The following is a 40,622-nucleotide window of genomic DNA, read 5'->3' as shown; positions in this document are numbered from 1 at the left end:
GGTTTTTTAGTACCACAACGGAGATGGAGGGCATTGTGAATCATCAAATGGTTACGCGCAGAGGCGTGTTGGTCGGTGGAGCTTCACTTGCGCTCGTGGGGTGCAGTGCGCCAAGCAACAACAATAGCGGGGTCCCATACCAAAGTGTAATGATGCCTTCGTGGGCAGATGTGCCTTTGTACCTGACCATGATTACGGTTGCAGCGCCAGTGGCCGCTTATCTTGCTGGTACAGCCAGCGCCGTGACTGGTGTCATTGCATTGGCTAGACTGGCGTACGTACTCAAAAATGTCGGCGTGTTAGCCGATCGGGCGAGTCTAATTTATGATTCAATCCAGTTCTTGAATCAACTAAGGTCGCAACGTTTTGCTCTTCCTGCGCTGAGCTCGAGCCCAAAGCCTTTCATCGCGATTGCAAGCGGCAACATTAACAACTTCGAATCAGTGCCTGTGTTCAAGAACGATGTGGTTTTGCAATTTGGCGTCTTGAATGAACAAGGTGGTAGCTTCGGGGAAAATGATATCTATGCCACTGTGAAAAGGGTTGACGAGCGGCCTCCGCAGACGGTCAACGAAATTTGGGGTTCGGGCGATCTTCCTCACGCCATCGTGTCGCCAGCCTCAAACGGAAATTATGATGGCAAGCTTCCAATCGGCTCGTTGCCGCCCGGTGCCTATGTTTCGTACAGTTGGAAGGTGCCGCGAGGCCAGCAGCCAACGGACTATTTTATTGCAAATAGCGCGTTTGTCGGGCCGACGTTTTTGTCGGTAGATGATGCCAACTATTCGCTCGATCTTGCCAGTGCGATCGAGGCCGAAAGGAATGTGGAGGCGCGTTTTCAATTGCCGACTGCAACTCTAGGCTAGGGCTTTGGCCTAACGCCAAATCCGCCGAAGGGCTGAGTGACAAGGGGTTATCGAATAGCGTGAAATTCGGATCAATGGCGGCGAACCTGACACAAGTCGACGACGGCATTGGCGGTCGCGCTTCGATCAGATTGCCTTGGGGCTATAACCGAATGAACGACGGTGCTCACGACACCTCCGTTGTCTTCCAGACCTCAAATCCGCTGTGTTCCATTTAGTGGTATCCGAAAGCCAGCGCCCGCTCTTATTCATTGTCGCATCCGCCCACCCGGTCGGTGGTTTCGACGCTTCGGCCTTGCTGCCCCACCTCCTTTTAAGGTCGCGGTTCCGTGCGTGGTGGCGGGGCTTTTTGTGATTTGAACGCGCTTTTTGTTCGCGATTGCTGGCACCTACCAGATGGACGCCCCTGCTACGGCATATTCGCTTTTACCTCATCCAGCCAAACCGTCGCGACCCCATCACTCGGCGCGCGCCAATCACCGCGCGGTGAAAGCGAACCGCCGCTCGAAACCTTCGGCCCGTTGGGCATCGCGGTACGTTTGAACTGGCTGGTGGTGAAGAAGCGGAACAGGAATTCCTCCAGCCATTTCTTGATCACCGGCAGATCATAGGCGTTGCGGCCCTTGACCGGGAAGCCGCGTGGCCAGCGGCCATTGCTCGCGTCCTTCCACGCGTGCCAGGCCAGAAACGCGATCTTTGACGGCAACTGGCCCTGGCGCACGGTGTAGTGGAGGAAGAAATCGTGGAGCTCATACGGCCCGATGCGGTCCTGCGTGCTTTGCATCGTACCGTCGGCCCCGGCGGGCACCAGCTCGGGTGAAATTTCGGTGGCGAGGATCGCTTCGAGCACCCTGGCGGTTTCCAGATCCCAGAAATCGGTCGCGATTGTCCAGCGGATCAAATGCTGGATCAGCGTTTTGGGCACGCCCGCGTTGACGCCGTAATGGCTCATCTGATCGCCCACGCCGTACGTGCACCAGCCGAGCGCGAGCTCGGACAGGTCGCCGGTGCCGACCACCAGGCCATTGTTCTGGTTGGCGAGGCGGAACAGATAATCAGTGCGAAGCCCCGCCTGCACATTTTCGAACGTCACATCGTACAGCTTTTTTCCCTTGGCATAGGGGTGGCCGATATCCGCCAGCATCCGCTCGGCGGCGGGGCGGATGTCGATCTCGTCACCCGCCACGCCCAGCGCGCGCATCAGCTTCCACGCATTGGCCTTGGTGCCCTCACTCGTCGCAAAGCCGGGCATGGTATAGCCAAGGATATGATCGCGCGGGATTTTCATCCGGTCGAACGCCTTCACTGCGACGATCAGCGCATGGGTTGAATCGAGCCCGCCCGAAATGCCGATCACGAGCCGCTCGACCCGCGACGCCTCGACGCGCTTCATCAGCCCTTCGACCTGAATGTTAAAGGCCTCATAGCAATCGGCATCGAGCCGTTCGGGCGTGTTCGGCACGAACGGGAAGCGTCGCAGATCGCGCTGCAGGCCGATATCGGTAAAGTCGGGCTTGTGCTCGAAGGCGATGCGGCGGAAGTCATACTCGGGATCGCCCGCCAGCCGTGCCGCATCGTTGAACGTGCCGTTGCGCATTCGCTCGATCCGCAGCCGCGCGACGTCGATATCGGCGATGATCGTGTCGGCTTCACACCGGAAACGCTGCGATTCCTTCAGCAGATCGCCATTTTCATGGATCAGGCTCTGGCCGTCCCAGGCGAGATCATTGGTGCTCTCGCCGGGACCGGAGGCCGAAAAGATGTAGGCGCAGATCGCTCGGGAGGACTGCGCCGAGGCGAGCATCTCCCGGTCTCGGGCCTTGCCGATGTTGATGGGCGAGGCTGAGAGGTTGCAGCAGATATAGGCTCCCGCGAGCGCGCCATTGGTGGAGGGCGGGGTGGGGGCCCAGAAATCCTCGCAAATCTCGGCATGGAACACGAAATGCGGCAGGTCGCTCGCGGCGAAGATCAGGTCGGTGCCGAAGGGGACGCGCTGCCCGGCCAGGTCGATCTCCATGCCGGTGATCCCCGCGCCGCTCGCGAACCAGCGCTTTTCATAGAATTCGCGGTAATTGGGCAGGAACGTCTTCGGCACGACTCCCAGGATTTTGCCCCGCGCAATGGCGATGGCGCAGTTATAGAGCCGCCCGTTGCGCGGTATTGCGGCGCCGACCAGCATAACGGTGGCGAGCTTGGCGGTCGCGCTGGCCAGCCGGGCAATCGCCGCCACAGTCGCGCCGTGCTGCGCCGCCTGCATGTGCAGATCGTCGATCGCATAAGATGACAGGCTGAGTTCGGGAAAGACGATCAGGTCGACGCCGTTCGACGCCGCCTTCTTCGCCAGATCGATTGCCGCCTGCGCATTGGCGGCGGGGTCGCCCACCGTTGCGCGTGGTGTGGTGGCGGCAACACGCACCATTTCCTGCGCGTGGATCGAATAGAAGCGATGCGTTTTTGGGCGGGCCATGGCGCGAGTCCTAGGCGGATATGATGACAAATGCCATTATCTGCGATGCCTGCTCAGACCCCCCGGCTCGTCATCAGCGGCTGGATGTGCTGGCCGAATGCCTCAACCCCTTCGATGAAATCGTCAAAGGTCAACAGCACGCCGCCGGTATTGGGCACTTCCGCCATCTCGTCGAGCATCCGAGCGACACTGGCGTAGGAGCCGACCAATGTGCCCATGTTGATGTTGACGGCCCCCTCCGGCGCGGCGAGCTGGCGCACGTTGGTGGTGGCATTCACCTTGTCCGCCGCACCCTGATCGGCGAGCCAGGCGATGGCGGCATGATCGACCCCGTCATTGTACGACTTCCACTTTGCCATCGCTTCTTCATCGGTCGGCGCGGCGACGACCATGACGAGGACAAAGACCGATACGTCCCGCCGGGTCTTGGCCGTGGCCGCGGCCAGCCGCTCGTTGTTGAAAGCAAAGGCGGTCGGCGTGTTGACGCCCTTGCCGAGGCAGAAAGCATAATCGGCCCATTGCGCGGAGAAGGCGAGGCCATCGTCCGATGACCCTGCACAAATGATTTTCATGTCGCCGGTCGGCTTGGGACGGACGAGGCAATCGTCCATCTGGTAATAATCGCCCTTGAAGTCGCTCCGACCCGTCTCCCACAATTCACGCAGGATGCGAGCATATTCATCCAACATCTTGTACCGGTTACGGAAATGGTCCTCGCCCGGCCACAGCCCCATCTGCGAGTATTCGGGCTTTTGCCAGCCGGTGATCAGGTTCAGCCCGAAGCGACCATGGCTGATCGAATCGATCGTGTTGCACATTCGCGCGGCAAAGGCGGGCGGGATGATGAGGGTCGGGCAGGTGGCGTAGATTTTGATCTTTTCGGTCACCGCGGCGAGCCCGGCCATCAGCGTGAAGCTTTCCAGGCCGTACTCCCAAAACTCGGTCTTGCCGCCAAACCCGCGCAGCTTGATCATCGAAAGCAGGAAATCGAGGCCGTATTTCTCAGCGCGCTGGGCGATCTCTTTGTTGAGATCGAAGCTTGGCATATATTGCGGCGCGTTCTCGCTGATCAGCCAGCCATTATTGTTGATGGGCACGAAGACGCCGACTTGCATGGGGTTCAGCTCCTGAGGAAATCGAGGACAAGGTGGTTGAAAAGAGCGGGGTCGGTGACATTGCAAGCGTGTCCCCCGGAGGGCATTATCTCGATCCATGTCCCGCCAAGTTCTTTGTACAGTCGTAAGCCAGCCGAAGAAGGCACCAGCATATCGTCGTCGGCGAGCAGTACGAAAACGTTGTCAGTCAGGCCTTGAAGGCGACCGATCACGTCGAACGCCGCTAGCGCGGCGATGCGCTTTTCCATTGTCGGGATGCCGGGGAAGTCAGCAAGTTGATGTGGAAGTTCAGCGTCGATTTTCTCCGTGTAAGTTGAAATCCAATCGGCTGGATAGAGAAAAATCGGCTGCGCGCGCAGGAATGACTCGACTCCGGAATGCCGCAACAAGTTCAGCCGTGCCTCAAAACAGCGCAGAAAATGTGGGTCTGCCTTCGCCCAGCCGTTTACGACCACAAGCTTGTCGAGCCTTTCAGGGGCCTTCAACGCGAGCGCTAGCCCCGCAACACCGCCCGCTGCATGGCCGATGAGATGGGCTTTCGCTATCTCCAGCGTTTCCATGAGCGCGATGATGTCGTCGGCGAAGTCATCGACCGTCACCACATCGGGCAATGCCCGGTCGCTCCGCCCCGTGCCACGATGGTCATAGGCGATGACACGGTAGTGCTCGGCAAGGGCCTGAATGTTAGGCTTCCAGTAGTTCGCTGATCCGCCAAGGCCGGACGAGAGGATCAGCGGTGGCGCGTCTGCGGGGCCATGGGTTTCGTAGTAAAGGCCGGCGGCGTGTGGCATTCAATTCCTCCCCGGCACGGGGAGGGGGACCATGCGCAGCATGGTGGAGGGGGCGTAACGCTCGCGCCGTGTTTCGTGGAGAGCCCCCTCCGTCGGCCTTCGGCCGCCACCTCCCCGTGTCGGGGAGGAACTCGTTGGCTCAACCAAGGTGCGCAACCGAGGCGATTTCGACCAGGCAATCGGGCTTTACCAGGCCGCACTGGATGCAATAGCGCGCGGGCTTCGCGCCGGGGAAATACTCGGCATACACCGTGTTCATCGCCGCATAATCGGCCCAGTCCTTCAGGAAGATGTGGTTGAAGGCTACATCGGCCAACGTCGCTCCGGCGGCTTCGAGCGTCGTCTTGATTACTTCGAGCACATGCCGCGTCTGCGCGGTCGCGTCGCCGGGATACAGCACCACGCCGCCTTCGCCGAGCGCGAGGGTGCCCGAAACATAGACGGTGTTGCCTGCCTTGGCGCCGGCCGAGAATGGCGCGATTGGGGTGGGGAATTGCGGCGGGTTGATCGCTTCAAAAGGCATGAGCAGTCCTTAGTCCTTCGGCATTTGCCCAAAGGTGCCGCAGAAATCGGCGACGGTCGATACCCAGCCGAAGAATTTCTCGACGTTGTAAACAGTTGCCGCCTGCATCGCAGGCGGGCCGAGGTGATGTGTCGCATCTTCAAGCATCACGCCGAAATATTCGAGGTGAAAGCCGTCACGCAGCGTGCTTTCGACGCACACATTCGTCGCAATGCCGACGAACACGATATGCCGGATGGCACGCGCGCGCAGCACGCTATCGAGTTGCGAGTTGAAGAAGGCGGAATAGCGCGTCTTGTGGAGCGTGATATCGCCCGGTTGCGGTGCCAGTGCATCGACCAGCGCATAATCCCACCCGCCGCGCGCCAGTAATTGTCCGGCGAGTTCGGGCCGCGCGCGCATTGTCTTTAGCGCATTGGATTTATGCCAATTGGGGGAGCCGGGGCCGCCCGCCTCGACATAATCGGGGTCCCAACCATTCTGGAGGTAGATCACCTGCACGCCTGCAGCCCGCGCGGTATCGAGCACGGTGGCGATTTTGCCGATCGTTCCCGCTGCCCCCGCGATATCGAACCCGGCGAGATCGACATAGCCGCCGGGCGATGCATAGGCGTTCTGCATGTCGATCACGACAACCGCGGTATCCTTCGCAGTCATGCGGATCGGCTCAGGGCGGGCCGGAAGCGTCACCTTCGGGCCGGAGCCATGCGGATTGCTGTCGACTGTCATCACGTCATTGTCCGGGATGATATGACCGCACGATATGCGGCGCGAGCTCGTCGATATAGAAATACACGTCGCGTAAATCGCCGGTTGCGTAGCGTTTTGCCTGATCGGCGAAATGGATCGAGGCGGTGTTGCCGCTTTCGCCTCCGGCGGTAACGGCTCGCGCGCGCACGCGATCACCAAACTCGACGATCGCGACGAAACTGTTGCCGCTGGTGCCGTAATAGCGCTTCGTTCCCGGATAGCGCCGCGCCCCAAATGAGGCGAGTGATCCCCATTGGGCCGAGGTAAAGGCAACGGGCGTGCTCGGCTTGCTATCGTCAAACTGCTGGACGATCGCCCCATTGTTCCGCTGGAACCGGTTGATCTCTCCCCACGGCGTTTTCCAACTGCCGAAATCAGCGGTCAGCCGGTCCGATGCTGCCGCCAGCGCGGCGAGCTTACGGGCAGGGGTGGTGGCAAGCAGATGATCATATCGAGCCAGCCCTTTAGTTTTCAGATCGGGATCATTGGCCGTGTCGTTCCACAAAGCCTCTCCCCAGAACACCGCCAGCGATGTTGCCACCGATTGCGTGCTCCAGGTGAAATCCCATGCGCGCAGCGTGGCGATCTGTTCGGCCAGTTTCGCCTTTATGGGATCACCAATCGGCAGCGCATCCCAGGCCGCGACCAGCGAGGGGACCAGCGGCGCAAACGCCGTCAAATAAGGGTCATAGGCGGCATCACGCAGCGCATCGATCGTGAAATCGCGCCGGTTCGTCAGCACGCGAATGGCGTGGAGACCCCGCGGATTCTCGCCCGCAGTATCCATATAGGCTGGATACTTGCTGCTTTCGGGACTGTCCGGCCCGGCGGCCGACCAGGGGGCGTTGTTGGTGTTGGTGATCCAGCCGGTGGTGGGGGACATGACCTGTGGTAATTCGGAAAGTGCATGCAGCCCCTTCCAATCACTGGCAGGATCGCTGCCATCGACGGGTTTTTGGTAATCGAACGCGTCGTCACGCTTGGGCACGAATTGCGGGTGGAGATAGGCGATCGCGCCGGTCGCATCTGCCAGAATTGTGTTGTTCGATGAATTGGCTTTGAGCGTCATCACTTTCATATAGCCCGCTAGATCGCGCGATTTGGTGCGTTCGAAACTCTGCTGAAGTGCGGCTGCCGGGGAATTGAGCAAACCGATCGACACCCATTTGCCGTCCGTTGCGCGCACGATCGGGCCGTGATGCGTCGCATAGGTGGTGAATTGCCGCTGGGCCATCGTGCCATCCGACAGTCGATAACTGAGCGTGATCCGGTTGGCGCGGACCGGGCGCAGTTCCTGGCCGTATCGATAAAATGGCTTGCCGCCTTGATCGACGATCGTTTCGGCAAACTCATCGACTGAATCGACGCCGCTCGACGTGTGCATCCAGCCGACGCGCTCATTGAAGCCCTGATAAATGAAGAACTGGCCCCAGGTGGCTGCACCGTATGCGTTCAGCCCTTCATCGCTCGTCACCTGCTGCTCGCTGCGGAAGAAGAAGCTGGTATGCGGATTGATGAGCAGCAGCGCCTTGCCATTCACGGTGTTGGCAGGGGCAATCGCGATGCCATTCGAACCCGAAGGTTCGCGGAATAGGCCAGGATTCGCAGTGTCGGCCATCGCCAGCTGGCTCTGGCCGTAAAATGCGGCGAGCGGCTTAAGCGCGACACGCTCGATATCGCCGCCGATGCTGCCTTCAGAGAAGCTCAGCGCCATCCAGGGCTCGAATTTTTTGATAACGCGCGGTTTCACCTCGGGGTGGGTGAGCAGATAATAATTCAGTCCATCCGCCCAGCCGGTCATCAGCCGCTGCAGCCAGGCCGGGGCGACGGTGTATTGGCGGCGCAGGTCGGCGGGATCGATGAATAGCCGTTGGCGTAGATCCTGCCAGATCGCCGCTTCGCCCTCCGCCTCTGCGAGGCGCCCGAGCGAGACGAGATAATTGGTCTCGATGCGATTAAAGTCGTCTTCGGCCTGCGCGTACATCATCGCGAAGACCGCATCGGCGTCGGTTTTGCCATGGACATGGGCAATGCCCCAGTCGTCGCGGATGATGCGAACCCGCTTGGCGGTCGCCTCCAGCCGAAAGCGATCACTGGCGGGGCTGGCCTGAGCGGGTTGAGCGTGGGCGATGCTGAGGATCGCGCCCAGCGCGACGGCAAACTTGGTCATTGCCTGACCGTATCGGTCTGTCCCGGCGGCGGCAAGCAGCGGCTTTCGTCGCGAAAGTCCCAAAATTGCAATGCCCCGCCCGCCCCTGAAGGGGGGCGAGCGGGGCACAGCAATTCAACAATCGAGTTCTAGCAAGGCATCGATCAGAAGGTGATGCGGAAACCACCAGCGAAGCGGCGACCAAAGCGCTCAAATTCGATGGTCTGCACGTCGCTGCGGGGGGTTGGGATCCCCGTTGCCGTCAGCAGATTGCCTGGCTCCGAATAGCGACGGCCCGGCTGGTTGAGCAGGTTCGTCGCATCGAAATAAACTTCGACATTCTTGGTGATCGCATAACGTGCCGAGACGTCCAGTTCATCGTCACCGGCCCAATAGGTGTCACCGGCATCGGTGAGATCATCGGCAATGGTGTCGAGATAGGTGCTGCGGTTCTGATATTGCAGGCTGATCGACAGGCCGTATTTCTCGTAATAACCACCGATATTGTAGATCAGATCCGACGTGCCTGGCAGCCGTACCCGGCGTGAAGGGATGGTGCCAACCGCTGGCTTGGTCACTTCGCTGTCGTTGGCCGTTACGTTGGCCGTAATACCGAAGCCGCCCATCCACTCGGGCAGGCCGAGATCGCTGGTCCACGGTTCGAGCTGGAACTGTGCGGTTGCTTCGACCCCGAACACCCGGCCTTCGCCGCCATTCGTGATGCCACGGAAGATATAAGCCGAACGATCGATTCCGTTGCTGTCGAGCGCGTCAGACCCGAAGGTACGGGATTGCGTGTAGAGCACGTCGCGGACATTCTTGTAGTAAGCGCCGACACTGAAATAGCCCTGCGGGCGGACATACCATTCGAAATAGGCGTCGAACCCGTACGCCTTTTCAGGCTTAACCGAGGGATTGCCACCGGAAATCGTCTGGTTGGGATCATTGATCACGACATTGGGGCGAAGCTGATCATAATCGGCGCGCGCCGCACCGGTGTTGAACGACAGCCGCAGTTTCTTGGTATCATCGACATTGTAGTTGAAGTGCAGGCTGGGGAAAAACAGCGTCTGGCTTGATTCAGCGGTGATGAGTCCGGTTGTGGCACCGATCGTCGCTGCTGCAATACCGCGGTTCTTCAGATGCTCGATGCGAACGCCGCCCAGGATCGAACCCCAGTCATATTTCAGCGTGCCCATCACGAAACCGGCAAAAACCTGCTCGCGCACCTCGTAATTATTGTCGGTTTGGGGCACGAAGGCAAAGTTCGTGCGGGCTGCGGTGGCGACAGCGCGCATCCGGTCCGTATCGAAATACCGGAAGGTGTAGCCCAACGGGATCTTGCCGAGGAAGGCATCGTTCAGTGAGAACTGGTTGTAATCGGTTGGCAAGCCGACGGTGTTGAACTGTGCGGCGGTGTTGAGCAGGATCCGATTTTCGTCAGCAACCTTGGTTCGCTGATCGAACTGGAAACCCGCCTTCAACGTCGCTTCGCTGCCGAACAAGCCGGTTTCGCGCGATACGACGAGCTTGCCGGTGTAAGCCTTGGTGGTGTCGACCGCGTCGAGGACCGTGAAAGAGACTGGCGCCTTAGCGAAGCTGTCAATCGCGGTTACCCGGGGACCGGCTTGGAAACGGGTTGGGCTAGACAACTGGTTGGTGGTGAACAGCGCCAAGGTGCCACGATTGCGATTGGTAAAATCATAGCCGATCGTGGGGCGCAGCGTACGGGTGGAGGGGCTGTCATATGCAGCTTCACCGACGACCGAACGATCGTCCTTCGATTCGGTGTAGTTGCCCAGCCACATCAGGTGCCAGCCATCGGCAAAGTCATGATCGCCTGCGATCGTGTTGGTGAAGATCGACTGGCGGAAGGCGCGCAGCGTTGCGCGCTGGCGGATGTCAACGCCGTACACCGTGCCAACCTGCGGGGTGTTGCCGATGCAAACATCGGCATAACCGCTCGTCGTCGGGGTCGGGTTCACCGTGCGCGCGCAATCGGCGGTGTTGGCGACAAGATCATTCTGGCGGTCGTCAAGATCGAAGCGGTAATTGTCGCGCGCTTCATCGTCGGTGAAGATCGTGTAGATCGACCGAGCCGAAATCGTGTTGTCCGAGTCCGGCTTGTAATCGAGGCGACCGGAGACCGAATAGTTGCGGCGGGTGAGACGATACAGCTTGTTTTCGGTTTCCTGCGCCCAGAAGCGGGTCAGGTTGCCGGGACGCTGATCCTGCGCGACGCGTTCATAATCGACTTCGAAATTGTCGGTGATCTGGCCGCGTTCGAAATAGCTGCCCGACAACAACACGCCGAGTTCGCCGCCGCCGACGTTGAAGCGTTCGGCAGCGACCAGCGATCCTTCATACTGCTTGCGGCTGCCCAGTTCAGCGACGCCAAAGCCGCCCTTTGCAGCGATATGGCCGCCCGCATAGTCGAATGCCGAACGCGTGATGACGTTGATGTTGCCAGCAACCGTCTCGCCCGGCATTTCGGGAGTTACTGCCTTGGAAACGATGATCTGCGACGCAATCGCCGAAGGAACCGAATCGAAGCGCGCATCGCGGCCTTCAGGGCTGACAACGTTGATCCCGTCGAACGACAATGTCGTCCAGTAATTGGGCGTGCCGCGCAAGCTGACATAGCGCGCCTGGCCCTGATCGCGTTCGACACCCACACCTGCCAACCGGCCAACGGCCTGGGCGATGTTTTGATCGGGCAAGCGGCCAACGCCGTCGGCGGAGATCACCGCGACGAGTGAATCGGATTCTTTCTGCGTCTTCAACGCAGCTTCCTGCGATTCGGCGATCGGGCGGCTGCCCTTGACGACAATGTCGCCGCTTTCAGTTTCATCAGGAAGCGGTGCGGTGCTGGATTGCGCATAAGCGGAAGTCGCGCTGAAAGCGGCGATGGCGATGCTGCTCATCAACAGCGTTCGAACGGCAGCTGCCGCCTCGCGGCGGCTATGTCGAATGGTCATGATATAATTCCCCCAAACCCGTCGATCACCGACGGATGAGGTCCGCTAGCTGCAGAATAAGTCCCTTCGAGTGCCAATCGGTTACGGGAGCGTTACGAAAAAATTCAGTTTAACATCGACAAATCTGTGGCCCGAAAGTGACACTCTCCGTGTCAGGATGGCGCCAACAGTGCCGCATCGGCGCCGGCAACGGGGGCTGCACGGGGTGACGGCGCCGGGCTTGCCGAAAAACGTGGCGCAGGGGCCGGCTGAATCGCCCCGCCAATCGTGATGAATGTCCCGCGTGCCTGATTATGCGGATGCGCTGGCGCCTCCGCCATCGTCAGCACGGGGGCGAAGCACACATCGGTCATTTCCATCAGCGCGCACCATTCGGCCTGGCTTTTGCTCGCAAAGATCGCAGCCAATCGTTCTTTGCGCGCGGGCCAGGCGGTTTTATCGAATTGCGCATCGAACGCGGGATCGTCCGCAAGGCCAATTCTTTCGCGGAGCAACGCATAGAATTGCGGCTCGATCGAACCGATCGCAACGAACTTGCCGTCGGCGCAGACATAGGTGTCATAAAAGGGGGCGCCGCCGTCGAGCAAATTGGTGCCGGGCACGTCGCTGGTGGTGCCCTGCGCAAGCATGGCGTAGCTCATGCCAGCCAGCAGTGCCGATCCGTCAGTCATCGCGGCATCGATCACTTGGCCCGGCGCGCCGTTTTTCACTGCCAGCAATCCCGCGACCATCCCGAACGCCAGAAACATCGCCCCGCCGCCAAAATCTCCGACATAATTGACCGGCGGTACCGGCTTGCCGCCTGCAACACCAATGGTGTGCAGCACGCCCGATAGCGCGATATAGTTGATGTCGTGCCCGGCGGCCTGCGCATAGGGGCCGGTCTGCCCCCAGCCGGTCATCCGCCCGTAAACGAGCTTGGGGTTCTCAGCGATGAGCACGTCGGGCCCAAGCCCGAGCCGTTCCATCACGCCGGGTCGAAACCCTTCGATGAGCCCATCCGCGGTGGCGCAGAGCGCCTTGGCAGCTGCAAGCCCCTCGGCGGACTTGATATCGAGGATCACAGATTTGCGATTGCGCGATAGCGCGTCGCGCGGATCGAGCCGGGCACCTGGCCGGTCGATGCGGATCACTTCGGCGCCATGATCGCCCAGCATCATGCCGCAAAACGGCCCCGGGCCGATGCCGGCGAATTCGATGATCCGAATGCCCGAAAGCGCGCCTGCCATGATCCTGCTCCTCGTTTTTATTGTCTTGGCGCGCCCGGCAGGAGTCGAACCTGCGGCCTCAAGATTAGAAGTCTCGTGCTCTATCCAACTGAGCTACGGGCGCGCGCGATACGTCCGTTAGCGCGGATTGCGCGGGGGTGAAACGGGCATCATAAACGTAAGCGGAACAACGGGGGCTATCGATGAGTATCAAGGCAGTGTCGGCGCGGGATCTGGCGGGTGGACAGCTGCGCTATTTCGATTTCGTGATGGCGGCATTCGTGGCGATCATCCTGCTGTCGAACGTCATCGGCGCAGGCAAGGTTGCGCAGATCTGGCTGCCGGGCGTGGGATACTGGCCGTTCGGCGCGGGGATTTTGTTCTTCCCTATTTCCTATGTGATCGGCGATGTGTTGACCGAGGTGTACGGCTATGCGCGCGCTCGACGCGTCATTTGGGCGGGGACGGTCGCGGTGTTATTTATGGCGTTCATGTCGTTCGTCGTGGTCGCGCTGCCGCCCGCACCCGACTGGAAGAACCAGGCAGCGTATGAAGTGATTTTCGGCCAGGTGCCACGCATCGTGCTGGCATCAGTCTGCGCGTTCTGGGCAGGCGAGTTCGTCAATGCCTTTGTCCTCGCGCGGATGAAGCTTTGGACCGACGGCAAGATGCTGTGGACGCGCACGATCGGATCGACCTTTGCCGGGCAGGGTGTCGACAGCCTGATCTTCTATCCGCTTGCCTTCTGGGGCGCGGAGGGCTGGACCAATGATTTGGTGATCAAGGTGCTGATCACGCAGTGGGTGCTTAAGGTCAGTTGGGAAGTGCTGCTGACGCCACTCACCTATCTCGTCGTCAACTTCCTGAAGGCGCGAGAGGGCGTCGACGTGTTCGACAAGGGCACGAACTTCACCCCGTTCAAGGCAGCATTGTAGCATTGAGCGCGCTCCAAGTCGCCAAACTCTGGTTGATCGGGGCGACCGGACTCAGCAAAGATGCGCTGCACGTCTATGTTGCGCTGATCCTGTTTTTCGGTTCGGCGGTTTTGTTCAAATGGTCGTTGGCAGGATGGCGACCTTGGACGGTGGTACTCGTCGCCGCCGTGACGGGCGAGGCTTGGGATATCCGCGATCGGCTGGCCGGTGGCATCGCGATCGATCTACCGGGCGACTGGCACGACATCTGGAACACGATGTTCTGGCCGAGTGTGATATTATTGGTGGCGCGGACGACGTCAGTGTTCGGTCGATCAGGCTCCGACCGTCTCCAGCAACCCCTCGAATAGCCGCCGCCCGTCGTTGCCGCCATGCGCGGCTTCGATGCGGCGTTCGGGATGGGGCATCAGGCCGAGTACGTTACCGCCTGCATTGAGCACGCCTGCAATCTGCCGTGCGGATCCATTGACGGGTTCGGCATAACGGAACGCGACGCGGCCTTCGCCCTCGATCCTGTCAAGCGTATCGGCATCGGCGGTGAAGTTACCGTCATGATGCGCGACCGGCATGATCACGGGCTCACCTGCGGTGTAGCGACTGGTGAAGGCGCTTTGGGCGTTCTCGACCTTCAGCGCGACATCGCGGCAGACAAAATCCAGGCCTTCGTTGCGCATTAAGGCGCCCGGCAGCAGACCGATTTCAGTCAGCACCTGAAAGCCGTTGCAGATGCCAATCACCGGTACGCCGCGCTCCGCCGCTGCAACGATCGCGGGAATGATCGACGATCGCGCCGCAATGGCACCGCAGCGCAGATAATCGCCATAGGAAAAGCCGCCGGGCAGGCCGATCATGCCGATGCCGTCAGGCAGAGACGTTTCGCCGTGCCACACCATCGTCGGCTTGGTGCCCGTCACGGCTTCAAGCGCGACCGCCAGATCGCGATCGCAGTTTGAGCCGGGAAAAACGATAACCGCGGTTTTCATCACACGCGCTCGATACGGTAGTTTTCGATAACGGTGTTGGCGAGCAGCTTGCGACACATCTCATCGATCTGCGCGTCATCGATGCCATCCGCCACATCGAGCTCGATCAGCTTGCCCGCGCGCACATCATTGATGCCGGCAAATCCCAGCCCGTCCAGCGCTTTGTGGATCGCCTTGCCCTGTGGATCGAGCACGCCGGGCTTCAGGGTCACGAAGATGCGCAGTTTCATTGATGTGCTCGCGGTTAGGGGCGGGGTGCGGGCAAGCTATGCCGAGCCGCGTGCCCGGCTGCAACCGTCACTTGCCGCGCTTCAGCCGATGTTCTTCAAGATCGAGCACCGCGCTGTCGGTACCTTCGGGCAGCAGCCCGAGGCGGCGTGCGACCTCCTGATAGGCTTCGATCTCGCCACCCAGATCGCGGCGGAAGCGATCCTTGTCGAGCTTTTCGCCGCTCTCCATGTCCCACAACCGGCAGCCATCAGGGCTGATCTCGTCGGCCAGGATGATCCGGGCATAGTCATTGTCCCAAATCCGCCCGAACTCGAGCTTGAAATCGACGAGGCGGATGCCGATCCCGGCAAACAGCCCGCACAGGAAATCATTCACCCGGATCGCCAGATCGGCAATGTCGTGCATCTCTTCCTGGCTAGCCCAGCCAAAACACGAGATGTGTTCGTCCGTGATCATCGGATCACCGAGTGCATCATCCTTGTAGAAATATTCGATGATCGTACGCGGCAACTGCGTGCCTTCCTCGATCCCCAGCCGCTTGCTGAGAGACCCTGCCGCAACATTGCGCACGACAACCTCGATCGGCACGATTTCGACCTGTCGGATCAGCTGTTCGCGCATGTTGAGGCGGCGGATGAAGTGCGTCGGCACGCCAATCGTCGCGAGCAGCGTGAACACATGCTCGGAAATCCGGTTGTTGAGCACGCCCTTGCCGCTGATCGTGCCCTTTTTTTGCGCGTTGAACGCGGTGGCATCGTCCTTGAAATACTGGATCAGGGTACCGGGTTCAGGCCCTTCGTAAAGGATCTTGGCCTTGCCCTCATAGATTTGGCGGCGGCGTGCCATGGCGGCGGTACCTTTGATGAACGTGCACAAAATAAGCTGCCCCGTCCGCGCGGGTAGTGACGTCGCGCGGGCCGGGGCAATGCATAAAGCCTATATCGGAAGCGCCGGGGGCGCGCAATCACGGGCTTGGCTTAGCGCGCTTCCTCGGTTTCCTTTGGCGCATCGGCCTCGCGACCGAACCAGCGTTGCAGAGTGCCGCGATTTTCGCTTGGTTCGCCGGCGGGTTCGGCTCCGGCAATTGGGGCGACGCGGACAACCTCCGGTTCCTCGCGCGGAATGAACTGGCGGAGGATAAGCGCGACGCCGACCAGCACGATGATCCACGGCCCGACGCCTGCAAGCACCTGCGTCATCGCAGCGGCGGATTGAATGAAGGTCTCTCCGGCATTGTCAAAAGTTGCCGTTGCAGAGCCGCCGAGCGACGGAATCACGGTGCCCGACTGGTAAGTGAACAGCACCGGGGTGGTTGCCAGCCCCTGCGTCGCGCCGCGATCAAGCTCGCTGATGGTGGCAACCGCTGCGCGCAGGCGCATCTGCCGTTCTTCAGCGGCCGCGCGCTGTGCGTCGCTCACATTGCCGCGCAACTGCATGTCGATATTCGCGATCTCCTCACGCAACCGCGCGACGATGCCCCCGCCACGGGCGGCACCATCGCTGCCAATCATCCGCGAATCCATCACTAGGCCACCGGCATTCTTTACCGCCGCGCCCGAATTACGGCCAAAGGTGCGGGCGATCACCGGATCAATCTGAAAGGCGAGCACCGCCGTCACGCTATTGTCAGCATCGTTGACGTGATAGCGATTGGTGAGCACTCGGCAGCGCGCCCGGCCCAGCTGATCGCAGGCGCGGACATGGCTGTCCTGCACTTCGGCGATGCGGGCGGCGGGCATGCGAAACGCATAGCGGTAATCAAAGTCATCGCCGAGCGCGGCATTGCTGGTATCGGCGCGATTGCCCGTCGGCGATTGGCCGCCGGACATCGCCGCTGGATCGACACCAATCGGCGAACAGCCCGCCAGCAGCAGCAAAAGCCCTGCAAATCCTATCGCGAATCGCATCGCCATCTCCCTGGTACCAGCGTTAACCATATAGCGTATGGCGGCTGCGACCAATCGAAGATCAGGTGACGGCGTACCGCTTTGAGAATTCAGGCGCGAGGTGATGTTGCTCCGTGAGTATCGCGGCGAGAATTTGGCCCGCCAGCACCACATCTTCATGACCGATATAGAGTGGCGTCAAGCCGAAGCGCAGAATGTCAGGATCGCGAAAATCGCCGATGACACCACGGGCGATCAGCGCCTGGCACAGCGCATAAGCCTGGGGGTGGCGGAAGCTGATATGGCTGCCGCGTCGGGCCGGGTCGCGAGGGCTGACGCATTCAAGGCCGAGATCATCCCCGATCGAGGCCATCAGGTTGAACAGGCTCGCGCTTTTGACGGCAATGGCCGACGGATCGGCCGCCAGCATCAGGTCAATCCCGCTTTCAAGCGCCGCCATTGCCAGCATCGGCGGGGTGCCGGCCAGCCAGCGTTTGACGCCGGGGGCGGGCGCATATCCATCGGCAAAATCGAATGGCGCGGCATGCCCCATCCAGCCCGACAGCGGGCTCGCCAACCGTTCCTGCAGCCGACTGGCGACGAAGAGATAAGCGGGCGCACCGGGGCCACCGTTCAGATGCTTATAGCCACACCCGACGGCGAAATCGGCACTGCAACGGTTCAGCTCGACCGGGACTGCGCCCGCGCTATGGCTCAAATCCCACAGGATCAGCGCCCCCGCAGTATGCGCCCGCGCGGTCCATTCGACCATGTCGAAGCGCGCAGCGGTTTTGTAGTGAACGTGCGTGAGCAGCACGAGCGCCGTCTGTTCGTTGATTGCTTGGCCGATCCGGTCGCGGGGAACAACGTTCAGCGTTGCGCCGGGGACGCAGGCGACCGCCCCTTCGGCAATGTGCAGGTCGGTAGGAAAGTTACCCGTCTCGCTGACGATCACCGTCCGGGTCGGATCGAACCGGAGCGCTGCCACGATCAGCTTGAACAGATTGACCGAGGTGGAATCGGTGACGATCACTTCGCCAGTCGTAGCGCCGATCAGCCGGGCGATCTTGTCGCCGATCCGCTGTGGCGCGTCGATCCAGCCCTCGTTCCAGCTGCGGATCAGCCGCTCGCCCCATTGCCGATCGACCATATCGGTGATGGCCGGGCCGGTGGCGCGAGGCAGGGGGCCAAGCGAATTGCCGTCGAGGTAAATCACCCCCTCGGGCAGCGCAAACCGATCGCGAAACGGACGTAACGGATCGGCGGCGTCGATCGCGCGCGCTTCTTCAAGCGTCATCATTTGAATGCCGCCTCAATCAGTGATCTCGCTTTGCCCCAGGCCGCTGTTTCGGGCGCGATCAGCTCGACATGGCCGGTGTTGGCGATCCGGTGAAGCGTCGCTTGGTCTCCCGCTTTGGTTGCTTGCTGACTATAGCCGGTGCCCAGCCGCATCGGGATGATCCGGTCATTGTCCCCGTTCACCAGTTCCTGCGGAACCCCGATCGGCAGCAGGCGCGGGACCGAGATGTCGGCGAAGACGTCTGGGCGCGATGCCGATTTCGGCCCGGTCAACTTCGCAACAATTTCTGTACCGCAGCCATTATCCGGGCTCGCCGCCGTCGCCTCAAGATCGGGCAGCCCGCCAAGGCTAACGACATGGGCAATCTTCAACGGGTTTCTGGTCCGCAATAAGCTGTTTACTGGCAGCTTTGCCCGACCGGCGAGCCATAACGCCAGATGCCCGCCCGCCGAATGCCCGACGGCGACCACGCGACTGGTATCCAATCGGTACCTCGCGGCATTGGTTGCCAGCGCATCGGCTGCGGCGGCCGCATCCTGAAAAGTGCCTGGATAACCGCCGCCTGGCCGGTCGACACCGCGATAATCGATATTCCACACCGCAATCCCGCGCCCGCGCAGATCAGCGGCGATCCAGTTCATCAATGTGCGGTCGGCGATCGCGGTCTGCCAGCAACCGCCGTGCACCATCAGCACCACCGGATGTTTGCCGGCGCCTTTGGGCAGCCAGAGATCGACCTTCTGATAAGCATCGGCGCCATAGCTGATTGTGGCATCGGCTTGGGGGCGGGGGCGACTAGTAAGGTCGGGCCAGGAGAGGAGCGAAGGCGTATCGGGAATCATCGCCGATAGCCCCAGCAACATCGCCACCAGTGGCGCAAGGATTTTCCATCTCATGGGTGCAGCCTACCCCTGTTCGGGGTTGGTTGCGAGTCCTTGGCAGGGAATTGAGGCATAAGTCTGGCTTGTTATCAAGCAAGCTGGACTTATGCCTCAATAGCATGACCGACTAGGCGGTATCTTTGTGCGATCACCGGCTGATGTTGATACTTGGCGCTTGATCTGAAGCGTGCGCCACCAGCGCGGCACGCCCGGCCTTGGCCGATTGTCTGGCGATCGTCAGACATTGCCGATAGGCGCTTTGGCGGTACGGATCGCGTGCGTCCAATTCGCCGCAGACGCGCCGCACGGCAGCTTTTAGGCGACGATCCAGCGCCCGAGTACCTTGCGCACTGGTAACGTCCAGATCGGCTGCCGACACACGAATGCTATTCGCAGGAGACTCTGGCTGCTGGGCTGCGGCTGACGTTGCCACCATCAAGAGCGCAACGATGATCATCGATTTCATCATATCTACCTCCATCTTGCCGGGTGCTCCGACTGGCGATGAGATGCCGCATAACGGCGGCGACCACCAACAAATCAATGGACAACATAAACAAGGTGAGCTTATGTTATAGCATGCGCCACCTGCCACCACTTGCCGCCGTTCGGGTTTTTGAGGCTGCGGCCCGGCACCTGCACTTCACGCGCGCGGCCGCCGAACTCGGGATGACGCAGGCGGCTGTGAGCTATCAAATCAAATTGCTTGAGGAGCGGCTGGGCGCAAAACTGTTCGTTCGTGATGGTCGAGGGCTCGCGCTGACCGACCTCGCCAAACGGATTTCACCGCAGGTGACCGGCGCCTTTGATTTGCTGGGCGACGCATTCGGATCGATCCGCGACGAAGCCGCATCGGTTCTGACAATCAGTGCGCCGACGAGTTTTGGCACAAACTGGCTCGCCGGGCGGTTGGGGGCGTTTCAATTGAGCCAGCCGGGGCTGGCGGTGCGGCTGCGCGTCGAAGATCAGATCCTCGATTTGATGCGGGGAGAGGCAGATGTTGCCATCCGCTCAGGCACGCCTCCCTGGCCGGGGGTTCGGCATCAGTTTGTGATGCGGATGGCATTTGCGCCCTTCGCCAGCCCCAATGTGATAGCGCGCCATGCGCCGATTGAGGACGCCCGCGATTTGCTGGCGCTGCCGCGGATCGCTGACGAACAATGGTGGACGGCATGGCTTGGGGCGGTTGGGCTCGCCGATTGCGGCGACCAGCCCGCCGGCGTTTATTTCGATTCACAGGTTCTGGTCGGCAATGCGGCGATTAACGGGCAGGGCGTTGCGATGCTGACGCCCGGCTATTGGCAGGCGCAGATCGATTCGGGCCAACTGGTGCGACTGCTGCCGCACGTCAAAGCGGCCCACTGGCAAGCGGGATTTTGGCTGGTTCATCCGGAAAGCAAGCGCAACCAGCCCAAGATCCGCGCTTTTCGAGACTGGCTGATGGCCGAGGTGCGATTGGCCGCAGGTGACGACAGCGACGGCATTTTGGAACCGCCGGGTGAAGCAACTCCAACGGATGGCTCGGCTTGATATCGGCTAGCCTGAAACGAAACTGGCTAGTGGCCATGCGCGGTTGTCGGCGCTAGTGACGGCGGGACGATGACCACCGACCTGATTGACCCCGACGCCCCCGCGCCTCAGCCCGATCCCATTCCCGGCCAGACGGATGCGCCGTTCGATAGCGCGTTGAGCGAACGTTATCTCGTTTACGCGATGTCGACCATTACAGCGCGGTCGCTGCCTGATGTGCGCGACGGCCTGAAGCCGGTGCATCGGCGGCTGCTCTGGGCAATGCGGCTGCTGAAGCTCGATCCGGCGCAGGGCTACAAGAAATGCGCGCGCGTTGTCGGCGATGTCATCGGCAAGTACCATCCGCACGGCGACCAGTCGGTCTATGACGCGATGGTGCGGCTCGCGCAGGATTTCGCGCTGCGCTATCCGCTGGTCGACGGGCAGGGCAATTTCGGCAACATCGACGGTGATAACGCCGCCGCCTACCGCTACACCGAGGCTCGGCTGACCCAGGTTGCGATCGACCTGATGGACGGGCTCGATGAAAACGCGACCGACCTGAAGCCGACCTATAATGGCGAAGAGGAAGAACCCGAGCTGTTTCCGGGACTGTTCCCCAATCTGCTGGCAAACGGCGCCAGCGGAATCGCGGTCGGCATGGCGACGAGCATACCGCCGCATAACGCTGCCGAGCTGATCGAAGCGGCGCTGCTGCTGATCGATGATCCCAAGGCCGATGATGCGGCGATCATGTCCAAGGTGTCCGGACCGGACTTCCCAACCGGCGGGTTGGTGGTCGATAGCGCGGCGAGCATCGCAGAGACTTATGCCACTGGTCGCGGCTCGTTCCGCGTGCGGGCGCGCTGGCATATTGAGGATCAGGGGCGCGGCACCTGGAACGCGATCGTCACCGAGATCCCTTACGGCATCCAGAAGGGCAAGCTGATCGAGGCGCTGGCCGCGATCGTTAACGACAAGAAGCTGCCGATCTTCGTCGATGTGCGCGATGAATCGGACAGCGAGATCCGCATCGTGCTCGAACCGCGCAGCCGCACCGTTGATGCCGATCTGCTGATGGAAAGTCTGTTCCGGCTGAGTGATCTCGAAGTGCGCGTGCCGCTCAACCTCAACGTGCTCGACGCGCGCAGGACGCCGCGTGTGATGAGCCTGCGTGAGGCGCTGTCGGCGTGGCTCGATCACCAGTTCATCGTACTTCAGCGCAAGTCGCAACACCGGCTCGACAAGATCGCCGACCGGATCGAGCTGCTCGATGGCTACATCATCGCCTTCCTCAACCTCGACCGCGTGATCGAGATTATCCGCAACGAGGACGAGCCTAAGCCGGTGATGATCGCCGAGTTTGAGTTGACCGACCGCCAGGCCGAAGCGATCCTCAACATGCGGTTGCGCAGTCTGCGTCGCCTTGAAGAAATGGAGCTGCGCAAGGAGCGCGACAAGCTGGAGGAGGAACGCGCGGGCCTGGAGGCATTGCTGGGCAGTGATGCACGCCAGCGGACGCGAATGAAGAAGGATCTGGGCAAGCTGCTGATCCGCTATGGCCAGGATACGCCGCTCGGCAAACGCCGGACGACGGTTGCGGAAGCTGCACCCGCGCGCGAGATTCCCCTCGAGGCGATGATCGATCGCGAGCCAATCACCGTCATCCTATCGCAGCGCGGCTGGATCAGGGCGATGAAGGGGCATATCGATACAGCCGGCACCGAGGCGCTGAAGTTCAAGGAGGGCGACGGCCCCGCTTTCGCCTTCCACGCGCAGACCACCGACAAAATTCTGCTCGCGGCTGAGACTGGCCGTTTTTATACGCTGGCCGCTGACAAATTGCCCGGCGGGCGCGGCTTTGGTGAACCGCTTCGCCTGATGATTGATCTGGACGGTGAGGCGGGAATTGTTGACCTGTTTCCGTCGAGCCGTGCTGAACGCCATCTTGTGGCGGCGAGCGACGGGCGGGGCTTCATCGTACGGACGGCTGATCTGATCGCCGAAACGCGCAAGGGAAAAACGGTGGTAACACCGCGGACGGGTGCGCGACTGAGCCGTGTGAAACCGGTCGACCCGGCGGCTGACTATGTCGCCGTGATCGGCGATAATCGTCGGCTGCTGGTTTTTCCGATCGCCGAACTGCCGGAAATGGCGCGCGGCCAGGGGGTGCAGCTTCAGCGTTACCGCGATGGCGGCCTTGCCGATGTGACCAGCTTCGTCATGGCGCAGGGGCTTAGCTGGGCAATGGGCGGAGAGAGCGGACGGACCCGTAACGAGCCCGATATGGCGGCATGGCGTGCAGCGCGTGGCGCTGCAGGGCGGATGCCACCCAACGGCTTTCCCCGTGACAACCAGTTCTAACCGATGACGCGGCAAAGGGTCGCTTGATCGGTTCCAACACCGTTTTCCATCGCTTCAGTGGGTCTTAACCAATCAACGTTAAGCGCTGTCAGGCATGGTTTTTGGTCATCATCGATCCAAAGTGACTCCCGATCGTCCGGCAGCTGCCGTGACGGGCAGTGGAACCGTGGTCAATGTTGTGGCGCCATTGGCCCCCGACAAGGCAATTGAGTTGTTGCCAATTCCCGGCGCGGTCATCGCGGTCGTCAAGGGGCAGATCAGCGTTGTTTCCAAAAACAGCGCTTTCGATTCGCTCAATTTCAATCGAGAAGCTGATCGGTCTCCGATAGGAAGCTTGCTAGGATCTCGAATCTGCGCATTCCTCGAATCCGAACAGAATCGTGATTCATTTGAATGGCAATTTGGCGAATCTGTGGATTGCCGCCACTACCGTGTTCATCTGGCGCGTGCATCGGGGCCTGGTACATATCGTTGCTTGCTCACGCTGATCGATCAGACGTCGATCCTGCGGACAGAAATGAATCTGCGACGCGAAATGATGACGGACAGCCTGACCGGGCTACCCAATCGCGCAGGATTTAGTGAGCTACTCGAGGGGGTGATTGGCGAGCAAGCGGATGCGCAGGCGCGCTTTGCAGTGATGATCGTCAACCTCGACCGATTCAGTCGCGTCAATGCCTGTATGGGATCGATGGCGGGTGACGAACTATTGATGACGGTGGCGCGCCGCCTGAAGGGCGCACTACGGGGTCGCGACGTGCTCGCGCGTACCGGTGGCGATGAGTTCGGCATTCTGATGAGCCTAGATGAAGGGCGCAGCGACGCCGATCATGTCGCCAAACGCATTCAGGGTGCGCTGTCCACGCCATTTCGGCTGTCCGCATTCGAAATCCGCGTTTCCTGTTCGATCGGCATCGCCTTTGGCTCCGATCTGGTCGACGATGCTGAGGATTTGATCCGTCACGCCCAGTTTGCCGTCAAACGCTCAAAGGCGAGTGGATGCGTTGAGGCTTATCAGACGCAAGCATTTGATATCGTACGCGAACAGTTCGGCATGGAAACCGCGTTGCGCCGTGCGATCGACAGTAACCAACTGCGGCTGACCTATCAGCCGATCTGCGATCTTTCGACTGGGCGGGTCGTTTCTTTCGAAGCACTGGCGCGCTGGCTTGATGACGAAGGTGTCGAAATATCGCCGACCGATTTCATCCCGGTGGCGGAAGAATCGGGATTGATCGTCCCGCTCGGGCGCTGGGCGATGACGCAGGCGGCCGAAACGCTGGCTTCGTGGGATGGACGTGCCGGCGGCAATTGCGGCACCCGGTTTGCGGTGAATCTGTCTGCGATCCAGCTGCAGCGCGACAATGTGCCGCGGATGGTCGAGGGGGCACTGGCAGCATCGGGGCTCGGCGGAGAGCGATTCACGCTCGAACTGACCGAAAGCGCGCTGATCGCTGATCCTGACCGCGTCGCTCAGATCATGCATGCGCTAAAGGCGCTCGGCACCACACTGGCGATGGATGATTTCGGCACCGGATATTCCAACCTGGCCCATCTGCAAAAGCTGCCGATCGACGTGTTGAAGATGGACCGAAGCTTCGTAACCGGGATGCTCGCCGATCGCGACAAGATCTCGATTGTACGCGCCATCCTGTCGCTGGCCCAGGCGCTGGGCATGAAGACGACGGCGGAGGGCATCGAATCGAATGCGCTGGCACAGACGCTGGCGGCGCTGGGCTGCACCTATGGCCAGGGATTTCACTATTCGCGTCCGCTCGAAGCAGAGGCAGCCTATCAATTCCTGATGGAACGCAACGCCTGATCGACCGCTGCCGCGGTGATTTCTGCCAGTCGAGCGTCACCCGGAAAATCCTCGTCGACCCATTGGTCCTCAATCGCCCGCAGCGTCCGCGCTACATCCGGCCCTCTGCCAATCCCCCGATCAACGAGGGCACCGCCGGAAATCGGCAGCGATGGCACGGCCCAATCGGCGATCTCACGAAATTGCGTTGCCGCCTTGTTTGGCGGGGTATGAAGGAAGAGGCGGTCGATCGCGCCGGCCAAGCCAAGCCGATAGGCGAGCGCCCGGGGCGGCTGGACTTGCGTTGCGTCGAGTGCGGTCGCTAATCGCCTGCGCTGAGCCGTCGACAATTTTAGCCGGGCCCCGATCGCCTCGCCCGTCGCAGCATCATCGGGCAGCAGTGCGGCCAAGCGACGAAACGGGTCGGGCGAAATTCCGGCATTCGCTTCCAGCGCGGCGACCTGAGCCAATCGTTGCACATTCCTCGCTTCGGGAAGGACCGGACGCAGAATGTCGTTGGCAAGCATCAGCGCCACGATGGTTGGCGCATTCTTTGCGACAAGCAGTTTGAGCAATTCGTCGGCTATACGCTCGCGTGACAATGCCATCAGGTCATTCGCGCGGCTGGCGCAGGCGGCAAGCCCCGCTGCATCGGCCTCATCACCAAAGCGCGCCAGGAAGCGAAAGAAGCGCAGGATACGCAGATGGTCTTCGGCAATCCGGCGCAACGGATCGCCGATAAAGCGGACGATGTTGCTTGAGAGATCATCAATCCCGCCGAAATAATCGAAAACAGCGCCGGTTGCAGGATCAGCATAGAGTGCGTTGATCGTGAAGTCGCGCCGCGCTGCATCTTCGCGCCAGTCATCGGTGAAGGCGATCGTCGCGTGACGGCCATCGGTTGTCAGGTCGCGGCGCAGTGTCGTCACCTCGACCGGTCCGCCAGGCAGGATGGCAGTGATTGTGCCATGGGCAATCCCGGTCGGAATAGGCTTTATGCCTGCCTCGCCCAACCTTTCGAGCACATTCTCAGGCGAATAACGGGTGGCAATGTCGATGTCACTTACGGGCAGTCCAAGCAATGTATCGCGCACCGCACCGCCGACGAACCGTGATTCGCCCTCGGTAACGCCCAGCGCATTGCATAATTCAGCCAGACCTTCGGCGTGCTGCCAGGGCGCATCGGGCAGCTTCACAGCGGCCATTGGAGTCGCCGAGAAAGGTTGACGATCATTGCCGCGGTAGCCCCCCAGATGCGGTTGTCTTCCCAGTTAATCTCAAAATACTCGCGTTGCCGTCCCTGCCATTCGGCGCTTTTTAGCAGCTGATTGGCAGGGTTAAGGATGAACGCCAGCGGCACCTCAAACACATGCGCCACCTCTGCTTCGCTCGGCACCAGCACTAGATCGGGTGGGACGACGGCGAGGACCGGCGTAATGTCATATCCGGTGCCTGTCCGATAGCGATCGGCCGCACCGATGACCGTGACGTGGTGGCGGGGCAGGGCGATCTCCTCTTCGGCTTCGCGCAACGCGGCGTCGACGGGGCCGTCATCTTCCGGATCGATTCGTCCGCCGGGAAAGGCGACCTGCCCGGCATGCCGACGCATGGTGTGCGTTCGTTGGGTCAGGATAACGCCCGGCTCGGCGCGGTCGGTGATGGGCACCAATACGGCGGCGGCGAGAAGCGTATCACCGTCGACGCGCGTCAGATCGATATGATCGCCGCCAAGCAAAGACACATCGGGATGCATTTCAGCATCAAGCGCGCGGCGCAGGCGATCAACCAGTGTCATGCCGTCGCCTCGATCGGAAAAAATGCGCCGTTGCTCCATACCCCTGGCGGATTGTCCGGATTTTCGAGCGCTAGGGCGACGAGATCATAATAGACCGGCCGGGCGACCAGTGCCTCCAGCCCGCCGCGCACCTGAAGATAGGGGCGGGGGCCATTCTCGCCATCGGTAAAGCGCAGCGGGTGCTCGGCGTCCGCGGTGATCAGATCCCCGGTATTGAGGCGGAAGCCGAGTCTGGCCGCGTTCCCCGTTCCCTCGGCCTTCATTTCTACGGCGACGAACGGCGCGTCCTCAACCGCGATATCGAGTTTTTCTGCCGGGGTGACCAGTACATAGCTGCCATCCGGCTCACGACGCAAAATCGTTGAGAACAGCCGAACCATCGCCTCACGCCCAATCGGCGAGCCCTGATGAAACCAGGTGCCATCGCGCGCGATCCGCATATCGCTGTGGCCACAATGGCTGGGATTCCAGAGTTCGACGGGAGGGATTTTTTTTTCTTCGGCGAGCCGTGCGATATCAGCAAGCGCCAGCGTGGCAAGATCGGGCAGCGGGTCCATCGGCATGGCTGTTCGGTACGGCAGCACGCCAGCGGCGTAAAGCGATCCGGTCAGGCGATCGCCGCGATCCGGGGGCCGAGCACGCCCGCGTCGGCAACGACATCCGGGCCGCGGGCGAGTAAACGATGTTTTTCAACCGGGCCGGGTACCCGCCACAAGCCAGTGCGACCTGCCGTGAAGCCAAAAAACCGGCCATAATATTCCGGATCGCCGATCAACATCAGCGCGCGATCACGCCCCTGAGTCGACGCTGCCGCCAGCATATCGTTCATCAGCATGCGACCGATTCCGTCGCGCTGCCGGTTTGGCAGAACGGCGACCGGGCCAACCATGAGCAACGGCGCGGTGTCGCCGCGATCAAGCGTCAACCGAACAGGCCAGCATTGGATCAATCCCACCAGCTTCTCGTCATCCAGTGCCGCAAAGCTGAGCGCGGGATCGAAATCCGTTCCCGCGCGGATTTTATAGGCGGTCCGCGAGCGACGATCAGAACCGAACGCCGAATCGAGCATCGATTCGACCCGATCGATCGCGATCGTCGTCAGCGGTACCAAAGTGATTGCCACGCATTTGCCTTTGCACATGTGCCGAACAATGGACGCCCGGGGCAGCGCGCATTAGCGTTGATCGTGCTGAACACAAGCCGAACGGACTTTGACCGTGAAACTCTATGATTCGTCCTGGGCACCAAATCCGCGACGCGTGCGGATGTTCCTGGCCGAAAAGGGCATTGAGGTTGACCGAGTGCAGCTCGATTTGCGGCGGGACGAGCAGCTAAGCGACGCCTATCTGGCGATCAACCCGCGCGGCACCGTGCCCGCCTTGGTGCTTGATGATGGCGATGTGATCACCGATTCGGTGGCGATCTGCCGGTATTTTGAAGCGCTGCATCCTGAAATGCCCCTTTTTGGGACAGATGCACGGAGCATCGCCCAGATCGATTCGTGGACGAGGCGAATCGAATCAGACGGGTATGCAGCGGCCGTTTATGCCTTTCGGAATTCAAAGCCGCAGATGGAAGGGCGCGGTTTGCCTGGCAAATGGCCGCCCGTGCCGATCATCCCCGAACTCGTCACCCGCGCGACCATTTTGTGGGGGGCATTTGCCGAACAGCTCGACCACCGGCTGAGCGAATCGCGGTGGATCGCCGGTGATGCGTTTAGTTTTGCTGATATCACTGGGCTGATGACCTTGGATTTCGCTGCACGCGCGGGGTTGGCAGTCGCCGACGATCGCATTCATATCGCCCGCTGGCACTGCGCGATGATAGCTCGACCAAGCGCATCCGCCTGATCCAGGGCCTCAAACCTGCCCGGCCCGCTTCCCCTTGGGGCTCAAACTGCTATGGCGCGGGGCGAATGACGCAAGGGACTGCAGGTTGAACGATCGATTACAATTGGAAGTGCATGACTTCGAAGTATCTGTTCTGACAGGTATTTATTCGGAAGAGACGCATCTACCGCAACCATTGCTGATCTCGATGACGGTCGATCTCGATTGCCCGGCGCACTTCGCAGCCGATACGCCACTGTCAGCATCCAAAAACTATCTCGATTTGAAGCGGGCGGCGACTACGGCGCTGCCCGAAGGCGTGCATTTTACGCTTATCGAAGGCGTTGCAGATCATATTGCCCAGACGCTGTTGCGCGAGGATTCGCGCATCCAGCGCGTGGAGGTAAAGATCGTAAAGCTTGCCATTTCCGAACAGGGAGAGGCGATCGGCATGACACTGGTGCGCCACCGGCGATGAAGCCCGCGGTGGTAGAAGGGCAGGGGCCGTTGGCCGCGGCCGTCATGCATGGATTGGCCAACATTCACCCTTCAATCGAGCCTTCAGCAAACGGCGATCATGCGGCGCTGGTGCTGATTGCTGATCCGGAAATTGCATTGCTTCTCCAGCGGGTGCGTCGCGCCGATGCTGCTGCCATCGTGATTGTGGTAGACTGCCCGTTAGCCCCAACCGACCGGCACTTGTTACTCGCCGCGATCGAGCCTTTGGCCGTTGAAGGGGCGCCAAAACAGCGGGTATCAGCTGTAAAAGTGCAACCCGGCGCGCATCAGGACGATGTGGTTGCTGCGGTCGCCTATCTGCTTCAGGCTGTGTCGGTGACCGGACAAATCATCCAGATCGATTCGCGTGGCCCGTTAGCGGCTTAGCCGCGGGTGCATGGTCCGAGCGACTGCAGGACAAAGCCATAATCTCTGACCGCATTCGCTGCATCGTCTGCTGACATTTTTTCAACTGCGATGGCGGGCAATTGTACCGGAAGGGCACAGGCAAGCCGATACCAGAGCAGCGTATCGCGCGCCGGCGGTGCGGCTGATTCGTCGACGATCTCGGTTAGCGACACGGCCCAGCTCGGCTGCTGGCCGGGGCGGCGCAGAATGCTCAGCGACACTGGTCTTGTGTCTCGGGTGGTAAGGAAAATCTGGGTCTCACCTTCGCCGGGCAGCGAACCCGGGACGTGAAACGCGTTACCCACGCCAGTGACTTCGGGAGGGGCGTCCGCCGCGAGCGCGTCGGTCGCAATCCGGCGGCTGAGGGCATCGAGCGCTGGCGTCCAAAGGCGTTGCGAATCCGGTCCGGTCAACTGAATTTGGTTCGCCGAACGGGGCACTGGACGACCGAATAGCAGCACCCTGAGCTTGCGCAGGTTTGGAATTTTTCCGCGCGTATCCGGCAAAACATCAAGGATGTAGCCGATCCGCGCCGGGACGGAATCGGTGCCACGCACCAATGCCAGCACGTCCGCTTGGACGAATAGCCGGGCATAGCCGGGCGGCGCGCCAATAGCTTCTGGCCCTTTCAGCTTTTCGGCACTCCGGATGGTGGAATCGATGATCACCGGGGATCGTAAAACCAGATCAGCCACGACCGCATAGGGCGGCGCTGGCGCGGCAACCGGGGCGGGTACGGGCACTGCACGCCGCTGCGCCAGAGCCGACGGCGCGGCTGCGGCGAGCAACAGTAACGCCGCGCCGATCGCCTGACGCCGACGGGTGCGAGCACCGGTTGTGGGTTTAGCCTTGGGAACAGACGACATGCCGTTTGCGTTAGTGGATCGAGGCAGTTTTATACAGAAATAATTCTGCCACGCTGAGATTGTACGTTCATTACGTCCGACAAAGCGTTTGCGTCGGTGTGGCGGGGGCGATAGAGATATGGCCTCGGTGAAGGATATAATGGCTCACGGCAGCCCTACGACAATCCGGAGTACGGATGGCGCGGGGGGAAACCTGTCGGTCCAATAGGAGTTTCGTACCTGAATGGCCTATGCAGATCGGAATGATGGCGGCAGCAGGGTGGTGGCGATTGTTATCGTCGCCCTTATCCATGCTGTCATCGGTTACGCGTTCGTCACCGGCCTTGCGTATAAGTACGTGAAGCAGGTTTCGGAGAAGCTCAACACGTTTGACGTGGCACCACCGCCGCCGCCACCGCCAGACGAACCACCACCACCGCCACCGCCAGACACGCCGATGACGCCGCCGCCCGTGGTGACGCCGCCGCCAATGGTAAGGGTTGACACCCCGCCACAGAACACGATGCGTAGCGTGGACACACCGCCACCGACCTACAACCCGACGCCTCAGGCAGCCCCGCCTGCGCCACCTGCGCCCGCCGCGCCACGCGTGAGTCAGGCCGCTGGTGCGCGTGGTGATGAAGCCAGCTGGGTGACCACGGACGATTATCCGCCGGCGGCTCTCCGCGAGGAAAAGGAGGGTACGTCGGTGATTTCCTGGACCATCAATACCCAGGGGCGTGTCGAGAATTGCCGGACCGTTCAGTCGAGCGGATCGTCCGATCTTGACGATGCAGCCTGCCGTGCGTTGACCCGTCGTGCGCGGTACACCCCGGCCAAGGACCAGGACGGCAACCCGATCGCCACCACCAAGTCGCGTCGCGTTCGCTGGGTTATTCCGCAGTAACGATCCGTCAGGCGGGGGTCATGGGGCGCCCGCCGACATATTTTAGAGGAAGATATCTTTATGCTGACGACCATCCTTGCTGCTGCCCCGGCCGCGGCCAACGACAATCCCTATGGCCTCCAGGCAGCCCTTCAGGAGGGCGGCATCATCGCGCAGTCTACGTTCGGCATTCTGGTGCTGATGTCGGTTGTGTCGTTCTACATCCTTTTCACCAAGCTGCTCGAGCAGCAGAAAATCATGGGTCAGGCCAAGCGCGTTCGCTCGGGCTTCTGGACCAGCAATTCGCTGAAGGAAGCTTCGGCCAAGCTCGAGAAGAATTCGGCGTACAAGCAGATCGTCGACGATGGCCTAGCTGCGCAGGAGCAGCACACCAAGCTGACCGATCCGGTTGAAGCGCATGACTGGCTGCACAACTCGCTCGCGCGTTCGGAAGCCGCGATCAACTCAAAGCTGGGCGGCGGTCTCGCCTTCCTCGCAACCGTGGGTTCGGTTGCACCGTTCATTGGCCTGTTCGGGACGGTTATCGGCATCTACCGCGCGCTCATTAAAATCGGCGCGTCGGGCCAGGCCTCGATCGACGCAGTCGCCGGCCCCGTCGGTGAAGCGCTGATCATGACCGCCCTCGGCCTTGCGGTCGCCGTTCCTGCCGTGCTTGCCTACAATTGGCTGCAGCGTCGCAACAAGTCGATTGCTGAAGATCTGTCGGTCTTCTCGAACGATGTGCTCGGCTATCTCGCGTCGAATGGTGCGGTTCGCCCGGTTCGTGGCGTTGCCACTAAGGCAGCACCTGCCAAGGCCTCGTAAGCTGACGAGACGAAACGGGGCGGCCGCATTTGCCGGTCGCCCTGTTTCGGCGCTGCAATTAATGTTTTGCGGCATGATGATCAAAGATAGGATAGTTCCCAATGGCGATTAGCGCAGGCGCTGACAACGAGAAGCCGATGTCGGACATCAACACGACTCCGCTCGTGGACGTGATGTTGGTGTTGCTGATCATCTTTCTGATCGCGGTTCCCGTCGTTATTCAGAACGTGAAGCTCAAGCTTCCCGACGTGCGCTTCGATCCGACGACAACCAAGCCCGAAAACGTTTCGCTCTCGATCAAGGGTGACGGAAATGGCGGGTGCGAAATCTTCTGGAACGTGACCAAGGTGACGAGCCAGGAATTGCTCGATCGCGCGGTTGCAAAGCTGAAGCTGGAAATCGCTCGGCAGGGCGGTCCGAACGCACCCGGCGTCGAACTACCCGAGGCGCATATCCGCGGCGACGTTGACACGCCCTATCGGTGTATTGGTGGGGCCATCTTCCAGATGCAACAGGCTGGCTTTGCCAAGGTTGGCTTTATTTCAGAGCCGCCCGCTGGCAGTGGTGTGGTCCGTCAGTGATCTTCGTGTGATCACCCGTTGATCACGACGCAAATTTTCAGGAGTTTTTGACAATGGCTATGAGCGGCGGCAGCGACGACGGCGAGCCGATGATGGAAATGAACATGACGCCGTTGATCGACGTCTTGCTCGTGCTTCTTATCATGTTCATCATCACGATCCCGATCCAGACCCATGCGGTGAAGGTCGATCTTCCACAGAACGATCCGAACGCTATCCAGCAGCCCATCGAGCCCGACAAGAACAAGATTTCGATCGATCCGGCCGGAGTTGTTTCATGGAACGGCGCGCCGGTTGATGACATCACCCTGCGCCAGTATCTCGACGCGACCACACAGCTATCGCCTGAGCCTGAATTGCATTTCCAGCCCGATGCTGCGGCGCGTTATGATACGGTTGATCGTGTTTTGGCGGTCATTAAGCGCTCTGGTGTTACCAAGCTCGGCTTTATCGGCAACGAGCAGTATCGCAACGATTTCTGATCCGTTCGACGATCGGGGAGCAAGAATAAGGCGGTCCTTCGGGGCCGCCTTTTTTCTTGGCTTTTGTTCGACGATCATCGCCCAACAGGCGACGACGTTGCCAGCGATCGTTGGCCGCCGAAATCCCATTCAACGTCATAAGTAGCTCATAAAACACTATAACTGGGCCTAAAAACTTTCCTTCTTGCCAATGTTTCACTAAAATGACACGTTATTGTCACAAAAGTGAAACCTCCCATGGTGGGCGGTGGTTGAAGGAGAAGGAATATGCGCATTTTCATTCGCGCGCTGATTGTCACAGGCTTGCTGGCTGCCCCTGCGCTCGCGCACGCTGCTGGCGATGACAATAATGGCTACACCCAGATCATGCAGGGCAAACTGGCCGCCGCCGAAGCGCAGCTCGTCGCCGAGCGGCGTATGTTTCCTGGCGATGCCGACCTTACGCTAAACCTTGCCGCGATATACGCGCGGACCGGCCGTATCCAGCAAGCGCGCGCGCTATACGCGGATGTGCTCAGCCAACCCGATCAAAGCATGATGCTTTCCGGTCAGCGCACGGCGTCGTCGCACGCCATCGCCACATTGGGCCTGAAGCGCATTTCGGTAACCACGCTCAGCGCACGCTGAACGGGCCATTCGCTTTGCCAAAAGGCGGCGGACCAAGGTATCGGGCGGGACGCCGTCCGAGCTAGGTCGCTAACAACGCCCAGTTACAGCTTCGGCAATGTCACCCCGCGTTGCCCCATATATTTGCCGGATCGGTCGGCGTAGCTGACCTCGCACGGCTCATTCCCCTGCAGGAACAGGAACTGGCACGCGCCTTCATTCGCATAGATGCGCGCGGGCAGGGGCGTGGTGTTCGAGAACTCCAGCGTCACATGGCCCTCCCAGCCCGGCTCCAGCGGGGTAACGTTCACAATAATCCCGCAGCGCGCATAGGTCGATTTGCCAAGGCAGATGACGAGGATATCGCGGGGTACGCGGAAATATTCCACCGTCCGCGCCAGCGCGAAACTGTTCGGCGGGATCACGCAGACATCGGTCTTGCGGTCGACAAAACTATCCTGATCGAAATTCTTGGGGTCGACCACCGCCGAGTTGACGTTGGTGAAGATCTTGAACTCGTCGGCCACGCGCGCGTCATAGCCATAGGATGACAGGCCATAGGAAATGCAGCCGTCGCGCCGCTGATTTTCGACGAATGGCTCGATCATGCCGGTCGACAGCGCCTGTTCGCGGATCCAGCGATCGGACATAACGGACATTCGGGCGTTCTCCTGCGCGATGGGGTGCAGGCAAGCTTTCGCGGCTAAGCGCGGCGGGGGCAAGGGGGCTGTGTTATGCCGCCTGCTGCCCGGTGATCGCCGCTTCGATATCGGCCAGGCGATCCTTGCCGAAATAGAGAGCGTCACCAACCATGAAGCTCGGGATGCCGAATGCGCCATGTTCATAGGCGGCCTGGGTGTTGGCGAGGAGTGCGGCCTTGATCTCGGGTTCCTGCGCACGTGCCATCAACCGGTCGGCTGGCAATCCCGCTTCCATGAGCGTGGCCGCAATCACAGCCGGATCGTCGAGCTTGCGTGGCTCCTCCCACATGAAATGGAACATCGCCTCAGCATAGGCCGACAGGACGTCGTCAGCTGATGCTGCAACGGCCAGCCGCATTAGTTGTAGCGTGTTGACGGGAAAATGCGGGTTCATCTGGAATGCGTTTAATCCGTGCCGGGTGATGAACCGCTCCATTTCCAGGCGCTCATAGGCCAGCTTGTGGGGAATGGTGGCGAAGGCAAGCATCGGCGCCTGATTACCCGTTAGTTTGAACAATCCGCCCAGCAGCACCGGTACATAGCGAAACCGCACACCGGTGCGCTGCTCGATCCCCGGCAGAACGCGGTGGGCGAGATAGGCATTGGGGCTGCCGAAATCGAAATAGTAGATCGGGTCTGTTGCCATGCTTTTACCAAGCCTCACCAAAGGGACGCAGATCGAGTTCGTGCGTCCACGCGTCGCGCGTCTGATGATGAAGCTGCCAATAGGCCTCGGCAATCGAGGCAGGGTTCATCAGCGTATCGGCGGGCAGCGCTTCGACGGCATCTGCGCCATGCGCCGCCGCTATGCGTTCGCGCACCCATGCGGTGTCGACGCCTGAATCGATCACGAGGTGCGCGACATGAATGTTCTGCGGCCCCAATTCGCGCGCCATCGATTGCGCGGTCGCCCGCAGGCCCGCTTTGGCCGCCGCAAAGGCCGCATAGCCCTTGCCGCCGCGCATTGAGGCCGTGGCGCCGGTGAAAAAGATCGATCCGCGCCCATGCACCAACATTCGCCGTGCAGCCTCCCGACCAGTCAGGAACCCAGCAAAACAGGCCATTTCCCAGACCTTGCGAAACACGCGCTCAGTCGTGTCAAGCAGCGGGAAGTTCACATTGGCCCCAACGTTGAAGATGCAGGCGGCCAGTGGCGCGCTGGCGTCGGCGCAATCGAGAAAACCGCCGACCTCCTCCTCCGATCGTGCATCGAGCGTGTGGCCGGTAAAGCTGCCCCCGCGCGCGGTGATTTCAGCGGCCAACGCGTCAAGCTTGTCGCCCTGGCGCCGTCCGCCATGAACGATATACCCCCCCGCCGCAAAACGCCGCGCAATCGCCGCGCCGATAAAGTCTCCCGCGCCGACAATCGCCACGCTGGCGTGCCCGCCTTCGATCATGCTCGCCATTACCGGCTCCATCTTAATGTAGGACGGAGTAAGTCTTGTATTGGAACCGAGTCAATGGCAGATTCCGCCGATGCGGTGGGATGAACTGGCTTCGCAGGATTGTTCAATGGCGCGCGCGCTGGCGGTGGTGGGCGACCGCTGGACCTTGCTGATCCTGCGCGATGCCTTTTTGCAGGTGCGGCGGTTCGATGATTTCCAGGCGCGACTGGGCATTGCCCGGCGGGTGCTGGCGGAACGGCTGGCCGGACTGGTGAGCGACGGCATTCTGGAAAAATCACCCTATCAGGAGCGCCCCACACGATATGAGTATCGGCTGACCGAGAAGGGGCTGGCACTGTACCCGGTGATACTGTCGCTCGTTCATTGGGGCGACGCATTCTATGCTGGCCCCGATGGTCCGCCGGTGCTGCATCAGCACAAGGCCTGCGGGCATGATTTCCGAGCCGTGCTGGCCTGCTCCGAATGTGGTGAAACCGTTGTCGCGCGCAATGTCATTGCGCATGGGCGAGCGGCTTCCCGTGATCGGTCGCACAGCTGATCATGTGATCAGCGGAAGAAGCGGTAAAGCTCCGCGCCGAAATCGCGCAGTTCATCCCACAGCAGGAGGATCAGCCCGATCATGACGATCGATATCAGGATTGGGCGAATTCTATGCCACGTCATTGGAACTCTCCTCGCTTGATTTTGGTTGGGGAGCGGCGGCTTTTACGAACCGAAGGATCGCTGTGCCAACGAGCAGCGCAATTACAATAACCAGCCCGAAGGCGGCCATGCCAACATATGCTTGTACCGCCTCGGCCGGATTATCAGCGCCGGGGCTGGCGAGGGTCAGTGCGATACTCAGCAAGGTGCCGACGATAAACGTTCCACCCAGAAACGTCGCTGCGCCGTAGAGATTGAGGCACGCCGTCGTGATCGGCCCGGCGATCCGCACCGCAAGATATGCCGCGAGCAGTGCGAACGTATTGAGGAGAAACATGATATAGGCGCTTCGCGCTGCCACCGCGATCTGCACGCGAGCATCAGCCGCGAAGTTGTTCCAGCCACTGGCGGTGAAATCGGGCATCGCCAGCACAACCAGCCCCGACGCAATCGTCGCGCTCAACAGCGGCCGAAACCGCGAGTCGAAACTTTGGTCAATGTGCATCTCAGCCCCCGATGCCGAGGAAAATCATGCACAAAACAGAGTAACTTACAAGGTACAATGCCGGGGCGGCAATAAGTCAGAATATCCCCAGATCAGCGGGCCCGAAAGCGTCAGGCAGCAGATCGGACAGCAGATAGCGCGTCATTGCATTGCCTTCCGCCGCACCGCACCAGACGATAATGTCGCGCCCGCCCATTTGTGCGGCTTCGTTGATCACCTGGCGGCAGCGGCCACAGGGGCTGACCGGCGTAAGCCCGCGCGGCACACCTCCTGTGTCCATCGCCCCACCGATGACGCCAATCGCGACGACATCGCGCAGCTTGCCGGATGCACTGGTGCTCGCCAATGCCACCGTCTCGGCGCAGAGCGACAGGCCGTAGCTGGCATTTTCGAAATTCGATGCCGTGATCATGCTGCCATCGGTCAACAGCACGGCCGCGCCCACGCCAAAGCGTGAATATGGAGCATGCGCGTTCAGGGCTGCGCCGCGAGCAGCGGCGATCAGCTTTTCGCCGGTCGCGGTATCGGCATGATTGGTCGACTTCATGGTGCCACGACGTTCCAGTTGATCAGGGTGGGGGCGCCGTCCATGCGACGCAAATCGCTTGCTTGCCACATCCGCCAGGGGCGTGCGGCATAATCGGGCGGGAAAAAGTTCTGGCTGCTCCAGATGGGCCGTTCAATAGCCGCGGTGATCCGGTATTGCTCATCAAACCGGCGTGAAACCTTCAGCAGCACCGGCTTTCGGGTGTGCGTTTCGACCATTGTGATCAGCCGTGTGATCTCCCCAATCACCACGTCGCGCTCGGGCCGTGCCGTGCAGCCTGGTTCGAAATCGATGGCAATTGCCGGCGGCAGCGAGTCGCCGGTATAGGGGACGTTCGTGTTGAAATTATTGGCCTGATCCGCCGCCAGCCGACAAAGCGAATAGACGTGAATCGCCCCGCGCCGTAGCCCGGCGGCATAGACATCGCTCCAGTTCGATTGGAACGATGCATCACGCCCGTCTGCCCCGATCGTGGCCGTCAGATAGGCAAAGGCGGCCCCGCCACCACGGATCACCGGCCATTCGATCACGCCGTTCGCGGCGCTGACGCTGGGCCCCTGAAACGGATAGGATTTGGGCGAGGGATACCAGCTGATCGCGAACGACCAGCTGACCAGGACAGCAAGCCCCACCACGATGGCGGCGCCGCCAATCTGCCCGGCACGCCGCTGGTAGAGCCGCATGGCCACGCGTCAGCCCTTGATGTGCAGCACACAGATCAGCGTGAAGAGCCGCCGCGCCGTGTCGAAATCGATGTCGATCTTGCCCACCAGCCGCTCTTTCAGCAGCTCGGCGGCTTCGTTGTGGATGCCGCGCCGGGCCATATCGATTGTTTCGATCTGCTGCGGCGTCGCCTGGCGGATCGCCTGGTAATAGCTGTCGCAGATCGCGAAATAATCCTTGATCGGCCGCCGGAATCGCCCGAGCCCCAGCACATAGGTTTCGAGCAGCGATCCGTCTTCGCGGAAAATCGAAATGGCAAGCCGGCCTTCCTCAACGCTCAGCTCGATCTTGAATGGCCCGGCATAGCCATCGGGATATTCCCGCACCGGCGCGAAATAATTGCCCTCGATCAGATCGAAGATCGCGATTCGGCGCTCCTGCTCGATATCGGCGCTGCGCCACAATATCGTGCGCTCGTCCAATGTGACGTCAATGATCCGCGGGTCGGCCATTTAACTGCTATCGGGGTTGGCTTGCCGGGAATCAACGGGGAAGCGTCAATCGGGCGACTCCACAACCTGCTTATCCACAGCTTCGCCGATTCCCAAGCTTGAGCCGGGTGCCCCGGTCTGGGATGAGGGGCGATGGCCTCCGCATTCATCCCCAACCCGCCAAGCACGCCGCCCGCCGCTGCGCAACTGTCTCTGCCGCAGAATGTCGAGGCTGAAGCGGCGATGCTGGGCGCGATGATGATCGACAACCGGCTGGCGGACGACGTGATCGACTTGCTCGAGCCCGAGCATTTCTACGAGCCCGTCCACGGCCGGGTGTTTGCGGCGATTAAGTCACTGCGCAAGACCGACATGCTCGCCACGCCCGTCACGTTGCGCCCGATGTTCGAAGCGGATGAGGGGATGCGCGCGCTGGGCGGCCCTAGCTATATGGCGCTGCTGACGGGGAGCGGCGCGGGGCTGATCGGCGCGCGGCAATTCGCCAAGCAGATTTACGATCTCGCGATGCTCCGCACGCTCGTCTCGGTGGGGCGGACCCTGGTCGACCGGGCGCTCGACACCTCCGAAGAGGTGAACCCGCGCAAGCAGATCGAGGAGGCCGAGGAAGAGCTGTTCAAGGTCGCCGCTGATGGCGGGGCCGAAAATACCGTCAAGAGTTTCGGCGATGCGGCCAAGGCGGCGGTGAAAATGGCCGAACGCGCGCTGAACGCGGGCGGCAACCTGTCGGGCATCACCACGGGCCTCGATTCGGTGAACGCCAAGATGGGCGGTATGCACCATAGCGATCTAATGATCCTCGCCGGGCGCCCCGGCATGGGCAAGACCGCGCTCGCCACCAACATCGCCTTCAATGCGGCGCAGCGCTGGATGCGTGACATGGCAGACGGCATTCCGCCCGATCGCTCGGTCGGCACCAAGGTGGCCTTTTTCAGCCTGGAAATGTCCGCCGATCAGCTCGCGACGCGTATCCTGTCCGAACAATCGCGGATCAGTTCCGAACGGCTCCGCATGGGCAAGATCAACAATGCCGAGATGAGCCGGCTGGTGCAGGCATCGATGGAGCTGCAGCACCTGCCGCTGTTCATCGACGATACCGCCGGGCTGACGATCGGCGCGCTGCACACCCGGATGCGGCGGCTGCAGCGGCGGCATAATTATGAGATTGGCTTGGTGGTGGTCGATTACCTCCAGCTACTGCAGGGCAGCGGGCGGAGTTCGAACGACAACCGCGTCCAGGAAATCTCGGAAATCAGCCGTGGCCTGAAAACGATGGCCAAGGACTTGAACGTCTCCGTCATGGCGCTCTCGCAGCTCAGCCGCGCGGTCGAACAGCGCGAGGACAAACGGCCCCAGCTATCCGATCTTCGTGAATCGGGGTCGATCGAGCAGGACGCCGATATCGTGATGTTCGTGTACCGCGAGGATTATTACATCGCGATGCACGAGCCCGAACGCCCGGTGGCGAACAGCACGGCGGACGTGCAGGACAAGCACGCCAAATGGTCCCAAGCCTATCAGGAGAAAGCCGGGCTATCCGAACTGATCATCGCCAAACAGCGCCACGGCGCGACGGGCAAGGTGACTTTGGCATTCGAGGCCGAATTCACGCGGTTCAGCGACGCGGCGTTGCAGGGATTTAATCCTTAATCGACAGTCGGTTAGTGCTCGCAGCTGATGTGAAGTTGCGGAAGTTGCGGGTCTCGAGCGTTTTCATGCAACTTCGCCTTTCGAGTGCCGAAAGTGCGGGGGATCAACGCTGTCAAAGAGCAAACGCGTGTATAGTATTAGCTGGAGATGTAGGAAAATCGACGAGGGTTGATTGGGCCTGCGGTACAGTTTCGGGATGAGCGGCTGTGCCATAATGGCGTTCAGCTACCGAGAGACTCATAAGGCTGCCATTACGCTTTCGCCCCAATTGCGGACAAAGGGCACGTCGCTTAGGCTAGCCCATGATTGCACTAGATGACCCTCGCTGGGAGAGGCTGTCGCATGCCTACGGCAGCGCTGCTGACATCCCGGAACTCCTGCGCCAACTCGCTGGCGCGACTGGTCCAATTGACGTGCTCCCCTTTTCTCCTCCACTCATAAGTAGAGTCCGGGGTTATCATCGTGCCCTTGCGGGCGGGGTTGTACAACCCGCCTGGCAGCATCGGC

General features: G+C 60.8%; 43 protein-coding genes and 1 tRNA gene. 16 read left to right on the top strand and 28 right to left on the bottom strand.

The features are described from left to right. The coding region (locus B7Y49_RS10195) for a hypothetical protein (protein WP_374127479.1) at positions 1-866 on the top strand (866 nt) is incomplete at its 5' end. Between the two features lie 409 nt (positions 867-1,275). On the opposite strand, the gene B7Y49_RS10190 is transcribed toward B7Y49_RS10195, so the two are convergent. The 9 genes from B7Y49_RS10190 to B7Y49_RS10150 form a co-directional block, all read right to left on the bottom strand. Then, positions 1,276-3,333, bottom strand: coding sequence for a glutamine-dependent NAD(+) synthetase (locus B7Y49_RS10190; protein ID WP_374127478.1), 2,058 nt, complete (start codon positions 3,331-3,333; stop codon positions 1,276-1,278). Positions 3,334-3,386: 53 nt separating this feature from the next. After that, on the bottom strand, positions 3,387-4,448 hold the full coding sequence (rutA, locus tag B7Y49_RS10185) for a pyrimidine utilization protein A (protein ID WP_374127477.1): 1,062 nt from the start codon (positions 4,446-4,448) through the stop codon (positions 3,387-3,389). Positions 4,449-4,453: 5 nt separating this feature from the next. Next, positions 4,454-5,239: a pyrimidine utilization protein D gene (gene rutD / locus B7Y49_RS10180; protein WP_374127476.1), complete on the bottom strand. Its 786-nt coding sequence runs from the start codon at positions 5,237-5,239 to the stop codon at positions 4,454-4,456. Positions 5,240-5,378: 139 nt separating this feature from the next. Next, positions 5,379-5,762 (bottom strand): pyrimidine utilization protein C, encoded by a 384-nt coding sequence (gene rutC, locus B7Y49_RS10175; RefSeq protein ID WP_374127475.1) that lies wholly within the window; start codon positions 5,760-5,762, stop codon positions 5,379-5,381. A 9-nt stretch (positions 5,763-5,771) separates the two neighbouring features. Then, positions 5,772-6,491, bottom strand: a complete 720-nt coding sequence (gene rutB / locus B7Y49_RS10170) for a peroxyureidoacrylate/ureidoacrylate amidohydrolase RutB (protein ID WP_374127483.1) — start codon at positions 6,489-6,491, stop codon at positions 5,772-5,774. A gap of 4 nt (positions 6,492-6,495) precedes the next feature. Continuing rightward, on the bottom strand, positions 6,496-8,682 hold the full coding sequence (locus tag B7Y49_RS10165) for a penicillin acylase family protein (protein ID WP_374127474.1): 2,187 nt from the start codon (positions 8,680-8,682) through the stop codon (positions 6,496-6,498). A 143-nt stretch (positions 8,683-8,825) separates the two neighbouring features. Further along, positions 8,826-11,639 carry a TonB-dependent receptor gene (locus tag B7Y49_RS10160; protein WP_374127473.1) on the bottom strand — a complete coding sequence of 938 codons (2,814 nt, stop codon included), beginning with the start codon at positions 11,637-11,639 and terminating at the stop codon, positions 8,826-8,828. Between the two features lie 152 nt (positions 11,640-11,791). Next, positions 11,792-12,868 (bottom strand): CaiB/BaiF CoA-transferase family protein, encoded by a 1,077-nt coding sequence (locus B7Y49_RS10155; RefSeq protein ID WP_374127472.1) that lies wholly within the window; start codon positions 12,866-12,868, stop codon positions 11,792-11,794. Between the two features lie 26 nt (positions 12,869-12,894). After that, positions 12,895-12,971 (bottom strand) — tRNA-Arg (locus B7Y49_RS10150). A 79-nt stretch (positions 12,972-13,050) separates the two neighbouring features. On the opposite strand from B7Y49_RS10150, the gene B7Y49_RS10145 reads away from it, so the two are divergent. Both B7Y49_RS10145 and B7Y49_RS10140 read left to right on the top strand, forming a co-directional pair. Beyond that, a complete protein-coding gene (locus tag B7Y49_RS10145; RefSeq protein WP_374127471.1) occupies positions 13,051-13,782 on the top strand; it encodes a VUT family protein in 732 nt (243 codons plus the stop codon). 2 nt (positions 13,783-13,784) lie between these two features. Continuing rightward, positions 13,785-14,132, top strand: coding sequence for a hypothetical protein (locus tag B7Y49_RS10140; RefSeq protein WP_374127470.1), 348 nt, complete (start codon positions 13,785-13,787; stop codon positions 14,130-14,132). Here the strand turns inward: B7Y49_RS10140 and purQ are convergent. The 7 genes from purQ to B7Y49_RS10105 all read right to left on the bottom strand — a co-directional run bounded on the left by purQ (position 14,097) and on the right by B7Y49_RS10105 (position 19,532). Continuing rightward, positions 14,097-14,765 carry a phosphoribosylformylglycinamidine synthase subunit PurQ gene (purQ, locus tag B7Y49_RS10135; protein WP_374127469.1) on the bottom strand — a complete coding sequence of 223 codons (669 nt, stop codon included), beginning with the start codon at positions 14,763-14,765 and terminating at the stop codon, positions 14,097-14,099. The genes B7Y49_RS10140 and purQ overlap by 36 nt on opposite strands. Further along, positions 14,765-14,995, bottom strand: coding sequence for a phosphoribosylformylglycinamidine synthase subunit PurS (gene purS, locus B7Y49_RS10130; RefSeq protein ID WP_374127468.1), 231 nt, complete (start codon positions 14,993-14,995; stop codon positions 14,765-14,767). The genes purQ and purS overlap by 1 nt, the downstream gene beginning before the upstream one ends. A gap of 67 nt (positions 14,996-15,062) precedes the next feature. Then, positions 15,063-15,842 (bottom strand): phosphoribosylaminoimidazolesuccinocarboxamide synthase, encoded by a 780-nt coding sequence (gene purC / locus B7Y49_RS10125; RefSeq protein ID WP_374127467.1) that lies wholly within the window; start codon positions 15,840-15,842, stop codon positions 15,063-15,065. A 131-nt stretch (positions 15,843-15,973) separates the two neighbouring features. Further along, positions 15,974-16,903, bottom strand: a complete 930-nt coding sequence (locus B7Y49_RS10120) for a hypothetical protein (protein WP_374127466.1) — start codon at positions 16,901-16,903, stop codon at positions 15,974-15,976. Between the two features lie 61 nt (positions 16,904-16,964). Next, positions 16,965-18,179, bottom strand: a complete 1,215-nt coding sequence (kynU, locus tag B7Y49_RS10115) for a kynureninase (RefSeq protein WP_374127482.1) — start codon at positions 18,177-18,179, stop codon at positions 16,965-16,967. Next, entirely contained in the window at positions 18,179-19,078 is a 900-nt protein-coding gene (locus tag B7Y49_RS10110) for an alpha/beta hydrolase (protein ID WP_374127465.1), read from the bottom strand. Before B7Y49_RS10110 ends, kynU begins: the two co-directional genes overlap by 1 nt. A 133-nt stretch (positions 19,079-19,211) precedes the next feature. Further along, a complete protein-coding gene (locus B7Y49_RS10105; RefSeq protein ID WP_374127464.1) occupies positions 19,212-19,532 on the bottom strand; it encodes a UrcA family protein in 321 nt (106 codons plus the stop codon). Between the two features lie 110 nt (positions 19,533-19,642). Between B7Y49_RS10105 and B7Y49_RS10100 the strand changes: the two genes are divergently transcribed. From B7Y49_RS10100 to B7Y49_RS10090, 3 genes are all read left to right on the top strand, one after another. Further along, on the top strand, positions 19,643-20,593 hold the full coding sequence (locus tag B7Y49_RS10100) for a LysR substrate-binding domain-containing protein (protein WP_374127463.1): 951 nt from the start codon (positions 19,643-19,645) through the stop codon (positions 20,591-20,593). A 69-nt stretch (positions 20,594-20,662) separates the two neighbouring features. Further along, on the top strand, positions 20,663-22,936 hold the full coding sequence (gene parC / locus B7Y49_RS10095) for a DNA topoisomerase IV subunit A (RefSeq protein WP_374127462.1): 2,274 nt from the start codon (positions 20,663-20,665) through the stop codon (positions 22,934-22,936). Between the two features lie 94 nt (positions 22,937-23,030). Further along, on the top strand, positions 23,031-24,758 hold the full coding sequence (locus B7Y49_RS10090; RefSeq protein ID WP_374127461.1) for a bifunctional diguanylate cyclase/phosphodiesterase: 1,728 nt from the start codon (positions 23,031-23,033) through the stop codon (positions 24,756-24,758). Here the strand turns inward: B7Y49_RS10090 and B7Y49_RS10085 are convergent. From B7Y49_RS10085 to B7Y49_RS10070, 4 genes are read right to left on the bottom strand one after another with little or no spacing between them, the layout of a single operon-like run. Continuing rightward, positions 24,731-25,942 carry a CCA tRNA nucleotidyltransferase gene (locus B7Y49_RS10085; RefSeq protein WP_374127460.1) on the bottom strand — a complete coding sequence of 404 codons (1,212 nt, stop codon included), beginning with the start codon at positions 25,940-25,942 and terminating at the stop codon, positions 24,731-24,733. The genes B7Y49_RS10090 and B7Y49_RS10085 overlap by 28 nt on opposite strands. Next, a complete protein-coding gene (locus B7Y49_RS10080; protein ID WP_374127459.1) occupies positions 25,930-26,532 on the bottom strand; it encodes a CoA pyrophosphatase in 603 nt (200 codons plus the stop codon). The genes B7Y49_RS10085 and B7Y49_RS10080 overlap by 13 nt, the downstream gene beginning before the upstream one ends. Beyond that, complete coding sequence (locus B7Y49_RS10075; protein WP_374127458.1) at positions 26,529-27,095, bottom strand: DUF1285 domain-containing protein; 567 nt, start codon at positions 27,093-27,095, stop codon at positions 26,529-26,531. Before B7Y49_RS10075 ends, B7Y49_RS10080 begins: the two co-directional genes overlap by 4 nt. Before the next feature lie 44 nt (positions 27,096-27,139). Then, a complete protein-coding gene (locus B7Y49_RS10070) occupies positions 27,140-27,649 on the bottom strand; it encodes a GNAT family N-acetyltransferase (RefSeq protein ID WP_374127481.1) in 510 nt (169 codons plus the stop codon). 100 nt (positions 27,650-27,749) lie between these two features. On the opposite strand from B7Y49_RS10070, the gene B7Y49_RS10065 reads away from it, so the two are divergent. The 3 genes from B7Y49_RS10065 (at position 27,750) to B7Y49_RS10055 (ending at position 29,246) form a co-directional block, all read left to right on the top strand. After that, entirely contained in the window at positions 27,750-28,382 is a 633-nt protein-coding gene (locus B7Y49_RS10065) for a glutathione S-transferase family protein (RefSeq protein ID WP_374127457.1), read from the top strand. Between the two features lie 85 nt (positions 28,383-28,467). Then, entirely contained in the window at positions 28,468-28,839 is a 372-nt protein-coding gene (locus tag B7Y49_RS10060) for a dihydroneopterin aldolase (protein ID WP_374127456.1), read from the top strand. After that, positions 28,836-29,246 (top strand): Rossmann fold domain-containing protein, encoded by a 411-nt coding sequence (locus B7Y49_RS10055; protein WP_374127455.1) that lies wholly within the window; start codon positions 28,836-28,838, stop codon positions 29,244-29,246. Before B7Y49_RS10060 ends, B7Y49_RS10055 begins: the two co-directional genes overlap by 4 nt. Here B7Y49_RS10055 and B7Y49_RS10050 read toward each other — a convergent pair. Beyond that, positions 29,243-30,133, bottom strand: coding sequence for a hypothetical protein (locus B7Y49_RS10050; RefSeq protein ID WP_374127454.1), 891 nt, complete (start codon positions 30,131-30,133; stop codon positions 29,243-29,245). The two genes, B7Y49_RS10055 and B7Y49_RS10050, sit on opposite strands and share 4 nt — an antisense overlap. Positions 30,134-30,356: 223 nt before the next feature. Between B7Y49_RS10050 and B7Y49_RS10045 the strand changes: the two genes are divergently transcribed. From B7Y49_RS10045 to B7Y49_RS10025, 5 genes are all read left to right on the top strand, one after another. Then, the gene (locus tag B7Y49_RS10045; RefSeq protein WP_374127453.1) at positions 30,357-31,019 is read left to right on the top strand and encodes an energy transducer TonB; all 663 of its coding nucleotides are present in this window, start codon (positions 30,357-30,359) and stop codon (positions 31,017-31,019) included. Between the two features lie 60 nt (positions 31,020-31,079). Then, the gene (locus tag B7Y49_RS10040) at positions 31,080-31,823 is read left to right on the top strand and encodes a MotA/TolQ/ExbB proton channel family protein (protein ID WP_374127452.1); all 744 of its coding nucleotides are present in this window, start codon (positions 31,080-31,082) and stop codon (positions 31,821-31,823) included. A 101-nt stretch (positions 31,824-31,924) separates the two neighbouring features. Beyond that, the gene (locus B7Y49_RS10035; protein WP_374127451.1) at positions 31,925-32,404 is read left to right on the top strand and encodes a biopolymer transporter ExbD; all 480 of its coding nucleotides are present in this window, start codon (positions 31,925-31,927) and stop codon (positions 32,402-32,404) included. A 53-nt stretch (positions 32,405-32,457) separates the two neighbouring features. Continuing rightward, positions 32,458-32,886, top strand: a complete 429-nt coding sequence (locus B7Y49_RS10030) for a biopolymer transporter ExbD (protein WP_374127450.1) — start codon at positions 32,458-32,460, stop codon at positions 32,884-32,886. Positions 32,887-33,153: 267 nt separating this feature from the next. Next, positions 33,154-33,513: a M48 family metallopeptidase gene (locus tag B7Y49_RS10025; protein WP_374127449.1), complete on the top strand. Its 360-nt coding sequence runs from the start codon at positions 33,154-33,156 to the stop codon at positions 33,511-33,513. Positions 33,514-33,596: 83 nt separating this feature from the next. Here the strand turns inward: B7Y49_RS10025 and dcd are convergent, their stop codons facing one another. From dcd to B7Y49_RS10010, 3 genes are all read right to left on the bottom strand, one after another. Next, the gene (gene dcd / locus B7Y49_RS10020; RefSeq protein ID WP_374127448.1) at positions 33,597-34,151 is read right to left on the bottom strand and encodes a dCTP deaminase; all 555 of its coding nucleotides are present in this window, start codon (positions 34,149-34,151) and stop codon (positions 33,597-33,599) included. 73 nt (positions 34,152-34,224) lie between these two features. Further along, entirely contained in the window at positions 34,225-34,839 is a 615-nt protein-coding gene (locus B7Y49_RS10015) for a 2-hydroxychromene-2-carboxylate isomerase (protein ID WP_374127447.1), read from the bottom strand. 4 nt (positions 34,840-34,843) lie between these two features. After that, on the bottom strand, positions 34,844-35,599 hold the full coding sequence (locus B7Y49_RS10010; protein ID WP_374127446.1) for an SDR family NAD(P)-dependent oxidoreductase: 756 nt from the start codon (positions 35,597-35,599) through the stop codon (positions 34,844-34,846). A 70-nt stretch (positions 35,600-35,669) separates the two neighbouring features. Between B7Y49_RS10010 and B7Y49_RS10005 the strand changes: the two genes are divergently transcribed. After that, positions 35,670-36,137, top strand: a complete 468-nt coding sequence (locus tag B7Y49_RS10005; RefSeq protein ID WP_374127445.1) for a helix-turn-helix domain-containing protein — start codon at positions 35,670-35,672, stop codon at positions 36,135-36,137. Between the two features lie 111 nt (positions 36,138-36,248). On the opposite strand, the gene B7Y49_RS10000 is transcribed toward B7Y49_RS10005, so the two are convergent. The 4 genes from B7Y49_RS10000 to B7Y49_RS09985 all read right to left on the bottom strand — a co-directional run bounded on the left by B7Y49_RS10000 (position 36,249) and on the right by B7Y49_RS09985 (position 38,468). Continuing rightward, positions 36,249-36,704 carry a hypothetical protein gene (locus B7Y49_RS10000; RefSeq protein WP_374127444.1) on the bottom strand — a complete coding sequence of 152 codons (456 nt, stop codon included), beginning with the start codon at positions 36,702-36,704 and terminating at the stop codon, positions 36,249-36,251. A gap of 118 nt (positions 36,705-36,822) precedes the next feature. After that, the gene (locus B7Y49_RS09995) at positions 36,823-37,293 is read right to left on the bottom strand and encodes a cytidine deaminase (protein ID WP_374127443.1); all 471 of its coding nucleotides are present in this window, start codon (positions 37,291-37,293) and stop codon (positions 36,823-36,825) included. Next, complete coding sequence (locus B7Y49_RS09990; protein WP_374127480.1) at positions 37,290-37,976, bottom strand: glycoside hydrolase family 25 protein; 687 nt, start codon at positions 37,974-37,976, stop codon at positions 37,290-37,292. Before B7Y49_RS09990 ends, B7Y49_RS09995 begins: the two co-directional genes overlap by 4 nt. A gap of 9 nt (positions 37,977-37,985) precedes the next feature. Next, positions 37,986-38,468 (bottom strand): UPF0262 family protein, encoded by a 483-nt coding sequence (locus B7Y49_RS09985; protein WP_374127442.1) that lies wholly within the window; start codon positions 38,466-38,468, stop codon positions 37,986-37,988. A 132-nt stretch (positions 38,469-38,600) separates the two neighbouring features. On the opposite strand from B7Y49_RS09985, the gene B7Y49_RS09980 reads away from it, so the two are divergent. Continuing rightward, the gene (locus tag B7Y49_RS09980) at positions 38,601-40,115 is read left to right on the top strand and encodes a replicative DNA helicase (protein WP_374127441.1); all 1,515 of its coding nucleotides are present in this window, start codon (positions 38,601-38,603) and stop codon (positions 40,113-40,115) included. The last annotated feature ends 507 nt before the right edge of the window (positions 40,116-40,622 follow it).

The organism is Sphingomonas sp. 28-62-11, from assembly GCF_002278865.1.
Taxonomy (GTDB): Bacteria; Pseudomonadota; Alphaproteobacteria; order Sphingomonadales; family Sphingomonadaceae; genus Sphingomonas.
This window is presented reverse-complemented; position numbering and strand designations above follow the sequence as displayed.

What these genes read in the sequence shown, in the direction of transcription:
- purQ (WP_374127469.1), bottom strand. Translation starts at nt 14,765, where the DNA reads ATGAAAACCGCGGTTATCGTTTTTCCCGGCTCAAACTGCGATCGCGAT.
- rutB (WP_374127483.1), bottom strand. Translation starts at nt 6,491, where the DNA reads ATGACAGTCGACAGCAATCCGCATGGCTCCGGCCCGAAGGTGACGCTT.
- B7Y49_RS09995 (WP_374127443.1), bottom strand. Translation starts at nt 37,293, where the DNA reads ATGAAGTCGACCAATCATGCCGATACCGCGACCGGCGAAAAGCTGATC.
- parC (WP_374127462.1), top strand. Translation starts at nt 20,663, where the DNA reads ATGACCACCGACCTGATTGACCCCGACGCCCCCGCGCCTCAGCCCGAT.
- B7Y49_RS10190 (WP_374127478.1), bottom strand. Translation starts at nt 3,333, where the DNA reads ATGGCCCGCCCAAAAACGCATCGCTTCTATTCGATCCACGCGCAGGAA.
- B7Y49_RS10010 (WP_374127446.1), bottom strand. Translation starts at nt 35,599, where the DNA reads ATGGCGAGCATGATCGAAGGCGGGCACGCCAGCGTGGCGATTGTCGGC.
- B7Y49_RS10040 (WP_374127452.1), top strand. Translation starts at nt 31,080, where the DNA reads ATGCTGACGACCATCCTTGCTGCTGCCCCGGCCGCGGCCAACGACAAT.
- B7Y49_RS10030 (WP_374127450.1), top strand. Translation starts at nt 32,458, where the DNA reads ATGGCTATGAGCGGCGGCAGCGACGACGGCGAGCCGATGATGGAAATG.
- rutC (WP_374127475.1), bottom strand. Translation starts at nt 5,762, where the DNA reads ATGCCTTTTGAAGCGATCAACCCGCCGCAATTCCCCACCCCAATCGCG.
- B7Y49_RS10005 (WP_374127445.1), top strand. Translation starts at nt 35,670, where the DNA reads ATGCGGTGGGATGAACTGGCTTCGCAGGATTGTTCAATGGCGCGCGCG.
- rutA (WP_374127477.1), bottom strand. Translation starts at nt 4,448, where the DNA reads ATGCAAGTCGGCGTCTTCGTGCCCATCAACAATAATGGCTGGCTGATC.
- B7Y49_RS10015 (WP_374127447.1), bottom strand. Translation starts at nt 34,839, where the DNA reads ATGGCAACAGACCCGATCTACTATTTCGATTTCGGCAGCCCCAATGCC.
- B7Y49_RS10100 (WP_374127463.1), top strand. Translation starts at nt 19,643, where the DNA reads ATGCGCCACCTGCCACCACTTGCCGCCGTTCGGGTTTTTGAGGCTGCG.
- purS (WP_374127468.1), bottom strand. Translation starts at nt 14,995, where the DNA reads ATGAAACTGCGCATCTTCGTGACCCTGAAGCCCGGCGTGCTCGATCCA.
- B7Y49_RS10165 (WP_374127474.1), bottom strand. Translation starts at nt 8,682, where the DNA reads ATGACCAAGTTTGCCGTCGCGCTGGGCGCGATCCTCAGCATCGCCCAC.
- B7Y49_RS09985 (WP_374127442.1), bottom strand. Translation starts at nt 38,468, where the DNA reads ATGGCCGACCCGCGGATCATTGACGTCACATTGGACGAGCGCACGATA.
- B7Y49_RS10090 (WP_374127461.1), top strand. Translation starts at nt 23,031, where the DNA reads ATGGTTTTTGGTCATCATCGATCCAAAGTGACTCCCGATCGTCCGGCA.
- B7Y49_RS10155 (WP_374127472.1), bottom strand. Translation starts at nt 12,868, where the DNA reads ATGGCAGGCGCGCTTTCGGGCATTCGGATCATCGAATTCGCCGGCATC.
- B7Y49_RS10085 (WP_374127460.1), bottom strand. Translation starts at nt 25,942, where the DNA reads ATGGCCGCTGTGAAGCTGCCCGATGCGCCCTGGCAGCACGCCGAAGGT.
- B7Y49_RS10160 (WP_374127473.1), bottom strand. Translation starts at nt 11,639, where the DNA reads ATGACCATTCGACATAGCCGCCGCGAGGCGGCAGCTGCCGTTCGAACG.
- B7Y49_RS10120 (WP_374127466.1), bottom strand. Translation starts at nt 16,903, where the DNA reads ATGCGATTCGCGATAGGATTTGCAGGGCTTTTGCTGCTGCTGGCGGGC.
- dcd (WP_374127448.1), bottom strand. Translation starts at nt 34,151, where the DNA reads ATGTCCGTTATGTCCGATCGCTGGATCCGCGAACAGGCGCTGTCGACC.
- B7Y49_RS10145 (WP_374127471.1), top strand. Translation starts at nt 13,051, where the DNA reads ATGAGTATCAAGGCAGTGTCGGCGCGGGATCTGGCGGGTGGACAGCTG.
- kynU (WP_374127482.1), bottom strand. Translation starts at nt 18,179, where the DNA reads ATGACGCTTGAAGAAGCGCGCGCGATCGACGCCGCCGATCCGTTACGT.
- B7Y49_RS10050 (WP_374127454.1), bottom strand. Translation starts at nt 30,133, where the DNA reads ATGTCGTCTGTTCCCAAGGCTAAACCCACAACCGGTGCTCGCACCCGT.
- B7Y49_RS10110 (WP_374127465.1), bottom strand. Translation starts at nt 19,078, where the DNA reads ATGAGATGGAAAATCCTTGCGCCACTGGTGGCGATGTTGCTGGGGCTA.
- B7Y49_RS09990 (WP_374127480.1), bottom strand. Translation starts at nt 37,976, where the DNA reads ATGCGGCTCTACCAGCGGCGTGCCGGGCAGATTGGCGGCGCCGCCATC.
- B7Y49_RS10075 (WP_374127458.1), bottom strand. Translation starts at nt 27,095, where the DNA reads ATGCCGATGGACCCGCTGCCCGATCTTGCCACGCTGGCGCTTGCTGAT.
- B7Y49_RS10035 (WP_374127451.1), top strand. Translation starts at nt 31,925, where the DNA reads ATGGCGATTAGCGCAGGCGCTGACAACGAGAAGCCGATGTCGGACATC.
- B7Y49_RS10025 (WP_374127449.1), top strand. Translation starts at nt 33,154, where the DNA reads ATGCGCATTTTCATTCGCGCGCTGATTGTCACAGGCTTGCTGGCTGCC.
- B7Y49_RS10055 (WP_374127455.1), top strand. Translation starts at nt 28,836, where the DNA reads ATGAAGCCCGCGGTGGTAGAAGGGCAGGGGCCGTTGGCCGCGGCCGTC.
- purC (WP_374127467.1), bottom strand. Translation starts at nt 15,842, where the DNA reads ATGGCACGCCGCCGCCAAATCTATGAGGGCAAGGCCAAGATCCTTTAC.
- B7Y49_RS10080 (WP_374127459.1), bottom strand. Translation starts at nt 26,532, where the DNA reads ATGACACTGGTTGATCGCCTGCGCCGCGCGCTTGATGCTGAAATGCAT.
- B7Y49_RS10045 (WP_374127453.1), top strand. Translation starts at nt 30,357, where the DNA reads ATGGCCTATGCAGATCGGAATGATGGCGGCAGCAGGGTGGTGGCGATT.
- rutD (WP_374127476.1), bottom strand. Translation starts at nt 5,239, where the DNA reads ATGCCACACGCCGCCGGCCTTTACTACGAAACCCATGGCCCCGCAGAC.
- B7Y49_RS10105 (WP_374127464.1), bottom strand. Translation starts at nt 19,532, where the DNA reads ATGATGAAATCGATGATCATCGTTGCGCTCTTGATGGTGGCAACGTCA.
- B7Y49_RS09980 (WP_374127441.1), top strand. Translation starts at nt 38,601, where the DNA reads ATGGCCTCCGCATTCATCCCCAACCCGCCAAGCACGCCGCCCGCCGCT.